Origin of the sequence: Mycolicibacter longobardus, from assembly GCF_002102265.1 — a bacterium.
GTDB lineage: Bacteria > Actinomycetota > Actinomycetes > Mycobacteriales > Mycobacteriaceae > Mycobacterium > Mycobacterium longobardum.
Genome location: NZ_LQPG01000016.1, coordinates 1 through 57,671, shown reverse-complemented (window position 1 = coordinate 57,671; position 57,671 = coordinate 1). Strand labels below are relative to the sequence as shown.

Below are 57,671 nucleotides of genomic sequence, written 5' to 3'. Positions count from 1 at the left end.
CGTCCACCCGGTTTCGCGACGGACTGAAGGCCATTCCGGGTGCCACGCTCGAAGAGGCCGGCAAGATGCTCGACGAGCTGTCCACCGGCTGGAGCCGGGTCTCTGTCGACCTGGTGGGCGTACTGACCAGGATGCTCAGCCGCGGCTTCGATCCCGAGATCGACTACGACGAATATCAGGTCGCCGCGCTGCGCACCGCGCTGGAAAACCATCCCGCGGTGCTGCTGTTCTCCCACCGGTCCTACATCGACGGCGCGGTCATGCCGGTGGCGATGCAGGAGAACCGGCTGCCACCGGTGCACGTATTCGCGGGGATCAACCTGTCTTTCGGGTTGATGGGACCGTTGCTGCGGCGCTCCGGTGTGATCTTCATTCGGCGCAGCATCGGCAACAACCCGCTCTACAAGTACGTGCTCAAGGAGTACGTCGGCTATGTGATGGAGAAGCGGTTCAACCTGAGCTGGTCAATCGAGGGCACCCGGTCGCGCACCGGCAAGATGCTGCCGCCCAAGCTCGGGCTGATGACCTACGTTGCCGACGCCTACCTGGATGACCGCACCGAAGACGTTCTTTTGCAAGGTGTTTCGATCAGTTTCGACCAGCTGCATGAGACTGCCGAGTATGCCGCCTACGCCCGCGGTGGGGAGAAGACCCCGGAGGGCATCGGCTGGCTGTACCGGTTCATCAAGGCGCAGGGCGAACGCAATTACGGAAAGATCTACGTGCGTTTCCCCGAGGCGGTGTCGATGCGCCAGTACCTCGGTTCCCCCGACGGTCCGACGGCGACCGATCCGGACGCCAAACGCCTGGCCATGCAGAAGATGGCCATCGAGGTGGCCTGGCGGATTCAGCGCGTCACGCCGATCAGCGCAACCGGCCTGGTGTCCGCGCTGCTGCTGACCACGCACGGGCTGGCGCTGACGCTCGAGCAGATCCACCATTCGCTGCAAGCAGGTCTGGATTACCTGGAACGCAAGCAGACCCCGATCTCCACCAGCGCGCTTCGGCTGCGCAGCCGGGACGGGGTGCGCGCGGCGGTGGACGCACTGTCCAACGGGCATCCCGTCACCCGCGTCGACGGCGGGCGCGAGTCGGTGTGGCGGATCGCTCCCGAGGACGAGCACGCCGCGTCCTTCTACCGCAACTCGGTGATCCACGCGTTCCTGGAGACCTCGATCGTGGAGCTGGCGCTGGCCCACTCCGGCCGTGGCGAAGGCGACCGGCTGGACGCGTTCTGGACCCAGGCGATGCGGCTGCGGGATCTGCTCAAGTTCGACTTCTACTTCGCCGACTCGGCCGCCTTCCGCGACAACATCGCCGAGGAGATGTCCTGGTTCTCCGATTGGGAGACCCGGGTCGCCGCGGGCGGCGCCGAGATCGACGGGATTCTGTCGGAGAAGCGGCCGGTGACCTCCGACGTCATGCTGCGGGTGTTCTTCGAGTCCTACGCGATCATCGCCGACGTGCTCTGCGACGCGCCGGACAATATCGGCGAGAAGGAACTGACCCAGTTGGCGTTGGGAGTCGGCCGCCAGTACGTGGCGCAGGGCCGGGTCCGCAGCAGCGAGTCGGTGTCCACCCTGCTGTTCGCGACCGCCTGCCAGGTGGTCGCCGACCAGGGCCTGCTGGAGACCACGCCGGATCTGACGCAACGCCGCAAAGCGTTCCGGCGCGAACTGCGGCAGATCCTGCGGGACTCCGATCACATCGCCCGCATCGCCCGGGAGGCCTTCGCCGCCAGGGAGACCGAGGCGCGCCGGCATTGGCGGGGGTTGGGCAGGTAGCGCCACCGCGCCTCGATATGGGATGTCGGGGGCGCGCACCATACGCTGGTGGCCATGACGGCGACTCCAGCGACCCGCGCTCGCTCGGCGACAGTTGTGCCGGTGCTGGCCGGGGTGGCGATCCTTGCCGGGTGTACCGCTGCCGGGATCGCCGCGCTGTCGTTGGCCGATGCCCTGACCGCGACCGGCCTGCCGGATCCGGGTCCGGTGACCACGCTGGGGCTGCCCTTTGTGCGGGCGGCCGGCGAGATCGCCGCGGTGCTGGCCGTGGGTTCGTTTCTGCTCGCCGCCTTTCTGGTGCCGCCCCAGCAGAGCGGCGTCCTGGATGTCGCCGGCTACCGCGCACTGCGATTGGGCACGGCGGCGTCGGGAACGTGGGCGGTATGCGCCGCGCTGCTGGTTCCGCTGACCATCTCCGATGTCTCCGGCCACCCGCTGTCGGAGTTCCTCGATCCGGCGACGGCCTGGTCCCTGGCCGGGCTGGTCGACACCGCATCGGCCTGGCGGTGGACCGCGCTGCTGGCCGCGGTCCTGACCCTGGTCAGCCTGCCGGTGCTGCGCTGGTCCTGGACACCGGTGCTGTTGGCGGGTTCGCTGCTGACCCTGATCCCGTTGGGGTTGACCGGGCACTCGGCGGCCGGCGGATCGCACGACCTGGCCACCAACAGCCTGCTGATCCACCTGGTGGCGGCCGGTCTGTGGGCCGGTGGCCTGCTGGCGCTGCTGGTGCACGCGCTGCGCGGCGGAGAACACGCCGATCTGGCGGCGCGGCGATTCTCCACCGTGGCGCTGTGGTGCTTTGTGGCGATGGGGCTGTCCGGGGTACTCAACGCGTTGGTGCGACTTGCTCCGTCCGAGCTGTTGACCAGCGAGTACGGCCGGCTGGCGGTGGTCAAGTTTGTCGCGCTGTGTGTGCTGGGCGCACTCGGCTGGGCGCAGCGTCGCCGCGGGGTGGCGGCCCTGCAGGCAGACCCGAACAAGCGCGCCCCCCTGATCCGGCTGGCCCTGATCGAGGCCGTGGTATTCGCCATCACCTTCGGTGTCGCGGTCGGGCTGGGCCGCACCCCGCCGCCCCCGCCGCCGGTGCTCAACCCGTCGGTCCCGATGGTCAAGATCGGCTATGACTTCGCCGGCCCGCCGACGGTGGCACGGATCCTGTTCGACTGGCGTTTCGACGTGGTCTTCGGCACCGCCGCGCTGGTGCTGGCGGGCGTGTACCTGGCCGGTGTGCTGCGGCTGCATCGCCGCGGCGACGCTTGGCCGGCGGGTCGCACGACGGCCTGGCTGCTGGGCTGCCTGATCCTGCTGTTCGCCACCTCCTCGGGCACCGGCCGCTACATGCCGGCGATGTTCAGCATGCACATGGTCGTGCACATGCTGCTGTCGATGCTGGTGCCGATCCTGCTGGTGCTGGGCGGGCCGACCACGCTGGCCTTGCGGGCGCTGCCGGTCGCCGGCCGCGGTGAACCGCCCGGGATGCGGGAATGGCTCTTGGCCGCGCTGCACAGCCGGGTCTCGCGGTTCCTCACCAACCCGATCATCGCGGCGGTGATCTTCGTCGTCGGCTTCTACGGGCTGTACTTCAGCAGCCTTTTCGACTCGATCGTCGGCAGCCACGCCGGGCATCTGGCGATGAATGTGCACTTCCTGCTCAGCGGTTATCTCTTCTACTGGGTGGTGATCGGGGTGGATCCCACCCCGAGGCCCATCTCGCCGCTGGCGAAGCTGGCGGTGGTGTTCGCCTCGCTGCCGCTGCACGGCTTCTTCGGGGTGTTCCTGATGGGCATGCACAAGGTTCTGGGGGAGTGGTTCTACGGCGCCCTGGGCTTGGACTGGCACACCGACTTGGCCGGAGACCAGCATCTGGGTGGCGGCATCACTTGGGCAGCAGGCGAATTGCCGCTGCTGATGGTGATGATCGCGTTGTTGCTGCAGTGGCAACGCAGCGATGATCGCCTCGCGAGGCGACTCGACCGCGCCGCCGAGCGCGACGACGACGCCGCCCTGGACGCCTACAACGCGATGCTGGCCGAGATGGCCCGCCGCGATCGCGCGCAGCAGCGCTGACCCCTAGGTGCTCCGGCCGGCCGCTGCGCGCACGGCTGCGCGCACCCGGCCGGCAACCGCCTGCGCGGAGGAGGTGTCGAGCTTGCCGTCGAGGTGCAGGAACGCCAGGCCGTGGACCAATCCCCACACCGCGGTGGCCATCGCGTCCGGATCCGCCGACGGGAACACCTGCTGCACAATGGAATTGAGATACTCTTGGATCGCCGTGACCGCGGCCACCCGCTCGGCGCTGTTCGGATCACACTGCTCGGTGAACATCACCCGGAAGAGCCCCGGCCGCCTCAGCGCGAACTGGACGTAGGCGACGGCGATCGCGGCCAGGTCGTCAGCCGTCTTCGGTTTCGGATGCGCCGCGACCAGGTCGGCGGCCAATTCGCGATAGCCCACCGCGGCGACCGCCGACAGCAGGGCGTTGCGGTCGGCGAAATGACGGTACGGCGCTGCGGTGGACACGCCCGCGCGCCGGGCCGCGGCGCGCAGCGACAACTCCGTCGCGCCGTTCTCCTCCAGCAGCTCCATCGCGGCGCGCAGCAGCGACCCCGGTAGATCGCCGTGGTGGTACGTCTTGGTCGACGCTGACATCTGTGACTGCCCCGTGTTGACGCCGCTTACATGAACTCCTAATGTTAGCAGCACACGCGAGTAAGCGGCGCTAACATCAGCGCTCGACGGCTTCGAAGCGGAGGAGACCCGCCCCATGACTGCACCCCGAACCATCGTGATCACCGGCGCCAGCGACGGCATCGGCGCCGTGGCTGCGCGGGCCCTGGCCGGACCCGATGTCAACCTCGTGGTCGTCGGCCGCTCGGCCCAGAAACTCGCACCGGTTGCCGCCGACACCGGCGCCACCCCGTTGACGGCGGATTTCGCCCGCCTCGACGAGGTGCGCTCCCTTGCGCAACAGATCCGCGAGCAGGTCGGCACGATCGACATCCTGATGAACAATGCGGGCGGAATCTTCGCGCCGCATCCGCCTACCGCCGACGGTCACGAACCCAACTTTCAGATCAACCACCTCGCACCGTTCCTGCTCACCAACCTCCTGCATGACCGGCTGGCCGCCGCGAAAGGCGCACTGGTGCTGAACACCTCGAGCATCGGCAATCGGTTTGGGCACATCGACTTGGACGACCTGGACTACCGGCGGCGCCGCGCCTTGCAGGCGCGGGCCTACGGATCGAGCAAGCTGATGAACATCCTGTTCACCCGCGGTATCGCCAAGCGCTGGGCCGACGACGGGATCATTTCGGCCGCAGTGCATCCCGGTCCGGTCGCCTCGAGTTTCGGCCGGGACTCGTTCTTCGTCGGGCTGCTCTACCGCACCCCGCTGCGCCACTTCGCGGCCATCACCCCTGCCCAGGGAGCCGCGCCCCTGGTCGAACTGGCCCGCCGCGGCGCCGACCCCGAGATCAACGGCGTCTACTTCGACCGCCACCGAGCCCGGGGCCGGGAGAACCGGCAGGCCCACGACCCCAAGCTCATCGACGGATTATGGGCGATCTCCGCCGAGCTCGTCGGCGTGGGCTGAGCGGAACGGCTGGTTGCCGTACCGGTCGAGGTGCAACACCTCTTCGATCGGGGGCCGCTGGGTCGGCCCGTAGCGGCCGCGCGCCCAGCCGATCGGGATGATGCACACCGGCACCATGGTGCGGGGCAGACCCAGTACCTGTCGCACCCGGGGCACCAGCGACACCGGCAGCGTCTGCAGCGACGCGCCCAGGCCCACGGCCCGGCACGCCAGAAGCAGGTTCTGCACCGCGGGATAGACCGAGCCGTAGAACGAGGTGACCCTGATCAGCGGCCAGCCGACCGGCCGGTGCTTGAGGCTGCGGCGATAGCAGGCCACGACCAGGGTCGGCATTTCGTGGAGGTGCTCGGTCTGCCACTCGGCCACCTTCAACTGCCGGCGCATCGGCTCATCGGTGGCGGCGCGCCGGGCGAACCCCCCGAACAGCTTGAACATCCGTTGGTAGCCGCGTACCAGCCGCCGCTTCTGCTCTGGGTCGGTGACGGCGACGAATGCCCAGTCCTGGCTGTTGGAACTGGTGGGAGCTTTGAGCGCGAGCGCAAGTACCTCGCGCAGTACGTCGAAGTCCACCGGTTCGAAGTGCAGCCTGCGGATGGCCCGCTGAGTGCGCATGGCATCGGCGAGCGGCATGCTCAACCCCGCGAGCGCCTCGGCGGAGTCGGGGGGCACGAACGGCTCGGTCATGACTGCGCGGCCGTGACGACCACGGCTTGGTTGTAGGGGAACGGAAAGATGGTGTACACCGGCCGCCATCGTCGCGGAATCAGCTGGGCGGCCTCGCGTTTGGTGGCCAGGCGGGGGTTGGCGATCTGCACCGTCTTGCCGTAGTGCTGAATGCGGGCGCTGCCGCGCGCCTTGATGTTCAGCAGCCAGTCGGTCTGGGGTCCGTAGCCGGCCAGGAAGAGGAATCCGCCGTCGACGGGGAAGACGTTGAGCGGGGTCCGGTAGTCGCGACCGGACTTGCGGCCCTGATGCTGCAGGACCGCCATCCCGGGCACCCACCCGGCCCACAGCAGGACCAGGCGATTACTGAATCGGCGGTTGGCGCGGGCGAGCCAACGTGGCATGGGCATGGCTACATCTTCTCCTCGATGACACTGAACGAGATGCCGGCGTCGCTGAGTCGCCGCAGCAGGTTCTCGCCCATCGCGGTGGCCGTGGTGACCTGGCCGGAGGTGGGCGGGTTGTCGTCGAACGCCAGGCACATGGCGGACTCTGCAAGCATTTTCGCGGTTTCGCCGTAGCCGGGATCGCCGCCGCGGACCTGGGTGTGGACCTGCTTCCCACCGCCGGTGCCGATGAAGTCGACGGTGAACCACGAACTGGCCCGCCGCTCCTCCGACGGACCCTCGCCTTGCGGGAGCCGCCGACCGATCAGGCGACGCAGCGGCGGCACCTGCACGGCAGTGACGAACGCGCCGAACCCTGCGATGGCACCGGCCAGCGTGCGCAGCTTCTGGAGCCCCACGTAGTGGGAGTAGGTGAAGTCGGGGCCGTAGTCGGCGCGGGCCGCCGCGGACCTCCGCACGATCTGGGGGTCGACGGTCGGCAGCGGCAGCAGCCACACACCCAGGGCACCATCACGGCGCGGAACACCCGCGCGAGCACGTGCGCGACGGCCGTCGGACTGCGGCTCGGCTTTCTTGCGCGCCGCCGCGGCCTGCTGCATCCGCGGTAGGCGCGACATCTGTTCCAGTCCGGAATGGAAGGTCCCGCCCGAGATCATCATGTTGCCGCGCATGACGCCGCGGATGGTCACCGGCACGGCATCGGGCAACTGCTTGACGGTGAACAGGGCGCCGAGGTCATGCGGGATGGAGTCGAAGCCGCAGGCGTGCACCAGCCGGGCGCCGGTCCGCACTGCGGTGGCGTGGTGGTTCAGATACATCCGGTCGATGAATTCCGGCTCGCCGGTGAGGTCGAGGTAGTCGGTGCCCGCGGCAGCGCAGGCCGCGACCAGCGGTTCACCGTGCTCCAGATACGGGCCCACGGTGGTGGCCACCACCCGCGCGGACTCGGCTATCTGGTGCAGCGAATCCGGCTCGGCGGTATCGGCCAGGAGCAGCTCCAGGTCGGCCGCGGCGGGGTTGATGAGCGCGAGCCGCTCTCGCACCGCCTCGAGTTTGGCCCGGCTTCGCCCGGCCAGGGCCCAACGGGCATCGCCGGGGAGATTCGCCGCCAGGTAGTCGGCGGTCAAACCGCCGGTGAAGCCGGTGGCGCCGAAGAGCACCAGGTCGAATGTGCGGCGTGCTGCTGGATCGGGGCTGGTCATCGTTCTCCTCGGGATGCGCACGGGCAGGCGCTGGTGAGCCCGCAACCAGTCCGGTAGCGGCGCCGCATGTTAACAGTGCTTACGTCAGCATAGGAGCCCAAGTAAGCGGCGTCAACATCACTTCGGCGCCCTGCACAGGACCGTTTCCGCGTCGGTTCAGGGTTGAGGCCATTCGCGTTGCCCGGCCTCGGCGATCGCCTGGGCCTCCTGCTCGGTTGCCACCGACGGCCCCGATCCCGGGAGCCGCTTGCCGGCCACCTCCGGGGTGAACCACACCGTGATCGCACCCACGATGCCCGCGCCCATCAGGATGTACGCCGGCACCATCACGTTGCCGGTGCCCGACACCAGGGCCTCGGCCACCAGCGGAGTGGTGCCGCCGAACAGCGAGACCGAGATGTTGAATCCGATCGCCACCGTGAAAAGGCGCACCCTGGTGGGAAACAGCGCGGGCAGCGTCGACGGCGTGGTGCTGTTGAAGCACAGCAGCATCGCTCCGATGAGCAGCACGCCGAGCAGTCGCAGCGGGTAGCTTCCACCGTGGCGGATCAGCAGGAACGCCGGAATAGATCCGAAGATCAACAAGGCGCTGCCCGCCCACAGCAGTGGTTTGCGGCCGATCCGGTCGGACAACCTGGCCAGGGGCATCACCGCGATCAGCATCATCAGCAGTGCCACCACGATCATCGTCAGACCGCGACTACCGCTGATGCCGCCGACCTGCTTGAAGTACGTCGGCAGGTATCCGGTGAGCATGTAGTTGGTGACGTTTTCGGCCAGTACCAGCCCTATGCAGATCCACAGTCCCCGGCGCTGTCGCACGATGGTCTGCTGGAACTGCCGCCACCCGTTGCTGTGCGCGGTGTCGTCGTTCGCGCTGAGCTGTTCCAGCTCTTCCAGGTGTTTGAAGGCCGGTGATTCATCGATGCGCAACCGCATGTACAGCGTGACGATGGCCAGCGGGACGCCCAGCAGGAACGGGACTCGCCAGCCCCAGTGCAGCATGTCGGAGACCGGCAGTTGGGATTTGAGCAGGGTCACCACCGCGGCACCGGTTATGTAGCCGCCCAGCGTGCCCAGCGGCAGAAACCCGGTCAGCGCCCCGCGGGTGCGGTCCGGGGCGTGCTCGCTGACGTAGGTCATGGCGCCGACATACTCGCCGCCGGTGGAGAAGCCCTGCATGATCTTGGTGATGATCAGCAGGATCGGAGCCCAGACCCCGATCTTCTCGTACGACGGCAGCAGCCCGGTCACCGTGGTGCCCACCGCCATCAGCGTGACGGTCATGATCAAGACCCGCTTGCGGCCGATCCGGTCGCCAAGCGCGCCGAAGACGATCCCGCCGAACGGCCGCACGGCGAACGCCGCCGCCAGCGTGCCGAACGTGGCGATCAGACCCACCGCGCTGGAACTGTCGCTGGGGTAGAACACCTGCGCGATCGTGGTGGCCAGGAAGCCGTAGATGCCGAAGTCGTACCACTCCATGAAGTTGCCGACAGCGGTGCCCGCGATCGATCGCTGCATTGCCGCAGGATCAGAGACCCGGATGTCCTCGCGCGCCCATGTTCTGCGGCTCGTGTGTTCACCGCTGCCGGACCGGCCTTTGGTATCCACCGCAAGCAAACGTATACCAACCGCCCGTGTACTTCTCGTCGACCCAGACGGGCCTGCTCTGTCGAGAGGGGTGCATCTACCATGGCGGGCATGCGCAGGCTCCCAGCCGTTCTGACCGTTGTCAGCGCCGCCGCTGCCCTGGTCGCCGGTTGCACATCCACCCCGCCGGCTCCGTCGTCATCAGCTGCTCCGCCGTCATCCACGGCTCCGGGGGCCCCTTCGACGAGCGCACAGAACTCGCCGGTGTCCTCGTCCGCCGCGTCGCCGTCACCCACGTCGTCCAAGAAGCCCAACGAGCCCCTGCCGGACGCCGCGGCCATTCTGAAGGAGTCCAGCGCGGCCACCGCCGAACTCGGCAGTGTCCACCTGTCGCTGTCGGTGACCGGCAGCATCGAGAACATGCCCGTCGTCGCGCTCGACGGTGACGTGACCCGGCAGCCGGACCCGGCCGCCAAGGGCTACGCCAAGATCGCGTACCGGGGCGCTCCGGCCTACGTCAGGTTCGTCGTGTTCGGCGGCGACTTCTACGTGTCGCAGGATCGTCGCCGATGGATCGACTATGGACCCGCCGCGAACTTCTACGATGCCGCGACGATCCTGAGCCCCGACACCGGCCTCGCGGACATGCTCACCGCCGTGGTCGATCCCGAGGTCGGGGGGCGCGAGACGATCGAGGACGTGCATACCGTCCGGATCAGCGGTGAGGTCGCGGCCGACGTGGCGAAGAAGATCGTGCCGCAGCTGCATACCGGCAAACGGACCTCATGCACCCTCTGGATCCAGGAGACCGGCGAGCACCAGCTGGTCGCGCTCAAGCTGGCCTCCGGCTCCGACGATGCCGTGCAGCTGACCTTCTCGAACTGGAATGAGCCGGTGAGCGTCGGCAAGCCACGGCTCTAGCCCATCCCGGAGTTATCCCCAGTTCGCAGTTCTTCCCCAGTCGCCGTTGCGCACGACGCCCGGCCCGGTCTTGTGTCGGACCCGGCGGGCCCAATGGGTGCAACACCGGCGGGATCGTCAGTCCCGCCGCAATCTGGAAGGAAGCGTGCAATGTTCGAGACGAATCTGACTGTGGTCGGCAACATCGTCAACGACCCGATCCGCCGCGCGGTCGGGCAGCAGGAGGTGGTGAACTTCCGGGTCGCCAGCAATTCCCGCCGCCGGGGCTCCGACGGCAACTGGGAGCAGGGCACTTCGCTGTTCGTCAGCGTGAGCTGCTGGGGCAAGCTGGTCACCGGGGTATGTGCGTCGCTGCGCAAGGGTTCCCCGGTGGTCGTGGTGGGCCAGATCCACAGCCGCGACTATGAGGGGCGCGACGGTGTCCGGCGCTCGTCGATCGAGATGCGCGCCACCGCTGTGGGCCCCGACCTGACCCGCTGCATCGCGCCGGTCACCAAGCTCGTATCGGCCGGCCCGGAGCCGATCGCGCCGCCCGCACAGGCCGCCGACGCGCTCGCCGAGGGGCCCGGCGATGCCGATTCCGGCGAGGGTGACTCCGATGCCGACGACGGGATGGCGCTGACCGCCTGAGCGCAGCCGACAGGCGCCTCGAGTCACCCCCTAGGATGGTCGGCGAGCAAATTTCGCGAGACCAGGAGGCGACACCGCGGCATGGCTGAGTTCATCTACACGATGAGGAAGGTCCGCAAGGCGCACGGCGACAAAGTCATTCTCGACGACGTCACGTTGAGTTTTCTGCCGGGCGCCAAGATCGGTGTGGTCGGTCCCAACGGCGCCGGCAAGTCGAGCGTCTTGCGGATCATGGCTGGTCTGGACATCCCCAACAACGGGGACGCGTTCCTGGCCCCGGGAGCCAGCGTCGGCATCCTGCAGCAGGAGCCGCCGCTGAACGAGGAGAAGACCGTTCGGGGCAACGTCGAAGAGGGCCTCGGCGACATCAAGGTCAAGCTGGACCGGTTCAACGAGGTCGCCGAACTGATGGCCACCGACTACTCCGACGAGCTCATGGAGGAGATGGGCCGGCTGCAGGAGGAACTCGACCACGCCAACGCGTGGGACATCGACTCCCAGCTGGAGCAGGCGATGGACGCGCTGCGGTGTCCGCCGCCCGACGAGCCGGTCACCAACCTCTCCGGGGGTGAGCGCCGGCGCGTCGCGCTGTGCAAGCTGCTGCTGAGCAAACCGGACCTGTTGCTGCTCGACGAGCCCACCAACCACCTCGACGCCGAGAGCGTGCAGTGGCTGGAAGGTCACCTGGCCAGCTACCCGGGCGCGATCCTGGCGGTCACCCACGACCGGTACTTCCTGGACAACGTGGCGCAGTGGATCCTGGAGCTCGACCGCGGCCGGGCCTACCCCTACGAAGGCAACTACTCCACCTACCTGGAGAAGAAGGCCGAGCGAATCGCCGTGCAGGGCCGCAAGGACGCCAAGCTGCAGAAGCGGCTGCAGGAGGAACTGGCCTGGGTGCGTTCGGGCGCCAAGGCCCGTCAGGCCAAGAACAAGGCTCGGCTGCAGCGCTACGAGGAGATGGCGGCCGAGGCCGAGAAGACCCGCAAGCTCGACTTCGAGGAGATCCAGATCCCGACCGGGCCGCGACTGGGCAACCAGGTGGTGGAGGTCGAACACCTCGACAAGGGCTTCGCCGGTCGGCTGCTGATCAAGGACCTGTCGTTCACGCTGCCCCGCAACGGCATCGTCGGCGTGATCGGTCCCAACGGCGTCGGGAAGACCACGCTGTTCAAGACCATCGTCGGCCTGGAGGCACCCGACAGCGGAACGGTCAAGGTCGGCGAGACCGTCAAGTTGAGTTACGTCGACCAGTCCCGCGCGGGAATCGACCCGAAGAAGACGGTCTGGGAAGTGGTCTCCGACGGGCTGGACCACATCCAGGTCGGGCAGAACGAGATCCCGTCGCGGGCCTACGTGTCGGCGTTCGGCTTCAAAGGCCCCGACCAGCAGAAACCGGCCGGGGTGCTCTCCGGTGGGGAACGCAACCGGTTGAACCTGGCCCTGACCCTCAAAGAGGGCGGCAACCTGATCCTGCTCGACGAGCCGACCAACGACCTCGACGTCGAAACCCTGAGCTCGCTGGAGAACGCACTGGTGAACTTCCCGGGCTGCGCGGTGGTCATCTCGCACGACCGCTGGTTCCTCGACCGCACCTGCACCCACATCCTGGCGTGGGAGGGCGACGCCGACGAAGAGGCCAAATGGTTCTGGTTCGAGGGCAACTTCGGTGCCTACGAGGAGAACAAGGTGGAACGGCTCGGTGCCGACGCGGCGCGTCCGCACAGAGTGACCCACCGCAGACTCACCCGGGACTAGGGTTGTCCCGGTAGCAGTGCTGCCGGAACTGACACTTAGTCAGGAGGGGTGGGGATGACGGAGTCCACCAAGAAAACGACCTCGTGGACAACCTTTCCCGAACCCCTTGAGCCGCAGGGGATCCCCCCCTGGGTGTCGGCCGCCTACATCGAGACCTACCGCGGCCCGCACGGCGATGCCTTGGTCAGTGACGAAGCGCCCGACAGCGATCCGGCCAGCCGCGCCGCCGCCACCGCCGTCGTGACCCCGGCCCTGCTGGCCGCGCATGCCCGGCTGGCGCAACGCCGGCTGGCCGGCGAGACCCGGGTCGCGGTGTACGCCGCCGACGACACGTGCGGATTCGGGCCGGCGCTGCAGGTGGTCACCGAGCACGCCGGCATGCTGATGGACTCGGTGGCCGTGCTGCTGCACCGCCTGGGGGTGGCCTACGTCGGGATCATGACTCCGGTGTTCACCGTGCACCGCGATGCGGCCGGGGAACTGGGCAGCGTCGAGCCGCTGTCCGCGGACGGCTCGGGCGATGTCGAGACCTGGATCCACGTCCAGCTCTCACCGGCGGTCAACCGCAACACCCTGACCGAGACGGCACGGCTGCTGCCCGATGTGATGGCCGATGTCCGCCAGGTCGCCACCGATTCCAAAGCGATGCACAACGCGCTCACCGAACTCGCCGATGAGATCGAGTCCGACGCGAAAGGCCATTTCGCCGCGCCGGACCGCGGCGACGTCGCTGCGTTGCTGCATTGGCTGGCCGACGGGCGCTTCGTGCTGCTGGGCTATCAGCGCGGGGTGGTGCGGGACGGGCAGGTACTGATCGAGGACGCGGACCGGTTCGGAGTGCTACGACTGCGTAAGTCATTGCGGCCCAGGCTTACCGGTGACAATCTGTTGACCCTGGCGCAGGCCACCGTGCCCAGCTACATGCGGTTCAGCTCGCGCACCTACGTCGTGGTGATCAGGGAGGACACCGGCGACAGTATCATCGCGCACCGCTTCGTCGGGCTGTTCACCGCCGGCGCCATGAACGCCGACGTCTTCGAGATCCCGGTGATCTCGCGCACCGTCCGCCAGGCGCTGGCCTTGGCGGAGAAGGAGTCTGGCCATCCGGGTCAGCTGCTGCTCGACATCATCCAGACCGTCCCGCGCTCAGAGCTTTTCGCGATCAGCGCGGAGCAGCTGCTCAACATGGTGATGGCGGTGTCCGACCTGGGATCGCGGCGCGGGACGCTGTTGTTTCTGCGCGGTGACCGGACCGGGCGCTTCGTGTCGTGCCTGGTGTACCTACCGCGGGATCGCTACACCACCCCGGTGCGGTTGCAGATGGAGGACATCCTGCTCCGCGAGTTCGAGGGCGTCAGGCTGGAGTACAGCGCCCGCGTCAGCGAAGCGCCCTGGGCATTGCTGCATTTCATGGTCCGGCTCTCCGACGAACCGGACGCCCGTGCCGTCGACACCGGCGAGGCGAACCGGGTCCGGATCCAGGCGCTGCTGACCGAGGCCACCCGCACTTGGGGGGACCGGCTGCTCGAGGCGGCGGCCGCGGGCTCCATCGACACCGACCTGGCCGAACACTATGCGGTCGCTTTCACCGAGATCTATAAGCAGGCCGTCACGCCGACCGAGGCGGTCGAGGACATCGGGATCATCGAACGACTCACCAGCGGCTCGGTTCAATTGGTGTTCTCCGACTACGGCGAGGCCGAAGGAAGCCAGTTGACCTGGTTTCTCGGCGGTCACGGTGCCTCACTGAGCCGACTGTTGCCGATGCTGCAGTGCATGGGCGTGTCGGTGCTCGAGGAGCGGCCGTTCACCGTCACCCGCGCCGACGGGTTGACGGTGTGGATCTACAAGTTCAGGGTGTCGCCACACCCGACCATCGAGATCCCGGCGACGGGTGCCGAGCGCGCCGAGGCCCAACAGCGTTTCGCCGACGGAGTCACCGCGATCTGGGAGGGCCGCGTCGAAGTCGACCGGTTCAACGAGTTGGTGCTGCGGGCCGGGCTGACCTGGCAGCAGGTGGCGGTGCTGCGCGGCTACGCCCAGTACCTGCGTCAGGCGCGGTTTCCCTACAGTCAGGACCACATCGCGTCGATTCTCAACGAATATCCGGGCATCGTGCGGGCGTTGATGGCGTTGTTCGAGGCCCTGTTCGACCCGTCCAGGGCAAACCGCAACCGCGACGCGCAAGCAGCGGCCGCCGACGTGGCAGCCGGCATTGACGCGGTGGTGAGCCTGGACACCGACCGGGTGCTGCGCGCGTTCGCCTCCCTGATTCAAGCGACCCTGCGCACCAACTACTTTGTCACTCGGGCTGATTCGGCCCGCGCGCGTGACGTGCTGGCCTTCAAGCTGGATGCGGGCCTGATCGACGAGTTGCCGCTGCCGCGCCCCAAGTTCGAGATCTTCGTCTACTCACCCCGCGTCGAGGGGGTGCACCTGCGGTTCGGGTTCGTATCGCGCGGGGGACTGCGCTGGTCGGACCGCCGCGAGGACTACCGCACCGAGATTCTCGGACTGGTCAAGGCCCAAGAGGTCAAGAACGCCGTCATCGTCCCGGTCGGCGCCAAGGGCGGTTTCGTGGTCAAGTGCCCGCCGATACCCACCGCCGACCCGGCGGCCGACCGCGAAGCGGCCCGCGCGGAAGGGATTGCCTGCTACACGCTGCTGATCTCCGGCATGCTCGACGTGACCGACAACGTCGACCACGCCAGCGGTGCGGTCAGCGCGCCGCCCCAGGTGGTGCGCCGCGACGGCGACGACGCCTATCTGGTGGTGGCCGCCGACAAGGGCACCGCCAGCTTCTCCGACATCGCCAACGACGTCGCCAAGTCCTACGGCTACTGGCTGGGCGACGCCTTCGCATCCGGGGGGTCGGTCGGCTACGACCACAAGGAGATGGGCATCACCGCCAAGGGGGCCTGGGAGTCGGTCAAGCGGCACTTCCGGGAAATGGGGATCGACACCCAGACCCAGGACTTCACCGTGGTCGGCGTCGGCGATATGAGCGGCGACGTGTTCGGCAACGGAATGCTGTGCAGCGAGCACATCCGGCTGCTGGCCGCGTTCGACCACCGGCATATCTTCCTCGATCCCGACCCGGATCCAGCGCGATCCTTCGCCGAACGGCAGCGGATGTTCGACCTGCCCCGGTCCAGTTGGGACGACTACGACAAGACGCTGATCAGCCCGGGCGGTGGTGTCTACCCACGGGAGCTGAAGTCGGTGCCGATCAGCGGGCAGGTCCGCGCGGTGCTCGGTCTCGACGAGGACGTAGCCGAGCTGACCCCGCCCGCGCTGATCCGGGCGATCCTGCGCGCGCCCGTCGACCTGCTGTTCAACGGCGGTATCGGCACTTACATCAAAGCCGAGTCCGAATCCGACAGCGACGTGGGTGACCGCGCCAATGATCAGGTGCGGGTCAACGGAAACCAGGTGCGCGCCAAGGTGATCGGTGAAGGCGGAAACCTCGGCGTCACCCCGCTGGGCCGCGTCGAGTTCGACCTGGCCGGCGGGCGGATCAACACCGACGCCCTGGACAACTCCGCCGGCGTCGACTGCTCCGACCACGAGGTCAACATCAAGATTCTGATCGACTCCCTGGTCACCGTCGGCAAACTCGATGCCGCCGACCGGCCCGAGCTGCTGGCGTCGATGACCGACGAGGTCAGCGCACTGGTGCTGGCCGACAACACCGCTCAGAACGATCTGATGGGCACCAGCAGGGCCAACGCCGCGAGCCTGCTGCCGGTGCACGCCGACCAGATCCGGCACCTGGTGGTCGACCGCGGCCTCAACCGTGAGCTGGAGGCGCTGCCGTCGGAGAAGGAGGTCGCCCGGCGCGCGGAGGCCGGGCTGGGCCTGGCTTCACCGGAGCTGGCCACGCTCATGGCCCACGTCAAACTGGCACTCAAAGCCGCTGTGCTGGCCACCGATCTGCCGGATCAGGACGTGTTCGCCGCGCGGTTGCCGCGGTATTTCCCGCTGGCACTGCAGCAGCGTTTCGCTCCCGAGATCCGCTCGCATCAGCTGCGCCGCGAGATCGTGACCACGATGTTGATCAACGACCTGGTGGACACCGCGGGCATCACCTACGCCTACCGGATCACCGAGGACGTGGGCGTGGACGTGATCGACGCGGTGCGGGCCTATGTCGCCACCGACGCGATTTTCGGGGTGGGGGAGCTGTGGCGCCGGATCCGCTCGGCCGGTGAGCAGGACGGGTTACCGGTGGCAGTGACCGACCGGATGACGCTGGACCTGCGTCGGCTCATCGACCGCGCCGGGCGCTGGCTGCTCAACTACCGACCGCAGCCGCTGGCGGTGGGCGCCGAGATCAACCGGTTCGCCGAGCAGGTCGTGGCGCTGACGCCGCGGATGTCGGAATGGCTGCGCGGCGACGACGCCGACATTGTGGCCAAGCACATCGGCGAGTTCACCGCACAAGGGGTCTCCCATGACCTCGCCGTCGGAATCGCCATGGGCCTGTACCGCTACAGCCTGCTCGACATCATCGACATCGCCGACATCACCGACCGTGACGCCGCCGAGGTCGCCGACACCTACTTCGCGCTGATGGATCGGCTCGGTGCCGACGGTCTGCTCACCTCGGTGGCCCAGCTGCCCCGTGATGACCGTTGGCATGCGTTGGCGCGGTTGGCGATCCGCGACGACATCTACAATTCGGTGCGGTCGCTGTGCCTGGATGTGCTGGCGGTCGGGGAACCGGACGAGGACGGGATGCAGAAAATCACGGAGTGGGAATCGATCAACGGATCACGGGTGGGCCGGGCACGGCGAACTCTGGCCCAGATCTATGAGTCGGGTCAGCGGGATCTGGCCACGCTGTCGGTCGCGGCGCGGCAGATCCGCAGCATGACCCGGGCCAGCGGTAGGGGGGCGGCGTCGTGAGCCAATCCGGTACGGGCGGCTTCGTTGCCTCGGTTCCGGTCCGCTGGTCGGACATCGACATGTACCAGCACGTCAACCACGCCACCATGGTCACCATCCTCGAAGAGGCCCGGGTGCCGTTCCTGTCGCCGGCCTTCGCGGTCGACATCACCGAAGTGGGCCTGCTGATCGCCGAGGTCCGGGTCGCCTACAAGGGCCAACTGCGGCTGGTGGACTCGCCGCTTCAGGTCACCATGTGGGTGCCGCGGCTGCGGGCGGTGGACTTCACCATCGGCTACGAGGTGCGGTCGGTGAGCGCCGCACCGGATTCGAAGCCGGCGGTGATCGCCGAAACCCAGTTGGCCGCGTTCAGCATCGACGAACAGAAGCTGGTGCGGCTCTCCGCGGCGCACCGGGAGTATCTGCAGCGGTGGACGCGATAACCGAACGCGAGGTCGATGCGGTTCTTTCGCCGGTTCTCGTGACCGTCAGCCCCTACTGTGCGTTAGCGTAGCGTCAGTCTGGCGGCAGGAGACGAAGCGAGTGAAGGCCAAGCCGCTGCTGATCGCGTCAGTGATTCTCGTTGCGCTGTCGGGTCTGGGCCTGCTGTGGCCGCTTGCCTCGGGAATGACGGATTCGGTGTCGCCGGCTCGGGATCCGGGGGTGATCAGGCGCTACGCCGCGACCTATCGGGTCGGCGCTGACGGCCACCTCAATGCCACCGAGCGATTGACGGTGGACCTTCCGAGCGGCCGGCACGGCATCTTCTGGTATTTCCCGGTCGCCGACCCCACCGACTCCCATCTGCGGATTGTCCCGACCGTCACCGGTATCACGATGAACGGCCGGGCGGTGCCGGTGAGCTATTCGTGGCGAAACGGCCGCAGTGTCTACGTTGCCCGTATCGGCAATCCGTCCAGGACATTGTCCCAGGGCACATACATCTACGAGATTGACTACACCATCGACGGTGTCTTGGCGAAAACCCCTAGTGCGCAAGGGAAGTTCCCGACCCGGGCGGGGGAGAACCGGACCGCGGCCGACTCGTCGTTCTACTGGAACGCGGTGGGCTTCTGGGAGATGCCGATTCGGGACGCGCAGGTCGTGATCGAGCTGCCCGTCCCATCCGGGCTGGTGCAGTGTGCCGCGAGCGCCGACGGGTCGGTTCCGTGCGCCATCGAGGGCGCGGGAAGCGAGCGAGTCGCGGTCACCGCGGGAAACCTGGCACCGCGTAACCCGGTCACCGTCCGCGTTGATCTGCCGATGACGCTGCCGCCCTGCACCACCCTGCCGTGGCCGGCGCGCTTCGACGGCATCCTGGGCCGCTCGACCCGCATCGCCGTCGAAGTGGCGGCATTGACGGTGCTTGCCGCGCTGGCCGGATACCTCTGGGTTCGACGGTCACGGGAGGAGCCTCCCGGTCTGCCGGTGATGTATGAGCCGCCCGACCGGCTCGGGCCGGCGCAGGCTGTCTACATCGTCAAGGAGACGGTCGGTGACCACGCCCTGGTCGCGACACTGCTGCATATGGCCGAGCGCAAGCTGGTTGAGCTGGAGCGCATCAGATCGAAGAAATGGGCCGTGACCGGCACCGCCACCGCCGCGCAGTGGGCGAACGTTGATCCGGTGACACGTGAGGTCGGCGAAGCGCTGGGCATCGCAGAATCCGGCGGTCGTGTTGTCACCGGCGGCAAGAAGGCAGGCGAAAAACTGGCGAGCGCTACCGATACCGCCAAGTCCGCCACTCGATCCTGGTCTCGTAAGGAGGGATTGTCGCGGTACGCGATCGTGGAGATCATCGGCCGAGTGCTGGTCTGCCTCTGCATCCTCATGGCGGCCGTACGGTTCTGGGGCTACCCGACGATGCGGGGTCTGCCGTTCGCGGCGTTCGCCATCGCGGGTTTCGGGCTGTTCGCCACGGGCGTGGGGATCCGGCGCACCCCGGCGGGCCGCCAGCTGTGGTCGCGGGCCGGCGGGTTCGAGCGCCTGCTGTCCACTCCGTCCAGCGAGGACCGGTTTGACTTTGCGGCGCGCAAGGACCTTTTCATCGCCTACATCCCCTATGCGGTGGCCTTCGGCGTCGCCGACAAGTGGGCCGCGAAGTACCGGACGGCAACTGGGCACGAGCCGCCGGAGGTGCCGTGGTATCCGGTGACGGGGGCGAGCGGTGCGGCCGGGCTGTACAGCGGGGCCGCGCTGGCCGGCCTGGGCGCCGCGATCGCCACGTCGATCAGCGCGTACCAGGCTTCCCAAAGCTCTTCGTCGGGTTCTGGCGGGTTCAGCGGCGGCGGTGGCGGTTTCGGCGGTGGAGGGGGCAGCGGTGGCGGTTCATGGTGAACAATCAATCGAGGAAAGAGGTATCAGATGAGCGTGATCACCGGTATCGCGATCCTGGCGGCGGCGCTGGTGGCGGTGGTCGCCTTCGGCATCACCGCGTTCAACCTGCTGCGCAAGCTCGACGTGAAGGCGCAGGAGGCACTGGGCGGCATAGACGTTCAGCTGACCCGGCGCGCCGACCTGATTCCCAACCTGGTGTCGACCGTCAAAGGTTATGCGACGCATGAGAAGTCGGTGTTCGAAGAGGTCACCACCGCTCGGGCCAATGCGACACGGGCGGCGCAGTCGGGCACCGTCGAGGAGAAGGCGCAGGCCCAGGCCCAGCTGGACCGCGCGATCTTCAACGTGCTCGCCGTCGCCGAGAACTACCCCGAGCTGAAGGCCTCGGTCAACTTCCTGCAGCTGCAGGAACAGCTCACCGACACCGAAAACCAGCTGGCGTTCGCCCGCCAGTACTACAACGACGCAACCGCCACCCTCAACCAGAAGGTGGTCACCATTCCGTGGATGTTCTTCACCGGGATGGCCAAGGTGGCCGCGCGGCCGTTCTATCAGGCGACCGAAGGCCAGCAGGCACCGCCACAGGCGATGTTCTGAGTTCTGCGCAGATCAGCTCTCGGTCAGCATGGCATCAAGCAGCCGGTGCACTACCGTGCTCACCTCGGCGCGCATCTGATCCCGGTCGTCTGCGGTCGCGATCAGCATCGCGGCCTCGTCCAGTGCGCCGATGAGAACGTGCGCAAGCGCGCGGACCGGCTGGTGGGGGAGTTGTCCCGCCTTCATCGCTTCGCTGAGCAGGTGCTCGGTCATACCCAGGCTGTAGCGCTGCGCCACATCGCGAAAGCCGTCCCAGCCCAAGACGTTCGGCGCATCGAGCAGGATGATCTGACGTACCTCCGGATCGTCGGCCACTACCAGCCAGCTGTCGGCCGCCGACCGTAACGCCGCGGCCGGGGTGGTGGCCGCCGAGGCCGCGACCGCTTCGGCGAGCCGCGTCATGACGTCTGCTTCCACGGCCTCCACGACGGCCAGGAACAGTGCCGCCTTGTCCGGGAACTGGTGATACATCGCCCCGCGGGTCACGCCGGCGGCCTCGGCGATCTCTGGAGTCCCCACGGCGGCGAAGCCGCGCGCGCCCCACAGCTGGCGGGCCGCGCTGGTCAGCGCAGCGCGGGTGGCGGCCGAACGTTCGGCCTGCGTCCGACGCTTGATTTCCGTACAGGCTGTCGGTAAGTTATCGGCAGGTTGCACGTAACTATGTTAGGAGCATTCGATGCCGACCGTTGACATTGACGCCGGAACAATCCACTACGACACGGTGGGCCCGCAGGACGGCCGCCCGGTGTTGTTCGTGCACGGTTACGCCATGGGCGCCTCGCTGTGGGGGCCGCTTAGCGCGCGCCTGGCTGCACGAGGTCTCCGCTGCATCGCCCCGAACTGGCCGCTGGGCGCGCACCCGAGTCCGCTGCGGCCGGGGGCCGACAGGACATTGCCCGGCATCGCGGCGATGGTGGACGCCTTCATGGAAGCCCTCGCGCTGGAGGATGTGGTGCTGGTCGGCAACGACACCGGGGGCCTGGTCAGCCAGCTGGTCGCGGTCAACCATCCCGACCGGTTGGGTGCCCTGGTCTTGACCAGTTGCGATGCCTTCGAGCATTTCCCGCCGCCCATCATCAATCCCTTCATCGTGGCCGCGAAGACCGCCATCAGCTTTCGTGCGGCGCTCCAGCCGATGCGGACGCGCGTGGTCCGGCGATACGCCTACGCCAAACTGGCGCATCGCGACATCGATCTCTTGGCCCGGGAATGGGTCAAACCCGCACTACGCGACGCCGCAGTGGCCGACGACCTTCGCCGCTTGACCAAGTCGTTGAACCAGCAGACCTCCCTCGATGCCGGGGCGCGACTGCGTGAGTTCGCCAAGCCGGCGCTGATCGCCTGGTCTGCCGACGATCTGTTCTTTCCCTTGGAGGACGGCAGACGCCTGGCGCAGGTGCTGCCCAACGCCCGCTTCGAACTCATCGAAGGCGCGCGCACCTATTCGATGATCGATCAACCGGACCGGCTGGCCGAACTGGTGGCCGAGTTCGTCACGGCCGGTAGTGGACCCGAAGTTCGCGGTCGCCGGTGAGCTGACCGGCCGTCAGACCAGCCATGCCGCGGCGTTCGGCGGCAACAGACCGTCAGCGGCCGGTGCGCTGCCCAGGATCAGCCGTCCCTTGGGCAATGCCACCGGGCGGTCACCGGTGTTCAAGGCGCATACCAGTCCGCCGCAGCTGAACATCAGCACGCCGTCGGCGGCGGGCCGCCATTCGATCCGGCTGTCGAATCCCAGATGTGTTCTGCGCAATGCGATCGCGCGCTGATACAGCCCGAGGGTCGAGTCGGCGTCGGCGAGCTGGGCCTCGACGGTCAGCGGCGCCCACTGCGGCGGCATCGGCAGCCAGGTGTCGGTCCGCTCGGAGAACCCGAACGCCGGGCTGCTGCCGGACCACGGCATCGGCACCCGGCAGCCGTCGCGTCCGCGCTCGGTGTGCCCGGAGCGCTCCCATACCGGATCCTGCAACGCCGAGTCGGGCAGCTCGACGTTCGGCAGGCCCAATTCCTGGCCGTTGTAGACGAACACCGTGCCCGGCAGCGCGAGCAGCACCAGTGCCATCGCCCGTGCCCGGGCCAAGCCGACCGGCCCGTCGCCGTAGCGGGTGACGGCCCGCTCGACATCGTGGTTCTCCAGCGCCCAGGTCGCACTGGCACCCACCGAGGAGACCGCGGTCAGCGAGTTGTCGATCGCATCGCGAATATCGGCGGCGTCGAAGTCGGCCTGCAGCAGCCGGAAGTTGAACGCCAGGTGCAGCTCGTCGGGCCGCAGGTACTCGGCGAACAGTGCGTTGTCGTGCACCCAGACCTCACCGACGCTCACCGCACCGGGATAGTCGTCGAAGACGGCGCGGATCGCGCGGTGAATCGCATGGACTCCCGGCTGGTTGAACCGCGGGTCGTCGTCGCGGTGAGCCAGCAGCTTCAGGTCGGTGACGGGCATGTCCGGCAGGCCGGGCGGCTTGGCCATGCCGTGGGACACGTCGATACGGAAGCCGTCCACGCCGCGGTCCAGCCAGAACCGCAGGGTCTTCTCGAAGTCGGCCATGACCTCCGGGTTGTCCCAGTTCAGATCGGGTTGTGACACGTCGAATAGGTGCAGGTACCACTGGCCGGGGCCGTCGGGTTGATGCGGCGGTCCCAGCTCCGTCTCTCCTTCGTCGAGCCTCGCTGAACCGCCGGAATCGGTGACCCGGGTCCAGGCCGGCCCGCCGAACACCGACACCCAGTTGTTGGGCGGCAGCTGCCCGCCCGGCCCGCGGCCGTCGCGGAAGATGTAGCGCTGCCGCGCCGGGCTGGCGGGTGCGGCGGCCAGCGCCTCGACGAACCACGGATGCGCCGAACTGGTGTGGTTGGGCACCAGGTCCATGGTGACTTTGATGCCGCGTTCGTGCGCGGCGGTCACCAGCCGGTCCATCGCCGCCAGATCCCCGAAGAGCGGGTCGATGTCGCGCGGATCCGACACGTCGTAGCCGTGGTCGGCCATCGGCGAGACCGTCACCGGGTTGAGCCAGATGCCGTCGACACCCAGCCGCCGCAGATAGTCCAGGTGTGCGGTCACGCCATCGAGGTCGCCGACCCCGTCGGCGTTGCTGTCGGCGAACGAGCGGGGATACACCTGGTAGAACACGCTCTTGGCCCACCAGGGGTTCTTGTCTGGGATCTGTACGGGGCCCATCAGATCGGCGCGTTGACCATGAAGTCGGCTGCCGAATGCAGGTACTGCAGCAGTTCGGCGCGATGCGCGTCGTCGAGAGTGTCGCTGTCGATCTCGTCGACCGCGGCGACCATGCAGCGCAGCCAGGCGTCACGCTGCAGCGGGCCGATCCGGTAGGGGATATGGCGCATCCGCAACCGCGGGTGGCCGCGGCGCTCGGTATAGGTGCGCGGGCCGCCCCAGTACTGCTCGAGGAACATCCGCAACCGTTCCTCGGCGCCGTCCATGTCGTCGGCGGGGTACATCGGGCGCAGGATCGCGTCCTGGGCGACCAGTTGATAAAACCGCGACACGATGGCGTGGAAGGTCTCCGCACCGCCGACGGCGTCATAAAACGAGGGCTCTTCTATCGGCTGCATCGCCCACCATTGTGGGGCATTACCTACTTGCTAGCCGACGCCTGCCGGTGAACACACAGCAAATGGGCGTGCGACCAGCGCCGAATCATGGTGAACTGTTCGGCGGAGGATCAATGGTGCAGCACAAAAGCCGGATATGAAGCGCCGGGGCCACCGCCACCCCGGTGCCCCAGCGGCGAGCCTGACCGGGCTTGCCACCGCCCCATGCCTGCACTCGGTCGCCACTTCCGGTTCCGGGACCGCCACCGATGCCGTGTCGATCTGGACCCGCCGGAGAGTGTTGCTGCTGAACTCCACCTTCGAGCCGTTGACCGCGCTCCCGCTGCGCCGCGCCGTGGTCATGCTGATCTGCGGCAAGGCCGACGTGGTGCACGACGATCCGGCCGGCCCGGTGATCCACTCGGCGACCCGGTCGGTGGCGGTGCCGTCGGTGATCAGGCTGCGGTCCTATGTCCGGGTGCCCTACCGGGCCCGGATCCCGTTGACCCGCGCCGCGCTGATGCACCGCGACCAGCACAGCTGCGCCTACTGCGGGGGCAAGGCCGACACCGTCGACCACGTGGTGCCGCGCAGCCGGGGCGGCGACCACTCCTGGGAGAACTGCGTGGCAGCCTGCTCGACCTGCAATCACCGTAAGGCGGACCGGTTGCTCACCGAGATCGGCTGGACGCTGCGGTTGGTGCCCACCTCGCCCAAGGGCCAGCACTGGCGGCTGTTGGCGGTGATCAACGACCTCGACCCGGTGTGGATGCGCTACCTCGGTGAAGGTGCCGCCTGAGCGGGCATCGCAGTCGGGCATCGCAGTCGGGCATCGCAATAATGACGACGTGGAACTCCAATGGCAGACGCGTCACACCCAACGACTACGGGCCGTGCGAGTCGGCTGGGACGGAGTAGAGGTCGGGGCACCGTGCTTCCCGCCGGATTGGGAACCCGAACCCGATGACCTGCATCTGCTGAGGATCGCAGCCGCACACGGCGACTGTCCGCCCGGCGCCTACTCCTACCAGCGGCCACCGCCGGATCACGAATATTCGTTCTTCGTCGAGGAACTGCCCGACCAGAGCGCCTTCGAGTTCACCGACCAGCACCGGTCCCTGCTGAGGGTGATGTCCTGGGAGCTGTCGGATCCCTACTTCGACGAAGATATCCCCGGCGCAGACCCCAAACGGCCCTACGGCGACTTCACCTATTACCAGCTGGAGATGGCCTTGCACCTGGGGCTGATCCCGGCGAACAAACCCGACGACCATGATCCGATGACACCGGAGATCGTCGAGGCCATGACCGCACTGCACTTCCAGATGCAGCCGGCGCTGCAGCTGTTCCTGCAGCATTTCGTGATCCCCGAGGGCCGAGTGTTCAGCGGCGAGGACTGGGGCGGCTGGGTTCCGGTCTGAGGCCTGCCCCGGATGCGGCCGGGTTCTCGCACCGCGCGATCCGCGGTGGGATACGGTCTACGGCGTGAGCGTGTTCGAAATCCTCGGCTTCTTCATCGGCGTTCCGGTGCTGCTGGTCTCGCTGCTGTCAGCACGGATCTGGTCGCGTAAGGGCCCGCGCGCGGCCACCTATCAGATGGCCGATCGGTGGACGCATCCGCCGATCCTGTGGGCGGCGACCGGCGAGGCCATCGGCGCCGGGCACGGTCACGGCAAATCCGAGTTCAGCGTGGGGGGTGCGGCCAGTGGCAACTGGTGAGGTCGCGACAATCGATCCGGCGGACCTGCCGCACGGCTCGGTGATCACCTACAGCGGTCGGGTATCCGGGGTCACCGAACCCGGCGAGGCGTCGTTGCACTACCCGTTCCCGGTCAAGGAGCTGGTGGCCCTCGACGACGCGCTGACCTACGGGTCGCGGGCCTCGCAGGTCCGTTTCGCCACCTACATCGGCGACCTGGGCGCCGACACCGCCGCGCGAGCCAGCGAGATTCTGGCGAAGGTGCCCACCCCCAATGACGCCGTGCTGGTCGCGGTCTCACCGGACCAGCGGGCCATCGAGGTGGTCTACGGTGCCGGCGTAAGCGGCCGCATCGCCCCGGCAGCGGCACCGCAGGGTGTGGCCGCCGCGGCCGCAGCATTCCGGGACGGCGACCTGATCGACGGCCTGATCAGCGCGGTGCGGGTGATCAGCGCCGGCATCACCCCGGCCTGACGGCTGCCCCTACGGGTTCGCCAGCGTGCGGCAGGTGACTTCAGCTCGCGCCGTGATGTCGGCTTCGCCGGCGCATCGAGCCTGGCTGGACAACATCGACCGGCACGCGGTCGCCCCGCAAGCGGTGGCCGAGATCGTGCGCGGGCAGCTCATCACCCGCGACAGCTTCCGGGCTCTGGACGCGATGGCACAGATCACCGACCCGGACGGCAAGAGCTTCTTCGTGATCCCCCGGGGCACCGGCGGCGACGACGCCCGTCGGGCGGTGCTGCTGACCTATCTCTTCAACGCCGGCACCGGCTACGCCCGCTCCGGTGCCCGTTGTGACTTCCGTGAGACGCCCTACGGCGCCGCCGAGGTGCGACGGATCATCGCGCGGCAGCACGCGAATCGCTGGAGCTACGCGGCCGTGCGGGGTATCTGCAACACCGGAGGGTGCCTGGTCACCACCCCGAACGGCGTGCTGATGGCGTTGGGCGGCAACCGGATACACACCCAGTTCAGCCACCGCGGCGGCACCATGTGGGGCGACCTGTTCCTGGTCAACGCCGATCGCGTCGCCGACCCGGCCGGGCGGCTGCGCGACATCGTCGAATCCGGGCGGCTCGGTCCGGGCGGGCCCGACCTGAGCCGGCTGCTGCACCACGAAGAGATCCACGCCCAACAGTGGGCCGAGCTGGGGCCGATTCGGATGCCCGCGCGCTACCTCGCCGAGGAGGCGAAGGCCCGGATTCTCGGCGGCATCAACCGATTCGAGAAGGACGCCGGTCCCTCCGACGGGGGATACCGCTGATCAGGCGGTGCCTGTTCAAGCTGTGCCTGTTCAAGCGGCGTCGAAGGTCCGCGCCCGCAGCGACCGCTCGACCCCGGCCCGGCCCTCCAGCACCAACCGCCGCAGCGCCGGCGGCACCTCGGGGTCGGCCAGGAACGCGTCGGCGGCGTCCAATCCGGCCTGGCTGACTTCCCAGCCCGGGTACAGGCCCACCACCACCGTCTGCGCCACCTCGCTGGACCGCCGCTCCCACACCCCGCGGATCGCCTCGAAGTAGCGGGCGGTGAACGGCGCCAGCAGCTCGCCCTGCCCGGGTTGCACGATCCCGGCGATGATCGCCCGGCCGGTGATGTTGGCCAGCGTGTCATCCTCGATGACCTCCTGCCAGGCCGCCTGCTTGACCGCCGGCTGCGGGCGTGCCGCCGATGCCTGGGCGCCCTGGCGTTTGCCGGCCGCAGTCGGATCGCGCCGGATCTCGGCGTCGATCGCCTCGGAATCCAGTGCGCCGCTGCGGGCCAAGGCCACCACGATCCGCCAGCGCAGATCGGTGTCGACGGCCAGTCCGGCCAGATCCTGAGCGGCCGAGTCGCCGTCCAGCAGCGCGGCCAGTACCGCGGTGTGCCGCTCGGCCAACACCGAGGTGCACAGCGCGTTGACGAACGCCAGCTGGTGATCCGAGCCGGGCTCGGCACCGCGGGCCAGCTCGAGGAGCCGATCGGCGAACGCCGGCCAACCGTGCTCGGCGGCCCAGCCCGGTTCGGCGTAGAACCCCAGCGCGGTCTGCGCCTGCAGCAGCAGTCGCTGGGCGACCCCGACCTCGGTCTCGGCGCCGATGCCGCGTTGCACCAGTGCCACAAAGTCACGGGCGCGCAGCTCGGCCTCGCGGGTCATCTCCCAGGCCGCCGACCACACCAGGGTGCGCGGCAGCGGCTCGGCGATGTCGGCGATGCGTTCGGTCGCAGTGGCCAGCGACTGCGGGTCCAGCCGCAGCGCACAGTAGGTCAGGTCGTCGTCGTTGACCAGGATCAGTTTTCCGCGCGAAACCCCTACCAGGCTAGGCACTTCCGTGCTCGGGCCCTCGATGTCCAACTCTTCCCGGTGCACCCGCACCAGCCGGCCGGAACCGGCCCGGGCTTCGTCTTCATCGTCATAGATGCCGATGGCCAACCGGTGCACCCGGGTCTCGCCGGCGCCCGGAGCGGCACCGCTCTGTGCCACCGCGAAGCGGGTGAAGCGCCCGTCCGCGTCCACATCGAAGTCCGCCCGCAGCGTGTTCAGGCCGGTGGTCTTGAGCCATTGCCGGCCCCAGTCGGACAGGTCCCGGCCGGAGGCTTTCTCCAGGGCGGCCAGCAGGTCGTCGAAGGTGGCGTTGTCGAAGGCGTGCGCGGCGAAGTAGTCGCGCAGTCCGGCCAGGAAGTGGTCCAGCCCGACATAGGCCACCAACTGCTTGAGCACCGATGCGCCCTTGGCGTAGGTGATCCCGTCGAAGTTGACTTCGACGGCGGCCAGGTCGGGGATGTCGGCGGCGATCGGATGCGTCGACGGCAGTTGGTCCTGCCGGTAGGCCCACGACTTCTCCGCATTGGCGAATGTGGTCCAGGCACTGGTGTATTCGGTTGCCTCGCTTTGGCACAGCACCGAGGCGAACGTCGCGAACGACTCGTTGAGCCACAGGTCGTCCCACCAGCGCATGGTGACCAGGTCGCCGAACCACATGTGCGCCATCTCGTGCAGCACCGTCTCGGCCCGTCGTTCATAGGACGCCCGGGTCACCTTGCTCCGAAAGACGTAGTCCTCCAGGAACGTCACCGCGCCCGCGTTCTCCATGGCGCCGGCGTTGAACTCCGGAACGAACAGCTGGTCGTACTTGCCGAACGCATACGGCACGCCGAAATTGCTGTGGTAGAACCCGAATCCCTGCTTGGTCTCGGTGAACAGCCGCTCGGCGTCCATGTGCTCGGCCAGCGATGCGCGGCAGAACAGGCCCAACGGGATCTCGCCGTGCTCGTCGCGGTAGACGTCGTCCCATCGGGCATACGGTCCGGCGATCAGCGCCACCAGGTAGGTGCTCATCTTCGGGGTGGTCGCGAAGGTGTGCACACCGGCCTCGGCGCTTTGCGTCGCGCCGTTCGAGACCACCTGCCAATGCTGCGGCGCGGTGACGGTGATGTCGAAGGTGGCCTTGAGGTCGGGCTGGTCGAAACAGGCGAACATCCGCTTGGCGTCGGCGGTTTCGAACTGCGAGTACAGGTACACCTCGTCGTCGACCGGGTCGACGAAGCGGTGCAGACCCTCACCGGTGTTGGAGTAGTAGCAGTCGGCGTCGATCTCGACGACGTTGTGCTGGTCCAGACCGTGCAGCGGGATGCCGGTGGATTCGTCGTAGCCGCTGACATCGAGGGCGCGGCCGTTCAGGGTGGCGCCGCGCACCGTCTCGGCGGCGATGTCGATGACGGTGTCGCTGCCGGGCAGGGCGTCGAAGGTGACGGTGGTGGTGGAGCGAAACGTGCGCTCGCCCGGTTTGCCGCTGCCGTCGGTCAGGTCGAGCGCGATCCGGTAGTTGTCGACGGTGACCAGAGCGGCGCGTTCGGCGGCCTGGTCGCGGGTGAGGTTAGGAAGGGCCACGCCCGCCTACAGTAGCCGCCGGACCGTGCGGGCGGGCGTCTGACCGCGTTTAATGGGGCCATGCATGTCGCCGGTCTGGTATTCGCCGCGCTGGCCGCGGCACTGCACGTGTACATCTTCGTGCTGGAGTCGTTGACCTGGACGTCGCCGCGCACCCGAGCCGTGTTCGGCACGACTGTCGAGGAGGCCGAGACCACCAGACCACTGGCCTTCAACCAGGGTTTCTACAACTTGTTCCTGGCTGTCGTGACCGGAATCGGTGTCGGTGCGGTTGCCTTGGGCCACAACGCTGTTGGACTTGCGCTGACGTTCGCCGGAGTGGGGTCGATGCTGGCCGCGGCGCTGGTTCTGGTGGCTTCTTCACCCGACAAGGCCCGGGCCGCCGTCGTCCAGGGGGCTTTCCCGGCGATCACGATCGCGCTGCTGGCGCTGAGTGGCTAGGGGCTTCTAAGAGCTTCTGAGGGCCCCGTCGGGAACACCGGGCGGGCGAGCATAGTTGTGTTGCACAGATGCCCACCGCCCCCGGAGAGGACCCGCCGATGTCCGACAGATCACAAGCCGAGTTTTGGTTCGACCCGCTGTGCCCATGGTGCTGGATCACCTCGCGGTGGATCCTGGAGGTCGAGAAGGTCCGCGATATCGATGTCACCTTCCACGTGATGAGTCTGGCCGTGCTCAACGAGGGCCGTGATCTGCCCGAGGAGTACCGGGAACGGATGAGCCAGGCGTGGGGCCCGGTGCGGGTGGCGATCGCCGCCGAGCAGTTGCGCGGCAATGAGATCCTGGGCCCGCTGTACACCGCGATGGGCACCCGGATCCACAACCAGAACAACAAGGACTTCCCCGACGTCATCGCCGGTGCGCTGGCCGAGGTCGGCCTGCCGGCTGAGCTGGCGGACGCCGCCACCACCGACACCTACGACGAGGCGTTGCGGGCCAGCCACCACGCCGGGATGGACGCCGTCGGCAAGGATGTCGGCACCCCGACCATCCACGTCAGCGGGGTGGCGTTCTTCGGTCCGGTGCTGTCGCGCATCCCGCGCGGGGAGCAGGCCGGGGAGCTGTGGGACGCGTCGGTGACGTTCGCGTCCTACCCGCACTTCTGGGAGCTCAAGCGCACCCGGGGCGAGGCACCCGAATTCGACTAGTCGCTCGGCCCTTCCCGCGAGAGTGCATGGTTGTACGTCGGAAAGCGGCGTGTCGATGTACAGACACGCACGCTCGCGGGGGGAGGGGACCCGGTCTGAGACAATGGCCGCCATGCGCGTCTACCTCGGCTGCGACCACGCCGGCTACGAGCTCAAAGAGCAGATCATCGACCACCTGAAGCAGGCCGGGCACGAGCCGGTCGACTGCGGGGCCTACAGCTACGACGCCGAGGACGACTACCCGGCGTTCTGCATCGCCGCGGCATCGCGCACGGTGGCCGACCCGGACAGCCTGGGCATCGTGATCGGTGGATCCGGCAACGGTGAGCAGATCGCGGCCAACAAGGTGCCCGGAGCGCGGTGCGCGCTGGCGTGGAGCACCGAAACCGCGCAGCTGGCCCGCGAACACAACAACGCCCAACTGATCGGCATCGGCGGCCGGATGCACTCCGCCGCCGAGGCGCTCGCGATCGTCGACGCGTTCCTGAGCACGCCGTGGTCGGAAGCCGAACGCCACCAGCGGCGCATCGACATCCTGGCCGCCTACGAACGCAACCACGAAGCACCGCCGGTCCCCGGCGCGCCGGCCTGACCCGACTGGCCTGACATGCCGGAGGGGCACATCCTGCACCGGCTGGCCCGGCTGCATGAGCGTCGTTTCGGCCGGGCGCCGGTGGCGGTGTCCAGTCCGCAGGGCCGCTTCGAATCCGGTGCCGCCCTGGTCGACGGCCGGTCGCTGACCCGCGCGCAGGCTTGGGGGAAGCATCTGTTCCACCACTACGCCGGCGGGCCGATCGTGCACGTGCATCTCGGTATCTACGGCCATTTCACCGAGTTCGGACTGGCAGAAGGCGGCCTGCCGGAACCGGTCGGCCAGGTCCGGATGCGTATGGTGGGCGCCGAATACGGCACCGATCTGCGCGGCCCGGCCGCCTGCGAGGTGGTGGATGAGGCTCAGGTCGCCGACGTGATCGCGCGCCTGGGGCCGGACCCGCTGCGCGGCGACGCCGACCCGGCGCTGGCCTTCAAACGGATTGTCAAGTCCCGCAGGGTGATCGCCGCGTTGCTTATGGACCAGTCGGTGCTCGCCGGGGTCGGCAACGTCTACCGCAGCGAGGTGCTGTTCCGGCACCGGATCGACCCGTACCGGCCCGGCGCCACGCTGTCCGAACAGGAATTCGCCGCGATCTGGGCCGACCTGGTGGAGTTGATGAAGGTCGGGCTGCGGCGCGGCAACATCGTGGTGGTCCGGCCCGAGGATGACCACGGAGCGCCGGCGTACGCACCCGGCAAGCCGCGCACCTACGTCTACCGCCGGGCCGGTGACCCGTGCCGGGTGTGCGGGACCACGGTGCGCACCGCGGAACTGGAGGGCCGCAACGTGTTCTGGTGCCCGTCCTGCCAGTCGGGCTAGCGGCCCCGACCGCTAATCGTCGTAGATGGATTCGCGCCGCGGACGGATCGGCACGCCGAGAGCCCGGTAGATCTCGTTGGACAGCACCACGCTGCGCGGGTCGGCGTTGGCCTGGGTGTGGTCGAACCGGTTCATCACGTAGCCGTAGCCGATCCGGTGCTCCAGATCGACGAAGGCGAACGAGCCGCCGAGGCCGCCGTGACCGAAGATCCGCCGGTTGGGCCCGTTGACCCCCTGGGCGTTGAGCATGTAGCCCATGCCCCACCCGTGTTCGGCGACTCGGGGGCCGAGCACCAGATCGGTTTCGGTGCCGCCCTGCAGCACCCGCAGGCGGTCCATGGTGGGACGGCTGAGCACCTTCTCCTGCACCAGTCCGTTGTAGAACGTGGCCATACCGAGCGCCGAGACCTGCGCGTTGGTGCCGGGGAACTCCAGTTGGCGCCACAGGGTCAGGTCGTTGGTGGCGATCTCGTCGTCGGGAGCGAACCCCATCGCCACCGCCAGCCCCGCCTTGGAATGGTCGTCCAACGAGGTCGGGCGTTTCGGGGCGCCGGCCGAGGCCAACATCTCCCGGATCGTGGGCTTGCCCACCGGGTCGGCGCAGCGATAGGGCTGCTGTTCGGCCGGTACGCCGATGTGCACTTCGGCACCGAGCGGACCGGCGACCTCATTGCGCAGGTACTGGCCCACCGTCAGCCCGGTCACCCGCCGGACGACTTCGCCGATGATGAAGCCGTAGGTGGTCATGTGGTAGCCCTGCGCGGTGCCCGGCCGCCACCACGGTTCTGCGGCGGCCAGCCGCTCACAGACCAGGTCCCAGTCGGTGACGTCGCGCCAGTGCATCGGCTCGCGCGGCCCGATCGCCCCGGAGCGGTGCGCGAGCACCATCGCCAGTGAGATGTCGCCCTTGCCGGCCCGGCCGAACTCCGGCCAGTAGTGGGCCACCGGGATGCGCAGGTCCAGTTCGCCGGCTTCGGCGAGGCGGTGGACGCAGGTGCTGGTCAGGCCCTTGCTGCCGGACAGCACGGTGCTCAGGGTGTCTTCCTGCCAGGGGTGCTCGCCCTCGACGTCGGCCGAGCCCGCCCACAGATTGACGACGAGCTCGCCGTCGACATATGCCGCCACGGCCGCACCGAGTTCCTCGCGCAGCGTGAAGTTGCGCTCGAACTCGTACCGCACCTTCTCAAAGCGCGGGGAGCACGACCCATGGATCTGGACGTGCCGGGTGCCGCCCATGGCGTGCCTTCCTGCCAGGGAAAACCCTGCTTTTCGAGCGGGCGACGGGAATCGAACCCGCGTAGCTAGTTTGGAAGACTAGGGCTCTACCATTGAGCTACGCCCGCAATATCCTGGCCAGACTGTACCGGCGTAGCCGACTCCAAATCCAATTGGGACTCTCTTTGAGGCCGTGGTGTGCGGGCGGCTTTCTTGTCGTTGTCGCCGGGCCGTAGGATCGCCTGGTCAGTGCGGGGTGTAGCGCAGCTTGGTAGCGCATCCGCTTTGGGAGCGGAAGGCCGCAGGTTCAAATCCTGTCACCCCGACCAGCAGCGCGCGCCGCACCGGCACGACCGACCACGTCAACAATATCGAGGAGTACACCCGTGAAGAGCACCGTCGAGCAGCTGACCCCGACCCGGGTTCGCATCAACGTTGAGGTGCCGTTCACCGAGCTTCAGCCGGATTTCGAGCGGACCTACAAGGAGCTGGCCAAGCAGGTGCGGCTGCCGGGTTTCCGGCCGGGCAAGGCGCCGGCCAAGCTGATCGAGGCCCGCTTCGGTCGCGCCGCGGTGTTGCAGCAGGTGGTCAACGAGGCGCTGCCGAGTCGCTACAGCGAGGCGGTGACCAGCTCGGACCTCAAACCCCTCGGCCAGCCCGACATCGAGGTCACCAAGCTTGACGACGGTGAGCACATCGCTTTCACCGCCGAGGTCGACGTGCGGCCGGAGATCACGCTGCCGGATCTGGAGCAGCTCAAGATCAGCGTGGACCCGATCGAGGTCGCAGACGACGAGGTCGACGCCGAGCTCGACGCGCTGCGGGCACGATTCGGCACGCTGACCGGTGTCGAACGGCCGGCGGCCAAGGGCGACTTCGTCTCGATCGACCTGGACGCGACTGTTGACGGCGAAGTGGTTGAAGGGGCTGCCACCGAGGGCCTGTCGCACGAGGTCGGGTCGGGTCAGCTCATCGAAGGCCTCGACGACGCGATCGTGGGCCTGACGGCCGGGGAGAGCAAGGCCTTCACCACCAAGCTGGCGGCCGGCCCGCAGGCCGGCAAGGACGCCGAGGTCACCGTGACGGTTCAGTCGGTCAAGGAACGCGAGTTGCCCGAGGCCGACGACGAATTCGCGCAACTGGCCAGCGAATTCGACACCATCGGCGAACTGCGCGAGAGCCTCATCGAGCAGGTGAGCCGAACCAAGCGCATCCAGCAGGCCGAGAAGGTTCGCGAGGCGACGCTGGAGGCCTTGGTCGACCAGGTCGAGATGCCGCTGCCCGAGGCCGTGGTGCAGGCGCACATCGACAACGCCCTGCACAACGCCCTGCACGTTGTGGACCATGACGAGAACAAGTTCGCCGAGTCGCTGGCCGAGAAGGGATCCTCGCGCGCCGAGTTCGACGCCGAGACCCGCAGGGAGGCCGAGAAGTCGGTCAAAACGCAGCTGCTGCTCGACGCGCTCGGCGACAAGCTGGAGATCCAGGTGGGTCAGACCGACCTCACTCAGCACCTGGTGCTGATGGCGCGTCAGTACGGCGTCCCGCCGCAGCAGCTGATCCAGTTCCTGCAGGAGAACAACCAGCTGCCTGCGGTCTTCGCCGACGTGCGTCGCGGCATGGCGCTGGCCGCAGCGGTGCGCGCCGCCGAAGTCAGCGACACTGCAGGCAATGAGATCGACACGGCCGAGTTCTTCGGCACCGGGAAAGCCGATGAGGACGAGGCCGACGAGGCGCGCGAGGCGCTCGACGCGCTCGAGGCGGCCGACGACGAAGCGGCCGAGGCGGCCGACGACGAAGCGGCCGAGGCGGCCGACGACGACGCGGTCGAGGCCGGGGCGGCATCCGACGAGTGACGCTGTAAGCGAACGAAGCCGGTTCGGACCGCCTACAACCGCGCCGGTTCGTTAGGGTCGGTGCATATGAATCTCGAGAAAGCAGGTATCCCACTGTGAGCCAGCCCGGTCTGAATCTCGTCGACTCCGTATACGAGCGCCTACTGCGAGAACGCATCATCTTCCTGGGGTCGCAGGTGGACGACGACATCGCCAACCGGCTGTGCGCCCAGATCCTGCTGTTGGCCGCCGAAGACCCGACCAAGGACATCTCGCTCTACATCAACTCCCCGGGCGGTTCGATCAGCGCCGGGATGGCGATCTACGACACCATGGTGCTGGCACCGTGCGACGTCGCCACCTACGCGATGGGCATGGCCGCCTCGATGGGCGAGTTCCTGCTCGCGGCGGGCACCAAGGGCAAGCGCTACGCCCTGCCGCACGCCCGGATCCTGATGCACCAGCCGCTGGGCGGGGTGACCGGCAGTGCCGCCGACATCGCGATCCAGGCCGAGCAGTTCGCGGTCATCAAGAAGGAGATGTTCCGGCTCAACGCCGAATTCACCGGTCAGTCCATCGAGCGCATCGAGGCCGACTCCGACCGTGACCGCTGGTTCACCGCCCAGGAAGCCCTGGAATACGGCTTCGTCGACCACATCATCACCCGCGCCCACACCAACGGAGCCGCAGAATGAACCCCGAAACCTTGCGAGCCACCGCACCGCAGGCGCGCTACATCCTGCCGTCGTTCGTCGAGCACTCCAGCTGGGGCGTCAAAGAGTCCAACCCGTACAACAAGCTGTTCGAAGAGCGGATCATCTTCCTGGGCGTACAGGTCGATGACGCGTCCGCCAACGACATCATGGCCCAGCTGCTGGTGCTGGAGTCGCTGGACCCGGATCGCGACATCACCATGTACATCAACTCCCCGGGTGGCTCCTTCACCTCGCTGATGGCGATCTACGACACCATGCAGTACGTGCGGGCCGACATCCAGACCGTGTGTCTGGGCCAGGCCGCCTCTGCGGCCGCGGTGTTGCTGGCCGCGGGCACACCGGGCAAGCGGATGGCGTTGCCCAACGCCCGGGTGCTGATCCACCAGCCGTCGCTGTCCGGGGTCATCCAGGGACAGTTCTCCGACCTGGAGATCCAGGCCGCCGAGATCGAGCGGATGCGCACCCTGATGGAGTCCACCCTGGCCCGACACACCGGTAAGGACCCGGAGGTGATCCGCAAGGACACCGACCGCGACAAGATCCTCACCGCGGCCGAGGCCAAGGAGTACGGGATCATCGACACCGTCCTGGAGTACCGCAAGCTCTCGGCCACGGTCAGCTAGGTAGCCGCGCCGAGCGTGTACTCAGGGCGAGTTTCCGGGCGGCGGATTTTCGCGCTGGTTACACGTTCGGCGTAGGGCGGTCGAGACCGCGGCGATATCAGTGGGCCGCACCCGGCAACAACCGCCGATGACGCGCGCTCCCGCGGCCACCCAGGCCGGCACCAGCGCGGGGGACAACCGCGCCGGCCCGGTCCAGCGCCGGCGCCCGGTGTCCCAGCTCTCACCGCTGTTGGGGTAGACGATCACCGGCTTGCCGGTCACCTCGCGAGCGATCTCGATCGCCGGCAGCACATCGTCGGGGGCGCAGCAGTTCACCCCCACCGCGACGATCTGCGGCACCCCGGCGGCAACCTCGAAGGCTGCGGTCAGGGGTTGCCCGGCGCGGGTCGAGAGCCCGTCGATGGTGTAGCTGAGCCAGGCCGGCACGTTCGCCTCGCGGATCAGATTCACCAGGGCCTCGGCCTCGTCGAGATCCGGCACGGTCTCGCACGCCAGTACGTCGGCTCCGGCGCCGGCCAGCACCTCCAGCCGGGGGCGGTGCCAGGCCGTCAACGCGGCGACCGAAAGCCCGTAGCGGCCACGGTATTCCGAGCCGTCGGCGCGCGCGGCGCCGTACGGGCCGACCGACGCCGCGACCCAGCGGTCTTTCGCGCCGCCGGCGGCCAGGCGGGCCAGCTGCACGCTTCGGCGCAGCAGTCCGGCCGCCGCGCGACGGTCGATCCCGCGGGCGGCGAAACCTTCGAAGCTCGCCTGATAGCTGGCGGTGGTGGCGATCATCGCGCCCGCCGCGAAGAACGCGGCATGCACGGCGGTGATATCCGCGGGGGCGTCGGCGAGCAGCCGCGCCGACCACAGCGGATCGGAAAGATCGAAGCCGCGGGCCTCCAGCTCCGTCGCCAGCCCCCCATCGGCGACGAGCACGGTATCGTCGGGCACGGCGAACCCCACGTTCGCCACTGTAGGGCTCTGGGGCCACGTCTCACAGCGGGGTAACGCCGGCGAAACGCTCGCGCCACGCCAGCGCGTCGCACGCCGGGTGCGGCACCTCGGACGATATGTTCGTGGAGCAGGCAGACAAGCCCAGACGGGGCCCGTGATGAATACCAACGACGCGATTCGGCCTTATCGGTCGCATCGCACCGGAATGAGCGGGTAGCGTCGGGGCAGACACCGGTACCCCGACGACAGACGGCGAACAGGAAGTAGGTCCTAACGCACCATGGCGCGCATCGGAGACGGCGGGGACTTGCTGAAATGTTCGTTCTGCGGCAAGAGCCAGAAGCAGGTCAAGAAGCTCATCGCGGGGCCGGGCGTCTACATCTGCGATGAGTGCATCGACCTGTGCAACGAGATCATCGAAGAGGAGCTCGCCGACGCCGACGACGTCAAGCTCGACGAGCTGCCCAAGCCCGCTGAGATCCGGGACTTCCTGGAGGGCTACGTCATCGGTCAGGACACGGCCAAGCGCACGCTGGCGGTAGCGGTCTACAACCACTACAAGCGCATCCAGGCCGGCGAGAAGAGCCGTGACTCCCGCTCCGGCGAGCCGGTCGAGCTGACCAAGTCCAACATCCTGATGCTCGGCCCCACCGGCTGTGGCAAGACCTACCTGGCCCAGACGCTGGCCAAGATGCTCAACGTGCCGTTCGCGATCGCCGACGCCACCGCGCTGACCGAGGCGGGCTACGTCGGTGAGGACGTCGAGAACATTCTGCTCAAGCTGATTCAGGCCGCCGACTACGACGTCAAGCGCGCCGAGACCGGCATCGTCTACATCGACGAGGTCGACAAGATCGCCCGCAAGAGCGAGAACCCGTCGATCACCCGGGACGTCTCCGGTGAGGGAGTGCAGCAGGCGCTGCTGAAGATCCTGGAGGGCACCCAGGCCTCGGTCCCGCCGCAGGGCGGCCGCAAGCACCCGCACCAAGAGTTCATCCAGATCGACACCACCAACGTGCTTTTCATCGTGGCCGGGGCGTTCGCCGGACTGGAGAAGATCGTCTCCGACCGGGTCGGCAAGCGCGGCTTGGGTTTCGGCGCCGAGGTCCGGTCCAAGGCGGAGATCGACACCACCGACCACTTCGCCGAGGTGATGCCCGAAGACCTGATCAAGTTCGGGCTGATCCCGGAGTTCATCGGCCGGCTGCCGGTGGTGGCCTCGGTGACCAACCTGGACATGGAGTCGTTGGTCAAGATCCTCTCGGAGCCGAAGAACGCTCTGGTCAAGCAGTACACCCGCCTCTTCGAGATGGACGGGGTGGAGCTGGAGTTCAGCCAGGACGCGCTGGAGGCCATCGCGGATCAGGCCATTCACCGGGGCACCGGTGCACGCGGCCTGCGGGCGATCATGGAAGAGGTCCTGCTGCCGGTCATGTACGACATCCCCAGCCGCAACGACGTCGCCAAGGTCGTGGTGACCAAGGAAACGGTGCAGGACAACGTGCTGCCGACCATCGTCCCGCGCAAAGCGTCGCGCAGCGAGCGCCGCGACAAGAGCGCCTGATCCGGGCGGGACGCACGGGCGCCCCGCAAAGTTACTCGTCAGTACCGAATTTTTCTTAGAGTCGGCCCGCGGTCGAACGTGATGAAAACCACATTTCCGCACCAAGTTGACCGTGAACCCCGGTGTGACATCGACATTTAACACTGAGTAACCCGAATTTCGACACGGTGTGGCGTCGTATGGTCTATAAGAGCGGTGCAATAATCGGTACCGCCAGTGACAGAAAAACGTGTGGGTGCGCCAGCCGGCTGTGCGGGCCCGGTCAGACAGTGATGGAAGGCGGGGGCCGTGGGGCCGAGCGGTAACGGGGTCGGGTCGGCACCCGGGCGCCAAAAACTCGAGAAAGTCGTGATCCGTTTCGCCGGTGACTCCGGCGACGGCATGCAGCTCACCGGCGATCGCTTCACCTCTGAAGCGGCCCTGTTCGGCAACGACCTGGCCACCCAGCCGAACTACCCGGCCGAGATCCGCGCACCTCAGGGCACCCTGCCGGGCGTGTCATCCTTCCAGATCCAGATCGCCGACTTCGACATCCTGACCGCCGGTGACCGCCCCGATGTGCTGGTGGCGATGAACCCCGCGGCACTCAAGGCCAACATCGGCGACCTGCCCCGCGGCGGGATGGTGATCGTCAACTCCGACGAGTTCACCAAGCGCAATCTGGCCAAGATCGGCTACGAGACCAACCCGCTGGAGACCGAGGAACTCTCGGACTATGTCGTGGTCCCGGTCGCGATGACCTCTTTGACGCTGGGCGCGGTCGAGGCGATCGGCGCGACCAAGAAGGACGGCGCCCGCGCCAAGAACATGTTCGCCCTGGGCCTGTTGTCCTGGATGTACGGCCGGGAGCTGGAGAGCAGCGAGCGCTTCATCCGGGAGAAGTTCGCCAAGAAGCCCGACGTCGCCGACGCCAACGTGCTGGCGCTCAAGGCGGGCTGGAACTACGGCGAGACCACCGAGGCTTTCGGCACCACCTACGAGATCGCGCCGGCCAAGCTGCCGGCGGGGGAGTACCGCCAGATCTCGGGCAACACCGCGATGGCCTACGGCGTCATCGTCGCCGGCCAGCTGGCCGGCACCCAGGTGGTGCTGGGAACCTACCCGATCACCCCGGCCTCGGACATCCTGCACGAGCTGTCGAAGTACAAGAACTTCAATGTGCTGACCTTCCAGGCCGAGGACGAGATCGCCGGCATCGGCGCGGCGATCGGCGCCTCCTACGGGGGTGCGTTGGGCGTCACCAGCACCTCGGGCCCGGGGCTGGCTCTCAAGGCCGAGGCGCTGGGCCTGGCCGTGATGACCGAGCTGCCGCTGCTGCTGATCAACGTGCAGCGCGGCGGCCCCTCCACCGGCCTGCCCACCAAGACCGAACAGGCCGACCTGATGCAGGCGCTCTACGGCCGCAACGGCGAGTCCCCGGTGGCGGTGCTGGCGCCGTGCACGCCGTCGGACTGCTTCGACGCGGCCATCGAGGCCGTCCGGATCGCGGTGACCTACCGCACCCCGGTGGTGCTGCTCTCCGACGGTGCGATCGCCAACGGTTCCGAGCCGTGGCGCATCCCCGACATCACCGCGATGGAGCCCATCGAGGCCAACCTGGCCAAGGCCGGCGAGGACTTCGCGCCCTACGCCCGTGACCCGGAGACCCTGGCCCGGCAGTTCGCCATTCCCGGGACCCCGGGCCTGGAACACCGCATCGGTGGGCTGGAGAAGGCCAACGGCTCCGGCGAGATCTCCTACGAGCCCGCCAACCACGACCTGATGGTGCGACTGCGTCAGGCCAAGGTCGACGGCATCAAGGTGCCCGACCTGGTGGTCGACGACCCGTCCGGGGACGCCGAGCTGCTGTTGCTGGGCTGGGGCAGCTCGTATGGCCCGATCGCCGAGGCGTGCCGGCGGGTCCGGCGCGGCGGCATCAAGGTCGCGCAGGCACACCTGCGGAACCTCAACCCCTTCCCGGCCAACCTGGGCGAGGTGCTGCGGCGTTACCCCAAGGTGGTGCTGCCGGAGATGAACCTGGGTCAGCTGGCGCTGCTGCTGCGCGGCCGCTACCTGGTCGACATCCAGTCGGTGACCAAGGTGGCGGGCAAGGCGTTCCTCGCCGACGAGATCGAGGGGATCATCGACGACGCGCTGGCCGGCACGCTGGCCGATCGGGAGAACGAGAAGGCGTCGCTGGCCAAGGCCGCGGCGGTCACCATTGCGGGTACAGCAGGAGCGAATTCATGACCACCACCACCGAACCCGCCGACACGCTCGTCGGTACCGACCTGGGGCTGACCGCGCTGAGCGGGGTGCCCACCACCGACGAGCCGCAGAAGGCCAAGGACTACACCTCCGACCAGGAGGTGCGCTGGTGCCCGGGTTGCGGCGACTACGTCATCCTCAACACGATCCGTAGTTTCCTGCCCGAGCTGGGGCTGCGGCGGGAAAACATCGTGTTCGTCAGTGGCATCGGCTGCTCCAGCCGGTTCCCGTACTACATGAACACCTACGGTGTGCACTCGATCCACGGTCGTGGCCCGACGTTCGCCACCGGGCTGGCGACCGCTCGCGAGGACCTGTCGGTATTCCTCATCACCGGTGACGGCGACGCCCTGTCGATCGGCGGCAACCACCTGATCCACACGCTGCGCCGCAACGTCAACATCACCATCCTGCTGTTCAACAACCGGATCTACGGCCTGACCAAGGGCCAGTACTCACCGACCTCGGAGACCGGCAAGATCACCAAGTCGACGCCGTTCGGCTCGCTGGACAACCCGTTCAACCCGGTCTCGCTGGCGATCGGCGCCGAGGCGACGTTCGTCGGGCGCGCCCTGGACTCCGACCGCAAGGGCCTCACCGAGGTGCTGCGCGGGGCGATGGAGCACCGTGGCTCGGCACTGGTGGAGATCCTGCAGGACTGCCCGGTGTTCAACGACGGCTCCTTCGACCTGCTGCGCAAGGAGGGGGCCGAGAACCGCATCATCAACCTCAGGCAGGGCGAGCGGGTGGTGTTCGGCGCCGAGGACGAGTACTGCGTCATCAAGTCCGGATACGGGCTGGAGGTCGCCAAGACGGCCAACGTCTCCGCCGATCAGATCGTGGTGCATGACGCGACGCAGGCCGACTCGTCCTACGCGTTCGCGCTGTCGCGGCTCTCTGAGCAGGATCTGACGCACTTCCCGACGGGGATCTTCCGCAAGGTCGACAAGCCCACCTACGACGATCTGGCTCGCGCGCAGGTCGCCGAGGCCCGGCAGACCACCCCGCACGACACCGCCGCACTCCAGGCGCTGCTGCGTGGCCGGGACACCTGGACCGTGGACTGAGGCGAGCCTGACGTCATGACGACCGGTCAGCTGGCCGGTGTCGTGCTGGCCGGCGGCGCATCGCGCCGGATGGGCCGGGACAAGGCCACCCTGACCGTGCCGGGCCGTTTCGGCGACCTGACTCTGGTGGAACACCTGGTGTCGGTGCTGGGGCAGCGCTGCGATCCGGTTTTCGTGGTGGCCGCCCAGGGGCAGGCGTTGCCCGATCTGACCGCGCAGGTGTTGCGTGACAAGGTGCCCGGGCTGGGGCCGCTGCCGGCTGTCGGCCTGGGCCTGCGTGCCGCCGCGGACGCCGGCGCCGCGCGCGCCTTCGTCTGCGCGGTCGACATGCCGTTTCTGACACCGGAATTGATCGACGAGCTGGCGGGTTCGGCCGCCGACGGCGCGGTCGACATCGTGCTGGCACGGGCGGACCGCGACCACTATCTGGCCGCGGTGTATCGCACGGGGCTGGCGGACACCGTCGATGCCTTGGTCGCCGGCGGGGAGCGCCGGGTGGGCGCATTGGTCGACACCGCCGACGTCCGGCGGATTGTGCTGGCCGACGCGGGCGCGCTGGCCAATCTCAACTCGCCCGACGATGTCGCCGGTCTGTCCTGAACAGACGACAGCAAATGCCGACTGCAGTCGTAAATAAAGCGATATGCGGTGCCGCGAGGTAGCGAAATATATCTTCGTATTATCTGCGTGAGATATAGAGATTATTGGCATTGTGCGGAATTGACCGGTTGGGCTCCGTCTCGCCTGGCCAGCGCTGATGTGTCGAAAGCCGTTGTTATGCAACGTAATTGATGTGGCCCCTCGGCGTGCGAAAGGGGCGCCGCGGACGGGTGGGTCGTCGGTCGAGAAAGATCAAATGCGTGCAGACCGCGCGATAGTGGCAGGTTCGGCGACCCTGCGCGCCGTCGGCCCAGCCCAGCCGGTTGGCCTGCGATTATCGGGGCAGATGATGCTGCTGTGGCCTGTGTGGCGCCCAGTTTCCGGCGCGGTCGGTGCCCGACGGGCCCCGGACCGGCAGATTTCCAGTGGCCCAGCCCACAAAATCCCCGTGATCTGACTCACGGCCGGGACTCCGCCCTGCGGTCCCGGCCGGACGGCAAAAGTCATTGCTGACCTGCTGTAACCATTCCCGGCCACGGTGTGATGGTTTCGTTATCTGCCCGAAATGCTCGCTAGATGCGGTTGGACGCGCCGTATCAATGTTTCGTAAGTTCCTTTCGCCCTAATGCGGGGCAAACAAATTGAAACGACGGAACCGCGTGTGAGCGGGGCCGCGGGCGGCCCCTCGAATGCCTCCGCGCGATGCCCCGCTGTCGTGCCCGACCGAGACGGCACGGCCCGAAGACCATTCCCGCCTGGAACCCAGGCATGCCAGCCCACGCACGTGGGCGCACTTCGGGGCGCGCACTGCGAAAGGAACGATGTTGAAGAACGTCCGTAAGCCCCTGACTATGGCCGCGATCGCCGGCGCCCTGATCACCGGTGCAGTCGTCCTCTCCGACGCCACCGCCAAGGCGGACAGCGTCAACTGGGACGCCATCGCGGCCTGCGAGTCGGGTGGCAACTGGTCGATCAACACCGGCAACGGCTACTACGGCGGTCTGCAGTTCACCCCGAGCACCTGGCGTGCCAACGGCGGCAGCGGCCTGCCCCACAACGCCAGCCGCTCCGAGCAGATCCGGGTCGCCGAGAACGTCCTGCGCAGCCAGGGCATCGGTGCGTGGCCGGTGTGCGGCCGTCGCGGCTGACCTTCCCAAGCCGACGAGTAGCGTCGAGCTCATGCCTGATACGCGTGAGCTCGACGCTGTCGTCTACGGGGCGACCGGCTTTGTCGGGAAGCTGACCGCCCAATACCTGTCCCGCGCCGGCGGCGGCGCCCGCATCGGGCTGGCGGGCCGCTCGGCGGAACGGCTGCGCGCCGTCCGCGACGAACTCGGTGCCGCGGCGCGGGACTGGCCGATCGTGGTGGCCGACGCCGACCAGCCCGCAACGCTGGACGCGATGGCGGCCCGGACCCGAGTGGTGATCACCACCGTCGGCCCCTACACCCGATACGGAATGCCCTTGGTGGCGGCCTGCGCGGCGGCGGGCACCGACTACGTCGACCTCACCGGCGAGGCGATGTTCGTGCGGGACAGTATCGACACCTACCACAAGCAGGCCGTCGACAACCGGGCGCGCATCGTGCACGCCTGCGGCTTCGACTCCATCCCGTCGGATATCAGCGTGTACGCGCTCTATCGGACGGCCCGCGACGAGGGCACCGGCGAGCTCCTCAACACCGACTACGTTCTGCGGAGCTTCTCCGGCGGCCTATCCGGCGGCACCATCGCCTCGATGACCGAGGTGTTCCGCACCGCCTCCAGCGATCCGGACGCCCGGCGCCAGATCTTCGACCCGCACACCCTCAGCGTCGACCGCCCCGCCGAACCCGAGGTGGGCCCGCAGCCGGACCTGTCCTGGCACCGGGGCGGTGACATCGCGCCGGAGCTGGCCGGCATCTGGACCGCGGGCTTTCTCATGGCGCCCTACAACACCCGGATCGTGCGGCGCAGCAACGGGCTGCTGAACTGGGCCTACGGACGCCGCTTCCGCTACGCCGAGCACATGAGCGTCGGCTCGTCGGCCGCGGCTCCGGTCCTGTCGGGACTGGCGACCGGGGTGGGCAACCTGACCTTCGGTCTCGCCGGCCGCTTCTTCCGGCTGCTGCCGCCCCGACTGGTGGAGCGCGTGCTGCCCAAGCCGGGAACCGGTCCCAGCCAGAGCCGGCGGGAAAACGGCTACTACCGCGTCGAGACCTACACCACCACCAGCACCGGAGCCCGCTACCTGGCGGTCATGGCGCAGCAGGGCGACCCCGGCTACCAGGCCACCTCGGTGCTGCTGGCCGAGAGTGCGCTGGCGCTGGCACTGGATCGCGACGCCCTGCCGGAGCACTACGGGGTGCTCACCCCGGCGGCCGCGATGGGCGATGCGCTGCTGGCCCGGCTGCCGGCGGCGGGTGTGACGCTGGAAGTCTCCCGGCTGAGCTGATCGCCTTGAACGGGCCGGTATGGGCCGGTGCCGGCCGACGATCTTTCCGCTAGTGTCGTTTTCGACCGCTGCCACCGCAGCACCCAGCAACGAAAGTGGACGAATACTCATGGCCGGCCTCGACGATCTCTTCGCTCAGATCCCCATCCAGGACATCGCCAACAAGCTCGGCGCAGACACCGGTGAAGTGGACAGCACCATCCGCACCCTGGTGCCCGTATTGGTCAGCGGCTTGAGCCAGAACGCTCAGGAGCCGGATCAGGCGGACAACATTGTCAACACCGCCAGCAACTTCGCGGCGCAGGGCCTGCTGGACAACGTTTTCGGCAGCAGCCAATCCGAGGGCCAGCAGCTGATCTCGACCATCTTCGGCGGCAACGACACCAACCAGGTCGCCTCGGCGCTCTCGGGCGCCGGTGCCGGCAACAACGACCTGTTGCAGAAGCTGCTCCCGATCATCGCGCCGATCGTGCTCGCCTACATCGGTAAGCAGCTGAGCGGCCAGAAGGCCGAGCCGGCCCAGCAACAGGCTTCCGGTGGCGGCGGCCTCGGCGACGTCCTGGGCGGCATCCTCGGCGGTATGGCCGGTGGCGGCGGCGCCAAGAACCAGTCGATGGGCAGCATCCTGGGCAACATGATCGGCGGCAAGACCGGCGGCGCCATCGGCGACATCCTCGGCGGTCTGCTCGGCGGCAAGAAGTAGCCCTACCTGCGTGAGCAGTCGCGAAAGCCCCCGAATCGAGCCGGATTCGGGGGCTTTTACGTCTGCTCGGCAGTCGTTCCTAGAATTGACCGGTGACTGTCACTCCCAACGCCGCCAACGCCGATCACCTGCCCAAGTCGTGGGAGCCGGGTGCGGTAGAGGACGCGATCTACCAGCGTTGGGTTGACGCCGGTTACTTCACCGCAGATCCGGCCAGCACCAAGCCCGGTTATTCGATCGTGCTGCCCCCGCCGAACGTCACCGGCAGCCTGCACATGGGGCATGCGCTCGACCACACCCTGATGGACGTGCTGACCCGCCGCAAGCGGATGCAGGGCTATGAGGTGCTGTGGCTGCCGGGCATGGATCACGCCGGCATCGCCACCCAGAGCGTGGTGGAACGCCAGCTCGCCGCCGACGGCAAGACCAAGGAAGACTTCGGCCGTGAGCTGTTCATCGACAAGGTGTGGGACTGGAAACGGGAATCCGGCGGCACCATCGGGGGCCAGATGCGCCGGCTCGGCGACGGGGTGGACTGGAGCCGGGAACGGTTCACCATGGACGACGGCCTGTCGCGTGCGGTCCGCACCATCTTCAAGCGGCTCTACGACGCGGGGCTGATCTACCAGGCCGAACGACTGGTCAACTGGTCTCCCGTGCTGGAGACCGCGATCAGTGACCTCGAAGTCAAATACGAGGACATCGAAGGCGAGCTGGTGTCGTTCCGGTACGGCTCACTCGATGACTCAGCGCCCCACATAGTGGTGGCCACCACCCGGCTGGAGACCATGCTCGGCGACACCGCGATCGCGGTGCACCCCGACGACGAGCGGTACCGCGAGCTGGTGGGGACCAACCTGCCGCACCCGTTCCTGGACCGGGAGATCGCCGTGGTCGCCGATGCGCACGTCGACCCCGAATTCGGCACCGGGGCTGTCAAAGTCACCCCCGCCCACGACCCCAACGACTTCGAGATCGGTCTGCGCCACCAACTGGACATGCCGACGATCCTGGACACCAAGGGCCGGATCACCGGCACCGGAACGCAGTTCGACGGCATGGATCGCTTCGAGGCACGCGTTGCCGTGCGTGAGGCGCTGGCCGCCCAGGGTCGCATCGTCGCCGAGAAGCGGCCCTACCTGCACAGCGTGGGGCATTCCGAGCGCAGCGGCGAGGTCATCGAGCCGCGGCTGTCCATGCAGTGGTGGGTTGATGTCTCCTCGCTGGCCAAGGCCGCCGGTGACGCGGTCCGGGACGGTGACACCGTCATCCACCCCAAGAGCCTGGAACCGCGCTGGTTCGCCTGGGTCGACGACATGCACGACTGGTGCATCTCCCGCCAGCTGTGGTGGGGTCACCGGATCCCCATCTGGCACGGGCCGAATGGTGAAAAGGTCTGTGTCGGACCGGACGAGACCCCGCCGGAGGGTTGGGAGCAGGACCCCGACGTGCTGGACACCTGGTTCTCCTCGGCGCTGTGGCCGTTCTCCACGATGGGCTGGCCGGACGCCACCCCCGAGCTGGCGAAGTTCTATCCCACCAGCGTGCTGGTGACCGGATACGACATCCTGTTCTTCTGGGTGGCCCGGATGATGATGTTCGGCACCTTCGTCGGCGGGGACGACGCGCTGCCCGGCGGCAAGGTGCCGTTCCACAACGTGTTCCTGCACGGCCTGATCCGCGACGAGCACGGCCGCAAGATGAGCAAGTCGCGCGGCAACGGGATCGACCCGCTGGACTGGGTGGAGACCTTCGGCGCCGACGCCCTGCGGTTCACCCTGGCCCGCGGTGCCAGTCCCGGCGGAGACCTGTCGATCGGTGAGGACCATGCCCGCGCGTCGCGCAACTTCGTCACCAAGCTGTTCAACGCGACCCGTTTCGCGCTGCTCAACGGCGCGCGACCGGCGCCGCTGCCGGCAGCCGACGAGCTGACCGACGCCGACCGGTGGATCCTGGGGCGTTTGGAAGAGGTTCGTGCCGAAGTGGATTCGGCCTTTGAAGGCTACGAGTTCAGCCGGGCATGCGAGGCGCTCTACCACTTCGCCTGGGACGAGTTCTGTGACTGGTATGTCGAGTTGGCCAAAACCCAGCTGGGGCAGGGGATTGAGCACACCACGGCTGTGCTGGCCACGGTGCTCGACACCTTGCTGCGGCTGCTGCACCCGGTGATCCCGTTCGTCACCGAAACCCTGTGGCAGGAGCTCACCGGTGCGGAATCCCTGGTGATCGCCGACTGGCCGGAACCATCGGGGATCGCCCTGGACCAGGTTGCCGCGCAACGGATCACCGACATGCAGAAGTTGGTGACCGAGGTGCGCCGGTTCCGCAGCGACCAGGGACTGCGTGACCGCCAGAGGGTCCCGGCCCGGCTCAGCGGTATCGACGACGCCGATCTGGCCACTCAGTTGGCGGCGGTGGCCTCCCAGGCCTGGCTCACCGAACCCGGCGACGGGTTCGCGCCGTCGGCGACGGTGGAGGTCAGGCTCGGCGTCGGCGCTAAGAGCACCGTCGTCGTCGAACTGGACACCTCCGGCACCGTCGACATCGCCGCCGAACGCCGGCGCCTGGAAAAGGATCTGGCCACCGCGCAGAAGGAACTCGGCGCCACCTCGGCGAAACTGGGCAACGAGGCTTTCCTGGCCAAGGCGCCCGACGCGGTGGTCGACAAGATCCGGGCCCGCCAGCAGTTGGCCCGCGACGAGGTGGACCGGATCACCTCGCGTCTTTCGGCCCTGGCATGAGCGACCACCCGGTCGGCGCAACCGAACCGACGCCGGACGAGATCGCCGCGCTGCTGCAGGTCGAGCACCTGCTCGACCAGCGCTGGGGCGAAACCAAGATCGAACCGAGCTTGACCCGCATCAACGCCCTGCTGGAACTGCTCGGCTCCCCGCAGCGCGGCTACCCGTCGATCCACGTCGCCGGCACCAACGGCAAGACCTCGGTGGTGCGGATGATCGACGCACTGCTGACCGCCTTCAGTCGTCGCACCGGGCGCACCACCAGCCCGCATCTGCAATCGGCGGTCGAGCGCATCGCGATCGACGGCGAGCCCATCAGCCCGGCCAGGTATGTGGAGACCTACGCCGAGATCGAGCCCTTCGTGCAGATGGTCGATGCCTCCTCGCAGGCCGACGGCGGACCGGCGATGAGCAAGTTCGAGGTGCTCACCGGCATGGCCTTCGCGGCGTTCGCCGACGCCCCGGTGGACGTCGCCGTCGTGGAGGTCGGCATGGGCGGTCGCTGGGACGCCACGAACGTCGTCGAAGCCCCGGTTGCCGTGATCACCCCGATCGGTATCGACCACGTCGACTACCTCGGTGACGACATCGCCGGGATCGCAACCGAGAAGGCCGGCATCATCCACCGCTCGTCCGACGAACTGACCGACACCGTGGCGGTGATCGCCCGCCAGGCGCCCGAGGTGATGGAAGTCCTGCTGGCACAGTCGGTACGCGCAGATGCCGCGGTGGCGCGGGAGAACTCGGAGTTCGCGGTACGCAGCCGCCAGCTCGCGATCGGCGGGCAGCTGCTGGAACTGCAGGGCCTGGGCGGGGTGTACTCGGAGATCTTTCTGCCGCTGCACGGCGAGCACCAGGCCCACAACGCGGTGCTGGCGTTGGCGGCGGTGGAGGCGTTCTTCGGGGCCGGCGCCGAGCGTCAGCTCGACGTCGACACGGTGCGGGCGGGCTTCGCCGCGGTGCGCAGTCCCGGCCGGCTGGAGCGGATGCGCAGCTCGCCCACCGTCTTCGTCGACGCCGCACACAACCCGGCCGGTGCCGCCGTGCTGGCCCGGGCTCTGGCCGAGGATTTCGACTTCCGCTTCCTGGTCGGCGTCCTCAGCGTGCTGGCCGACAAGGACGTCGACGGTATCCTCGCGGCGCTGGAACCTGCTTTCGACCGAATCGTGGTGACCCACAACGGTTCTCCGCGGGCACTGGACGTCGAGACGCTTACCGCTGCGGCAGCGCGGTGGTTCGGCGACGACCGGGTGGTCACCACCGAGACGCTTGAGGATGCGATCGACACCGCCACAGCGCTGGTCGACGAGTTCGACGCGGCCGGCGAAGCTAAGGGGGCTGGGCTGGGAGCGGGGATCGTGATCACCGGATCGGTGGTCACCGCCGGTGCCGCGCGCACCCTGTTCGGGAAGGATCCGGCATGAGCGAGCAGAGGCCCGACCCGTGGCGGGGTTTCCGCGGCGTGATGGCCGCGACGCTGATACTCGAGGCCATCACCGTGCTGTTGGCGCTGCCGGTGGTCAGCGTCGTCGGCGGGGGACTGACGCCCGCGTCCCTGGCGTATCTGCTCGGCCTGGCATTGGCGCTGTTGCTGCTCGTCGGCGTTCAGGGACGGAGTTGGGCGATCTGGGCCAATCTGGCGTTGCAGCTGGTGCTGGTGGCCGGATTCGTGGTGTACCCCGGTGTGGGCGTGATGGGCCTGGTGTTCACCGCGGTGTGGGTGCTGATCGCTTACTTCCGTGCCGAGGTGTTGCGCCGCTCGTGACCGAGGCGGTTCGGGGCCGGTACGCTGTCGCCCGTGCCGCTGGCGACGATGCAGCCAGCGATGAAAAGGAGCGGCGCTTCAATGACTGAGCGGACTTTGGTGCTGATCAAGCCGGACGGCGTGAACCGCCGGCTGGTGGGCGAGATCATCAGCCGGATCGAGAAGAAGGGCCTGACGTTGGCGGCCCTGGAACTGCGGCCGGTGCAGCAGGCAGTGGCGCGACAGCACTACGGCGAGCACGAGGGCAAGGCCTTCTTCGCGTCGCTGCTGGACTTCATCACCTCCGGTCCGGTGGTCGCCGCGGTGGTGGAAGGTCCGCGGGCGATCGAGGCGTTCCGCCAGCTCGCCGGCGGCACCGACCCGGTGGCCAAGGCCACCCCGGGCACCATTCGGGGCGATTTCGGACTGGAGACCCAGTTCAACCTGGTGCACGGCTCGGACTCGCCGGAGTCCGCCGAGCGCGAGATCGCGCTGTGGTTTCCCGACCTCGAGCCGTCGGCGCCGGTGTCTCCCATGACCCTGGCCTGAGGCCCAGTTAGCGCCTTTCGTCCGGACTACTCCGGGTTGTGTGGGATACTGACAATCGGGTGAACGTCACCGGACCGGTTTCTGACACCCGAATGAAGACTTCGGCGAGTGCGACGGTCGCGATATGTGATGCGGCGCCGATCGCCGGTCCTCATTCAGCCAGGCACCGAGTCGGTTCCACCCGAGCCCCTCGGAGCGAGACCACCACAAGCCCGGGGAAGTGAACCGGGCCCATAACGAGAAGCCCTCGCGTGGCCGCGTCGCAACGACGCGCCCGGGGGCTTGAGGAGACGTACGTGGCAGACCCCTCCCTTTTTAGAGGCCCTTTTTCAGACGTACCGGTGGCGCCGACCGAGCACGACGAGTTGCCCGATCGGCTGCGGGTGCATTCCCTCGCGCGGGTACTGGGCACCACCAGCAAACGGGTCCTGGATGCCCTGACCGAGCTGGACGGCCGGGCGCGCAGCGCGCACTCCAGCGTGGATCGCGTCGAGGCGGTGCGCGTCCGTGACCTGCTGGGTTCGGCCCCCGAAGCTCCCGAGCCCGCTGCCGGCGGGTTGACCCAGGAGCCCGGGGAGCCCGACGAGGTTCCCGACGAGCCCGAGTCCCGGCTGCTGCTGGAGACGGCCCCGGAGCCGGTCGCCACCCGGGCCGACTACATGCCGTTGTTCGTCGCTCCGCAGCCGGTCGCCTTCGAGCGCCCGGCCCCCCGCGAGGCCGATGACGACGCGGACGACTACTCCGACGACTACGGCGACCTTGACCCCGGTGTCTCCGACGCCGACGCCGAGGATGAGAACGGGGAACGGCCCGCCAACCGGCGCCGCCGCCGCGGGCGCCGCGGGCGCGGCCGGGGCCGCGGATCCGAAGGAGGGGCTTCCGACGACACCGCCGACGTCGCTGACGCCGACGACGACACCGACGACGACGCCGCCGCGGAATCCGACGACACTCAAGACTCCGACGACGCGGAAGACACCGGCGAGGACGAGAGCGGTTCGTCGGAGGAGCCCGGCAGCCGGCGCCGTCGCCGCCGTCGTCGGCGCAAGACCGGCTCCGGGGACGACGAGGACACCGGAGCGTCGGACGACCCACCCAACACCGTCGTGCACGAACGCGCCCCGCGCGCCAAGTCCGGTCGCTCCGCCAAGGGTGAGAAGGGCACCGGCGACGACGAGATCCAGGGCATCACCGGCTCGACCCGACTGGAGGCCAAACGGCAGCGTCGCCGCGACGGCCGCGACGCCGGGCGCCGTCGTCCGCCGATCCTGAGCGAGGCCGAGTTCCTGGCCCGCCGCGAGGCCGTCGAGCGCCGGATGGTGGTCCGCGACCGGGTCCGGACCGAGCCGCCGCACCAGGGCGCCCGCTACACCCAGATCGCCGTGCTGGAAGACGGCGTGATGGTCGAACACTTCGTCACCTCGGCTGCCTCTACCTCGCTGGTCGGCAACGTCTACCTGGGCATCGTGCAGAACGTGCTGCCGTCGATGGAGGCCGCCTTCGTCGACATCGGCCGCGGCCGCAACGGCGTGCTGTACGCCGGCGAGGTGAACTGGGAGGCCGCCGGACTCGGCGGCGCCAACCGCAAGATCGAGCAGGCGCTCAAGCCCGGCGACTACGTCGTCGTGCAGGTCAGCAAGGACCCCATCGGTCACAAGGGCGCCCGGTTGACCACGCAGGTGTCCCTGGCCGGCCGCTACCTGGTGTATGTGCCGGGCGCGTCGTCCACCGGGATCAGCCGCAAGCTGCCCGACACCGAGCGTCAGCGGCTCAAGGAGATTCTGCGCGAGGTGGTGCCCGCCGACGCCGGCGTGATCATCCGCACCGCGTCGGAGGGTGTCAAAGAAGAGGACATCCGCGCCGACGTGGAACGTCTCCAGGAACGCTGGAACCAGATCGAAGCCACTGCGGCCGAGACCAAGGGCAAAGCCGCCGGTGCCGCGGTGGCGCTCTACGAAGAGCCCGACGTGCTGGTCAAGGTGATCCGGGACCTGTTCAACGAGGACTTCTCCGAGCTGGTGGTCTCCGGTGACGACGCCTGGGCCACGATCAACGACTACGTCGGTTCGGTGGCGCCCGAACTGGTGCCCAAGCTGACCCGCTACCAGGCCCCCGAAGGCCCGGAGGGTCAGGCCGGGCCGGACGTGTTCGCCGTGCATCGCATCGACGAGCAGCTGGCCAAGGCCCTGGACCGCAAGGTCTGGCTGCCCTCGGGCGGCACGCTGGTCATCGACCGGACCGAGGCGATGACGGTGGTGGACGTCAACACCGGCAAGTTCACCGGATCCGGGGGCAACCTCGAGGAGACGGTCACCAAGAACAACCTGGAGGCCGCCGAGGAGATCGTGCGGCAGCTGCGGCTTCGTGACATCGGCGGCATCATCGTCATCGACTTCATCGACATGGTGCTGGAGTCCAACCGGGATCTGGTGCTGCGTCGGCTGACCGAGGCCCTGGGCCGCGACCGCACCCGCCACCAGGTCTCGGAGGTGACGTCGCTGGGACTGGTGCAGCTGACCCGCAAGCGGCTGGGCACCGGGTTGATCGAGGCCTTCTCGACATCGTGTCAGCACTGCGCCGGGCGCGGCATCATGCTGCACGCCGACCCGGTCGACTCGGCAGCACCGGGGCGCAGGGCCGAATCGGGCGGCGGCAGCCGCCGCAGCAAGCGCTCGAAGAAGCCCAAGGTGGACGAACCGGCGGTGGCCAAGGTTCCGGTGCACACCCCCGGTGACCACCCGATGTTCAAGGCAATGGCTGCGGCCAGCGACCGTCACGACGACGAGTCCGACGAGGAACAGGAAACTGCGCCGGAGGCCGACGAGCTGCCGGTGGGTCTCGCCGAACCGGGCTCCGAAGACATCGAGGACACCGAAGACACCGAAGCCGTCGCCCAAGAGGACGAGGACCTGGACGAGGGCGGCGAGGGCGCTGAAGAAGACCTCGACGACGACGAAGACACCGACGACGAAGACACCGACGAGGACGACGAGGACGACGAAGACGAAGTCGATCTCGACGACGATGACGACGAAGACTTCGACGACGACCTGGACGTCATAGACGAGTCCGACGAAGACGAGGACTCCGAGGACTCTGAGGACTTCGAGGAGCCCGACGAACCGGCTGAGGTGGTCACACGCCCGCGGCGACGCGCGGCGGCCCGCCCGGCCGGGCCGCCGATCTAGGCCGATTTAGTCCCCCAGCCGGTTTGACCCCTTAGCCGCTGGTCACGTACCCTTGACCAGTTGTCGCCAGGCGGGATAACCACAGCTCGGCGGACAGAACCCCAGACACCTGCGCAAGTCCCGATGGCGTGCGCGCCCGAGAAGCAGAGGTAGAAACCAACGATGGCGACGTACGCAATCGTCAAAACCGGCGGCAAGCAGTACAAGGTTGCCGTCGGAGACGTGCTCAAGGTCGAGAAGCTCGAGTCCGAGCCGGGATCGTCGGTCTCGCTGCCGGTCGCGCTGGTCGTGGACGGTGCCACCGTCACCACCGACGCCGCCAAGCTGGCGAAGGTCGCGGTCACCGGTGAGGTGCTCGAGCACACCAAGGGCCCCAAGATCCGCATCCACAAGTTCAAGAACAAGACCGGCTACCACAAGCGGCAGGGTCACCGTCAGCAGCTGACCGTGCTCAAGGTCACCGGAATCAAGTAGCAGCAGGAGGCAGCGAGATGGCACACAAGAAGGGCGCTTCCAGCTCACGTAACGGGCGCGACTCCAACGCGCAGCGACTCGGCGTCAAGCGGTTCGGCGGCCAGGTGGTCAAGGCCGGCGAGATCCTGGTCCGCCAGCGGGGCACCCACTTCCACCCCGGCGTCAACGTCGGGCGCGGCGGCGACGACACCCTGTTCGCCACGGCACCCGGTGCGGTCGAATTCGGCGTGAAGCGCGGCCGCAAGTTGATCAACATCGTGCCTGTCGCCCGCGACTAGTCGCCGGCGTAACTGGGCGCCGCCAGGCGCCGGATAGGTAGTAACGCCATGTCCCGGTTCGTCGACCGCGTCGTCATCCATGTGCGGGCCGGCGACGGGGGCAACGGCTGCGCGTCGATTCACCGGGAGAAGTTCAAGCCGCTGGGCGGCCCCGACGGTGGCAACGGCGGCCGCGGCGGCAGCGTCGTGCTGGCCGTCGACCCCCAGGTACACACCCTGCTGGACTTCCATTTCCGCCCGCACATCGCCGCGGCCTCGGGCAAGCAGGGCCAGGGCAGCAATAAGGACGGCGCAGCCGGATCGGACCTGGAGATCAAGGTGCCCGACGGCACCGTGGTGCTCGACGAGCACGGACGGCTGTTGGCCGACCTGGTGGGGGCCGGCGCCCGTTTCGAGGCGGCCGCCGGTGGACGCGGCGGGCTGGGCAACGCGGCACTGGTGTCGCGCGCCCGCAAGGCGCCCGGCTTCGCACTGCTGGGGGAGAAGGGCGAAGCCCGCGACCTCACCCTGGAACTCAAGACCGTCGCCGATGTGGGCCTCATCGGATTCCCCTCGGCAGGCAAATCCGCTCTGGTGTCGGTGATCTCGGCGGCAAAACCGAAGATCGCCGACTACCCGTTCACCACGCTGGCGCCGAACCTGGGCGTGGTCTCGGCCGGGGACAACACCTTTACCGCCGCCGACGTGCCCGGGCTCATCCCGGGTGCCTCGGCCGGACGCGGGCTGGGCCTGGACTTTCTGCGGCACATCGAACGCTGTGCGGTGCTGGTGCACGTCGTGGATTGCGCGACCGCCGAGCCGGGCCGCGACCCGCTCTCCGACATCGAGGCGATCGAAGCCGAACTGGCCGCCTACACGCCCACCATGCAAGGGGATTCAACCCTCGGTGACCTGATGGCGCGGCCGCGGGCGGTGGTGCTCAACAAGATCGACGTGCCCGACGCGCGGGAGATGGCCGAGTTCGTTCGCGAGGACATCGCCGCCGAACGCGGCTGGCCGGTGTTCATGGTGTCGACAGTGAGCCGGGAAGGATTGCGGCCATTGACGTTCGCGCTGGCCGACATGGTGGCGTCGTATCGTGCCGCGCAGCCGGAGCCGGTTGCACGCCGGCCGATCATCCGGCCGATACCCGCGGGGCAGACCGGGTTCACCGTGGAGTCCGACGGCGACGGTGGCTTTGTGGTGCGCGGGACACGTCCCGAGCGCTGGGTGCATCAGACCAACTTCGACAACGATGAGGCGGTCGGCTATCTGGGTGACCGGCTGGCCCGGCTCGGCGTCGAGGACGAGCTGCTGCGGCTGGGGGCCAAACCGGGCTGCGCGGTGACGATCGGGGAGATGACCTTCGACTGGGAACCGGCCACGGCTGCCGGCGTCGACACACCGCTGTCCGGTCGGGGCACCGACATTCGGGTGGAACGCAGCGACCGGGTCGGTGCCGCCGAACGTAAGGTCGCGCGCAAACAGCGCCGTGAACACACGGAGGACTCGTGACTTCCACTGCGCGCGAGGCGATTCGCAGCGCGCGCAGCGTCGTCGTCAAGATCGGCACCACCGCGCTGACCAACGAGAACGGCATGTTCGACGCCGACCGGCTGGCCGGGCTCACCGAGGCGATCGAAGCCCGGATGAAGGCCGGCTCAGACGTGGTGATCGTGTCGTCCGGCGCCATTGCCGCGGGTCTGGAGCCGCTGGGATTGTCCAAGCGGCCCAGCGATCTGGCCACCAAACAGGCTGCCGCCAGTGTGGGTCAGGTGGCGTTGGTCAACGCGTGGAGTGCTGCCTTCGGCCGGTTCGGCCGAACCGTCGGGCAGGTTCTGCTCACCGCGCAGGACGTGTCGATGCGGGTGTCGCACACCAATGCCGCCCGCACGCTGGACCGGCTACGGGCACTGCACGCGGTGGCGATCGTCAACGAGAACGACACCGTGGCCACCAACGAGATTCGATTCGGCGACAACGACCGGCTCTCCGCGCTGGTGGCGCACCTGGTGGGCGCCGACGCGCTGGTGCTGCTCTCCGACATCGACGGCCTCTACGACTCCGATCCCCGAAAAGGCCCGGCCCGCCGGATCCCCGAGGTGGCCGGTCCGGATGACCTCGCCGGCGTGGTGGCCGGCGAGAGCAGCAACCTGGGCACCGGCGGCATGGTGTCGAAACTGTCGTCGGCGTTGCTGGCAGCAGACGCCGGGGTTCCGGTGTTGCTGGCCGCAGCCGGCCAGGCGACGGCGGCCCTGTCGGACGCATCGGTGGGCACCGTCTTCGCGCCCCGGGCGCAACGGTTGTCGGCCCGCAAGTTCTGGGTGCGTCACGCCGCCGACGCAGCAGGCACGCTGACCCTGGACGCCGGGGCCGTCGAGGCGGTGCTGACCCGGCGCCGCTCCCTGTTGCCCGCCGGGATCACCGGGACTTCGGGCAGGTTCCACGGCGGCGACGTGGTCGAGCTGTGCGGTCCGGACGGATCGGTGGTGGCCCGCGGTGTCGTCGGCTACGACGCGGCGGAGCTGGCCGCCATGATCGGCCACTCCACCGCCGAGTTGGCGCCGGATGCCCGCCGCCCCGTGGTCCACGCCGACGACCTGGTCGCGGTGTAGTCCCCTCCTTCCGGCGAGAGTGCATTGCTCCTATGTCAAGCAGCGGCGGCGTGGGGTGTGTGGTGTCGTGACTTCTCGTCGGTGTGGAGGCGGTTGTAGA

At 68.1% G+C, this 57,671-nt stretch carries 50 protein-coding genes and 2 tRNA genes (1 of these 52 running past the window's edge); 40 read left to right on the top strand and 12 right to left on the bottom strand.

The window, feature by feature from the left end:
• Both AWC16_RS08505 and AWC16_RS08500 read left to right on the top strand, forming a co-directional pair.
• Positions 1-1,784 carry the 3' portion of a glycerol-3-phosphate 1-O-acyltransferase gene (locus AWC16_RS08505; protein WP_085264315.1) on the top strand. The gene continues 571 nt to the left of window position 1, outside the view, so 1,784 of the gene's 2,355 nt are visible here — the last part of the coding sequence; its start codon lies off the left edge, out of view; it ends in the stop codon at positions 1,782-1,784.
• 54 nt (positions 1,785-1,838) lie between these two features.
• Positions 1,839-3,851 carry a bifunctional copper resistance protein CopD/cytochrome c oxidase assembly protein gene (locus AWC16_RS08500; protein ID WP_085264314.1) on the top strand — a complete coding sequence of 671 codons (2,013 nt, stop codon included), beginning with the start codon at positions 1,839-1,841 and terminating at the stop codon, positions 3,849-3,851.
• A 3-nt stretch (positions 3,852-3,854) separates the two neighbouring features.
• Here AWC16_RS08500 and AWC16_RS08495 read toward each other — a convergent pair whose 3' ends face one another.
• On the bottom strand, positions 3,855-4,433 hold the full coding sequence (locus AWC16_RS08495; protein WP_085264313.1) for a TetR/AcrR family transcriptional regulator: 579 nt from the start codon (positions 4,431-4,433) through the stop codon (positions 3,855-3,857).
• Between the two features lie 115 nt (positions 4,434-4,548).
• On the opposite strand from AWC16_RS08495, the gene AWC16_RS08490 reads away from it, so the two are divergent.
• A complete protein-coding gene (locus AWC16_RS08490) occupies positions 4,549-5,379 on the top strand; it encodes an SDR family NAD(P)-dependent oxidoreductase (RefSeq protein ID WP_085264312.1) in 831 nt (276 codons plus the stop codon).
• Here AWC16_RS08490 and AWC16_RS08485 read toward each other — a convergent pair.
• From AWC16_RS08485 to AWC16_RS08470, 4 genes are all read right to left on the bottom strand, one after another.
• Positions 5,341-6,063, bottom strand: coding sequence for a nitroreductase family protein (locus AWC16_RS08485; protein ID WP_085264311.1), 723 nt, complete (start codon positions 6,061-6,063; stop codon positions 5,341-5,343). The two genes, AWC16_RS08490 and AWC16_RS08485, sit on opposite strands and share 39 nt — an antisense overlap.
• Positions 6,060-6,452, bottom strand: coding sequence for a nitroreductase family deazaflavin-dependent oxidoreductase (locus tag AWC16_RS08480; RefSeq protein WP_085264310.1), 393 nt, complete (start codon positions 6,450-6,452; stop codon positions 6,060-6,062). The genes AWC16_RS08485 and AWC16_RS08480 overlap by 4 nt, the downstream gene beginning before the upstream one ends.
• A gap of 2 nt (positions 6,453-6,454) precedes the next feature.
• Positions 6,455-7,651 (bottom strand): saccharopine dehydrogenase family protein, encoded by a 1,197-nt coding sequence (locus AWC16_RS08475; RefSeq protein WP_085264309.1) that lies wholly within the window; start codon positions 7,649-7,651, stop codon positions 6,455-6,457.
• Positions 7,652-7,807: 156 nt separating this feature from the next.
• Positions 7,808-9,175 (bottom strand): MFS transporter, encoded by a 1,368-nt coding sequence (locus AWC16_RS08470; protein ID WP_085264308.1) that lies wholly within the window; start codon positions 9,173-9,175, stop codon positions 7,808-7,810.
• Positions 9,176-9,508: 333 nt separating this feature from the next.
• Between AWC16_RS08470 and AWC16_RS08465 the strand changes: the two genes are divergently transcribed.
• The 7 genes from AWC16_RS08465 to AWC16_RS08435 all read left to right on the top strand — a co-directional run bounded on the left by AWC16_RS08465 (position 9,509) and on the right by AWC16_RS08435 (position 20,374).
• Positions 9,509-10,165 (top strand): LppX_LprAFG lipoprotein, encoded by a 657-nt coding sequence (locus AWC16_RS08465; RefSeq protein WP_207572285.1) that lies wholly within the window; start codon positions 9,509-9,511, stop codon positions 10,163-10,165.
• 150 nt (positions 10,166-10,315) lie between these two features.
• Positions 10,316-10,795 (top strand): single-stranded DNA-binding protein, encoded by a 480-nt coding sequence (ssb, locus tag AWC16_RS08460; RefSeq protein WP_085264307.1) that lies wholly within the window; start codon positions 10,316-10,318, stop codon positions 10,793-10,795.
• A gap of 81 nt (positions 10,796-10,876) precedes the next feature.
• Positions 10,877-12,553 (top strand): energy-dependent translational throttle protein EttA, encoded by a 1,677-nt coding sequence (ettA, locus tag AWC16_RS08455; RefSeq protein ID WP_085264306.1) that lies wholly within the window; start codon positions 10,877-10,879, stop codon positions 12,551-12,553.
• 54 nt (positions 12,554-12,607) lie between these two features.
• Positions 12,608-17,461: an NAD-glutamate dehydrogenase gene (locus AWC16_RS08450; RefSeq protein ID WP_085264305.1), complete on the top strand. Its 4,854-nt coding sequence runs from the start codon at positions 12,608-12,610 to the stop codon at positions 17,459-17,461.
• A complete protein-coding gene (locus tag AWC16_RS08445) occupies positions 17,458-17,883 on the top strand; it encodes an acyl-CoA thioesterase (RefSeq protein WP_085264304.1) in 426 nt (141 codons plus the stop codon). Before AWC16_RS08450 ends, AWC16_RS08445 begins: the two co-directional genes overlap by 4 nt.
• 100 nt (positions 17,884-17,983) lie before the next feature.
• Complete coding sequence (locus tag AWC16_RS08440; RefSeq protein ID WP_085264303.1) at positions 17,984-19,777, top strand: DUF2207 domain-containing protein; 1,794 nt, start codon at positions 17,984-17,986, stop codon at positions 19,775-19,777.
• Positions 19,778-19,804: 27 nt separating this feature from the next.
• A complete protein-coding gene (locus AWC16_RS08435) occupies positions 19,805-20,374 on the top strand; it encodes a LemA family protein (RefSeq protein ID WP_207572284.1) in 570 nt (189 codons plus the stop codon).
• Between the two features lie 12 nt (positions 20,375-20,386).
• On the opposite strand, the gene AWC16_RS08430 is transcribed toward AWC16_RS08435, so the two are convergent.
• The gene (locus tag AWC16_RS08430; protein WP_085264302.1) at positions 20,387-21,028 is read right to left on the bottom strand and encodes a TetR/AcrR family transcriptional regulator; all 642 of its coding nucleotides are present in this window, start codon (positions 21,026-21,028) and stop codon (positions 20,387-20,389) included.
• Positions 21,029-21,050: 22 nt separating this feature from the next.
• Between AWC16_RS08430 and AWC16_RS08425 the strand changes: the two genes are divergently transcribed.
• The gene (locus AWC16_RS08425) at positions 21,051-21,908 is read left to right on the top strand and encodes an alpha/beta fold hydrolase (protein ID WP_085264301.1); all 858 of its coding nucleotides are present in this window, start codon (positions 21,051-21,053) and stop codon (positions 21,906-21,908) included.
• Positions 21,909-21,920: 12 nt separating this feature from the next.
• On the opposite strand, the gene AWC16_RS08420 is transcribed toward AWC16_RS08425, so the two are convergent.
• On the bottom strand, positions 21,921-23,552 hold the full coding sequence (locus AWC16_RS08420; RefSeq protein ID WP_085264300.1) for a glycoside hydrolase family 13 protein: 1,632 nt from the start codon (positions 23,550-23,552) through the stop codon (positions 21,921-21,923).
• The gene (locus AWC16_RS08415; protein WP_085264299.1) at positions 23,552-23,950 is read right to left on the bottom strand and encodes a globin; all 399 of its coding nucleotides are present in this window, start codon (positions 23,948-23,950) and stop codon (positions 23,552-23,554) included. Before AWC16_RS08415 ends, AWC16_RS08420 begins: the two co-directional genes overlap by 1 nt.
• 136 nt (positions 23,951-24,086) lie before the next feature.
• On the opposite strand from AWC16_RS08415, the gene AWC16_RS08410 reads away from it, so the two are divergent.
• The 5 genes from AWC16_RS08410 to AWC16_RS08390 all read left to right on the top strand — a co-directional run bounded on the left by AWC16_RS08410 (position 24,087) and on the right by AWC16_RS08390 (position 26,895).
• Positions 24,087-24,728 carry an HNH endonuclease gene (locus tag AWC16_RS08410; RefSeq protein WP_085264298.1) on the top strand — a complete coding sequence of 214 codons (642 nt, stop codon included), beginning with the start codon at positions 24,087-24,089 and terminating at the stop codon, positions 24,726-24,728.
• 49 nt (positions 24,729-24,777) lie between these two features.
• Positions 24,778-25,350 carry a hypothetical protein gene (locus AWC16_RS08405; RefSeq protein ID WP_085264321.1) on the top strand — a complete coding sequence of 191 codons (573 nt, stop codon included), beginning with the start codon at positions 24,778-24,780 and terminating at the stop codon, positions 25,348-25,350.
• Positions 25,351-25,414: 64 nt separating this feature from the next.
• A complete protein-coding gene (gene ctaJ / locus AWC16_RS08400) occupies positions 25,415-25,648 on the top strand; it encodes an aa3-type cytochrome oxidase subunit CtaJ (protein WP_085264297.1) in 234 nt (77 codons plus the stop codon).
• Entirely contained in the window at positions 25,635-26,102 is a 468-nt protein-coding gene (locus tag AWC16_RS08395) for a DUF5130 family protein (RefSeq protein WP_085264296.1), read from the top strand. Before ctaJ ends, AWC16_RS08395 begins: the two co-directional genes overlap by 14 nt.
• Before the next feature lie 34 nt (positions 26,103-26,136).
• Positions 26,137-26,895 (top strand): hypothetical protein, encoded by a 759-nt coding sequence (locus AWC16_RS08390; RefSeq protein ID WP_234812176.1) that lies wholly within the window; start codon positions 26,137-26,139, stop codon positions 26,893-26,895.
• A gap of 30 nt (positions 26,896-26,925) precedes the next feature.
• Here AWC16_RS08390 and pepN read toward each other — a convergent pair whose 3' ends face one another.
• Positions 26,926-29,499: an aminopeptidase N gene (pepN, locus tag AWC16_RS08385; RefSeq protein ID WP_085264294.1), complete on the bottom strand. Its 2,574-nt coding sequence runs from the start codon at positions 29,497-29,499 to the stop codon at positions 26,926-26,928.
• A gap of 60 nt (positions 29,500-29,559) precedes the next feature.
• Between pepN and AWC16_RS08380 the strand changes: the two genes are divergently transcribed.
• From AWC16_RS08380 to AWC16_RS08365, 4 genes are all read left to right on the top strand, one after another.
• Positions 29,560-29,940: a DUF1304 domain-containing protein gene (locus AWC16_RS08380; RefSeq protein WP_085264293.1), complete on the top strand. Its 381-nt coding sequence runs from the start codon at positions 29,560-29,562 to the stop codon at positions 29,938-29,940.
• 98 nt (positions 29,941-30,038) lie between these two features.
• Positions 30,039-30,647 (top strand): mycothiol-dependent nitroreductase Rv2466c family protein, encoded by a 609-nt coding sequence (locus tag AWC16_RS08375; RefSeq protein ID WP_085264320.1) that lies wholly within the window; start codon positions 30,039-30,041, stop codon positions 30,645-30,647.
• Positions 30,648-30,759: 112 nt separating this feature from the next.
• A complete protein-coding gene (locus AWC16_RS08370; RefSeq protein ID WP_085264319.1) occupies positions 30,760-31,239 on the top strand; it encodes a ribose-5-phosphate isomerase in 480 nt (159 codons plus the stop codon).
• A gap of 15 nt (positions 31,240-31,254) precedes the next feature.
• Complete coding sequence (locus tag AWC16_RS08365) at positions 31,255-32,061, top strand: Fpg/Nei family DNA glycosylase (protein ID WP_085264292.1); 807 nt, start codon at positions 31,255-31,257, stop codon at positions 32,059-32,061.
• Between the two features lie 12 nt (positions 32,062-32,073).
• Here the strand turns inward: AWC16_RS08365 and AWC16_RS08360 are convergent, their stop codons facing one another.
• Both AWC16_RS08360 and AWC16_RS08355 read right to left on the bottom strand, forming a co-directional pair.
• Positions 32,074-33,297 carry a serine hydrolase domain-containing protein gene (locus AWC16_RS08360; RefSeq protein ID WP_085264291.1) on the bottom strand — a complete coding sequence of 408 codons (1,224 nt, stop codon included), beginning with the start codon at positions 33,295-33,297 and terminating at the stop codon, positions 32,074-32,076.
• A 36-nt stretch (positions 33,298-33,333) separates the two neighbouring features.
• Positions 33,334-33,404, bottom strand: a tRNA-Gly gene (locus AWC16_RS08355).
• Between the two features lie 124 nt (positions 33,405-33,528).
• On the opposite strand from AWC16_RS08355, the gene AWC16_RS08350 reads away from it, so the two are divergent.
• The 4 genes from AWC16_RS08350 (at position 33,529) to clpP2 (ending at position 36,450) form a co-directional block, all read left to right on the top strand.
• Positions 33,529-33,605 (top strand) — tRNA-Pro (locus AWC16_RS08350).
• Positions 33,606-33,662: 57 nt separating this feature from the next.
• Complete coding sequence (tig, locus tag AWC16_RS08345) at positions 33,663-35,132, top strand: trigger factor (protein ID WP_085264290.1); 1,470 nt, start codon at positions 33,663-33,665, stop codon at positions 35,130-35,132.
• A 95-nt stretch (positions 35,133-35,227) separates the two neighbouring features.
• Positions 35,228-35,806: an ATP-dependent Clp protease proteolytic subunit gene (locus AWC16_RS08340; RefSeq protein ID WP_085264289.1), complete on the top strand. Its 579-nt coding sequence runs from the start codon at positions 35,228-35,230 to the stop codon at positions 35,804-35,806.
• Positions 35,803-36,450, top strand: a complete 648-nt coding sequence (gene clpP2, locus AWC16_RS08335; protein ID WP_085264288.1) for an ATP-dependent CLP protease proteolytic subunit ClpP2 — start codon at positions 35,803-35,805, stop codon at positions 36,448-36,450. Before AWC16_RS08340 ends, clpP2 begins: the two co-directional genes overlap by 4 nt.
• A 21-nt stretch (positions 36,451-36,471) precedes the next feature.
• Here the strand turns inward: clpP2 and mmuM are convergent, their stop codons facing one another.
• Complete coding sequence (mmuM, locus tag AWC16_RS08330) at positions 36,472-37,407, bottom strand: homocysteine S-methyltransferase (protein WP_109561332.1); 936 nt, start codon at positions 37,405-37,407, stop codon at positions 36,472-36,474.
• A 262-nt stretch (positions 37,408-37,669) separates the two neighbouring features.
• Here mmuM and clpX point away from each other — a divergent pair, with 262 nt between their 5' ends.
• The 16 genes from clpX (at position 37,670) to proB (ending at position 57,571) form a co-directional block, all read left to right on the top strand.
• Positions 37,670-38,953, top strand: coding sequence for an ATP-dependent Clp protease ATP-binding subunit ClpX (gene clpX, locus AWC16_RS08325; RefSeq protein WP_085264287.1), 1,284 nt, complete (start codon positions 37,670-37,672; stop codon positions 38,951-38,953).
• A 288-nt stretch (positions 38,954-39,241) separates the two neighbouring features.
• Complete coding sequence (locus tag AWC16_RS08320; RefSeq protein ID WP_085264286.1) at positions 39,242-41,182, top strand: 2-oxoacid:acceptor oxidoreductase subunit alpha; 1,941 nt, start codon at positions 39,242-39,244, stop codon at positions 41,180-41,182.
• Positions 41,179-42,267, top strand: coding sequence for a 2-oxoacid:ferredoxin oxidoreductase subunit beta (locus AWC16_RS08315; protein WP_085264285.1), 1,089 nt, complete (start codon positions 41,179-41,181; stop codon positions 42,265-42,267). Before AWC16_RS08320 ends, AWC16_RS08315 begins: the two co-directional genes overlap by 4 nt.
• Before the next feature lie 15 nt (positions 42,268-42,282).
• Entirely contained in the window at positions 42,283-42,867 is a 585-nt protein-coding gene (gene mobA / locus AWC16_RS08310; RefSeq protein WP_085264284.1) for a molybdenum cofactor guanylyltransferase, read from the top strand.
• An 824-nt stretch (positions 42,868-43,691) separates the two neighbouring features.
• On the top strand, positions 43,692-44,015 hold the full coding sequence (locus tag AWC16_RS08305; RefSeq protein ID WP_207572286.1) for a transglycosylase family protein: 324 nt from the start codon (positions 43,692-43,694) through the stop codon (positions 44,013-44,015).
• Between the two features lie 31 nt (positions 44,016-44,046).
• Positions 44,047-45,300 carry a saccharopine dehydrogenase family protein gene (locus AWC16_RS08300; protein WP_085264282.1) on the top strand — a complete coding sequence of 418 codons (1,254 nt, stop codon included), beginning with the start codon at positions 44,047-44,049 and terminating at the stop codon, positions 45,298-45,300.
• Positions 45,301-45,409: 109 nt separating this feature from the next.
• Positions 45,410-46,003 carry a DUF937 domain-containing protein gene (locus tag AWC16_RS08295; RefSeq protein ID WP_085264281.1) on the top strand — a complete coding sequence of 198 codons (594 nt, stop codon included), beginning with the start codon at positions 45,410-45,412 and terminating at the stop codon, positions 46,001-46,003.
• A 92-nt stretch (positions 46,004-46,095) separates the two neighbouring features.
• On the top strand, positions 46,096-48,744 hold the full coding sequence (locus AWC16_RS08290) for a valine--tRNA ligase (protein WP_085264280.1): 2,649 nt from the start codon (positions 46,096-46,098) through the stop codon (positions 48,742-48,744).
• Positions 48,741-50,168, top strand: coding sequence for a bifunctional tetrahydrofolate synthase/dihydrofolate synthase (gene folC, locus AWC16_RS08285; RefSeq protein ID WP_085264279.1), 1,428 nt, complete (start codon positions 48,741-48,743; stop codon positions 50,166-50,168). Before AWC16_RS08290 ends, folC begins: the two co-directional genes overlap by 4 nt.
• Positions 50,165-50,509 carry a DUF4233 domain-containing protein gene (locus AWC16_RS08280; RefSeq protein WP_085264278.1) on the top strand — a complete coding sequence of 115 codons (345 nt, stop codon included), beginning with the start codon at positions 50,165-50,167 and terminating at the stop codon, positions 50,507-50,509. Before folC ends, AWC16_RS08280 begins: the two co-directional genes overlap by 4 nt.
• Before the next feature lie 81 nt (positions 50,510-50,590).
• Complete coding sequence (gene ndk / locus AWC16_RS08275) at positions 50,591-51,037, top strand: nucleoside-diphosphate kinase (protein ID WP_085264277.1); 447 nt, start codon at positions 50,591-50,593, stop codon at positions 51,035-51,037.
• Positions 51,038-51,333: 296 nt separating this feature from the next.
• Positions 51,334-54,225: a ribonuclease E gene (gene rne, locus AWC16_RS08270; RefSeq protein WP_085264276.1), complete on the top strand. Its 2,892-nt coding sequence runs from the start codon at positions 51,334-51,336 to the stop codon at positions 54,223-54,225.
• Positions 54,226-54,387: 162 nt separating this feature from the next.
• The gene (rplU, locus tag AWC16_RS08265; protein WP_064998356.1) at positions 54,388-54,699 is read left to right on the top strand and encodes a 50S ribosomal protein L21; all 312 of its coding nucleotides are present in this window, start codon (positions 54,388-54,390) and stop codon (positions 54,697-54,699) included.
• A 17-nt stretch (positions 54,700-54,716) separates the two neighbouring features.
• Positions 54,717-54,977: a 50S ribosomal protein L27 gene (rpmA, locus tag AWC16_RS08260; RefSeq protein ID WP_024440772.1), complete on the top strand. Its 261-nt coding sequence runs from the start codon at positions 54,717-54,719 to the stop codon at positions 54,975-54,977.
• A 48-nt stretch (positions 54,978-55,025) separates the two neighbouring features.
• Positions 55,026-56,471: a GTPase ObgE gene (gene obgE / locus AWC16_RS08255; protein ID WP_085264275.1), complete on the top strand. Its 1,446-nt coding sequence runs from the start codon at positions 55,026-55,028 to the stop codon at positions 56,469-56,471.
• The gene (gene proB / locus AWC16_RS08250; RefSeq protein ID WP_085264274.1) at positions 56,468-57,571 is read left to right on the top strand and encodes a glutamate 5-kinase; all 1,104 of its coding nucleotides are present in this window, start codon (positions 56,468-56,470) and stop codon (positions 57,569-57,571) included. Before obgE ends, proB begins: the two co-directional genes overlap by 4 nt.
• The last annotated feature ends 100 nt before the right edge of the window (positions 57,572-57,671 follow it).

Coding starts and splice junctions, on each gene's coding strand:
- AWC16_RS08500 (WP_085264314.1), top strand. CDS start 1,839: ATGACGGCGACTCCAGCGACCCGCGCTCGCTCGGCGACAGTTGTGCCG.
- AWC16_RS08495 (WP_085264313.1), bottom strand. CDS start 4,433: ATGTCAGCGTCGACCAAGACGTACCACCACGGCGATCTACCGGGGTCG.
- AWC16_RS08490 (WP_085264312.1), top strand. CDS start 4,549: ATGACTGCACCCCGAACCATCGTGATCACCGGCGCCAGCGACGGCATC.
- AWC16_RS08485 (WP_085264311.1), bottom strand. CDS start 6,063: ATGACCGAGCCGTTCGTGCCCCCCGACTCCGCCGAGGCGCTCGCGGGG.
- AWC16_RS08480 (WP_085264310.1), bottom strand. CDS start 6,452: ATGCCCATGCCACGTTGGCTCGCCCGCGCCAACCGCCGATTCAGTAAT.
- AWC16_RS08475 (WP_085264309.1), bottom strand. CDS start 7,651: ATGACCAGCCCCGATCCAGCAGCACGCCGCACATTCGACCTGGTGCTC.
- AWC16_RS08470 (WP_085264308.1), bottom strand. CDS start 9,175: ATGCAGCGATCGATCGCGGGCACCGCTGTCGGCAACTTCATGGAGTGG.
- ssb (WP_085264307.1), top strand. CDS start 10,316: ATGTTCGAGACGAATCTGACTGTGGTCGGCAACATCGTCAACGACCCG.
- ettA (WP_085264306.1), top strand. CDS start 10,877: ATGGCTGAGTTCATCTACACGATGAGGAAGGTCCGCAAGGCGCACGGC.
- AWC16_RS08450 (WP_085264305.1), top strand. CDS start 12,608: ATGACGGAGTCCACCAAGAAAACGACCTCGTGGACAACCTTTCCCGAA.
- AWC16_RS08435 (WP_207572284.1), top strand. CDS start 19,805: ATGAGCGTGATCACCGGTATCGCGATCCTGGCGGCGGCGCTGGTGGCG.
- AWC16_RS08425 (WP_085264301.1), top strand. CDS start 21,051: ATGCCGACCGTTGACATTGACGCCGGAACAATCCACTACGACACGGTG.
- AWC16_RS08420 (WP_085264300.1), bottom strand. CDS start 23,552: ATGGGCCCCGTACAGATCCCAGACAAGAACCCCTGGTGGGCCAAGAGC.
- AWC16_RS08415 (WP_085264299.1), bottom strand. CDS start 23,950: ATGCAGCCGATAGAAGAGCCCTCGTTTTATGACGCCGTCGGCGGTGCG.
- AWC16_RS08410 (WP_085264298.1), top strand. CDS start 24,087: ATGAAGCGCCGGGGCCACCGCCACCCCGGTGCCCCAGCGGCGAGCCTG.
- AWC16_RS08380 (WP_085264293.1), top strand. CDS start 29,560: ATGCATGTCGCCGGTCTGGTATTCGCCGCGCTGGCCGCGGCACTGCAC.
- AWC16_RS08375 (WP_085264320.1), top strand. CDS start 30,039: ATGTCCGACAGATCACAAGCCGAGTTTTGGTTCGACCCGCTGTGCCCA.
- AWC16_RS08370 (WP_085264319.1), top strand. CDS start 30,760: ATGCGCGTCTACCTCGGCTGCGACCACGCCGGCTACGAGCTCAAAGAG.
- AWC16_RS08365 (WP_085264292.1), top strand. CDS start 31,255: ATGCCGGAGGGGCACATCCTGCACCGGCTGGCCCGGCTGCATGAGCGT.
- AWC16_RS08360 (WP_085264291.1), bottom strand. CDS start 33,297: ATGGGCGGCACCCGGCACGTCCAGATCCATGGGTCGTGCTCCCCGCGC.
- clpP2 (WP_085264288.1), top strand. CDS start 35,803: ATGAACCCCGAAACCTTGCGAGCCACCGCACCGCAGGCGCGCTACATC.
- clpX (WP_085264287.1), top strand. CDS start 37,670: ATGGCGCGCATCGGAGACGGCGGGGACTTGCTGAAATGTTCGTTCTGC.
- AWC16_RS08315 (WP_085264285.1), top strand. CDS start 41,179: ATGACCACCACCACCGAACCCGCCGACACGCTCGTCGGTACCGACCTG.
- mobA (WP_085264284.1), top strand. CDS start 42,283: ATGACGACCGGTCAGCTGGCCGGTGTCGTGCTGGCCGGCGGCGCATCG.
- AWC16_RS08300 (WP_085264282.1), top strand. CDS start 44,047: ATGCCTGATACGCGTGAGCTCGACGCTGTCGTCTACGGGGCGACCGGC.
- AWC16_RS08295 (WP_085264281.1), top strand. CDS start 45,410: ATGGCCGGCCTCGACGATCTCTTCGCTCAGATCCCCATCCAGGACATC.
- folC (WP_085264279.1), top strand. CDS start 48,741: ATGAGCGACCACCCGGTCGGCGCAACCGAACCGACGCCGGACGAGATC.
- AWC16_RS08280 (WP_085264278.1), top strand. CDS start 50,165: ATGAGCGAGCAGAGGCCCGACCCGTGGCGGGGTTTCCGCGGCGTGATG.
- ndk (WP_085264277.1), top strand. CDS start 50,591: ATGACTGAGCGGACTTTGGTGCTGATCAAGCCGGACGGCGTGAACCGC.
- rplU (WP_064998356.1), top strand. CDS start 54,388: ATGGCGACGTACGCAATCGTCAAAACCGGCGGCAAGCAGTACAAGGTT.
- rpmA (WP_024440772.1), top strand. CDS start 54,717: ATGGCACACAAGAAGGGCGCTTCCAGCTCACGTAACGGGCGCGACTCC.
- obgE (WP_085264275.1), top strand. CDS start 55,026: ATGTCCCGGTTCGTCGACCGCGTCGTCATCCATGTGCGGGCCGGCGAC.